Below are 54,040 nucleotides of genomic sequence, written 5' to 3'. Positions count from 1 at the left end.
GCGGGCGATGTAGTCCCGCGAGCCGTAGTCCTGGTCCGTCGGCGGCATCACGATCTCGACGCCATGGGCCACCGCCCGCGCGTGGTGTTCGTCCACGTCGTCCACGTGGACGTACACCCCGCTGGGCCCGGAGCCGTCGACCAGCTTGTCGAACTCGGTGCCCGTGCCCTTGCTGCCGAGCATCACCGTCCCGTTGCCGTACGACAGCTCGGCGTGCATGACCCTGCCGTCCTCACCCTCGTACACCGCGGTGCGGGTGAAGCCGAACGCCTCCGTCAGCTGCCGGATCGCCGTGTGCGCGTCGTGGTAGGTCAGGGTCGGACAGATATGGGGTGCCTCAGCCATCCCGATCACTCCTCCTCGTGGCCGAATGTGACCTGCATCTCAGTCTGGCATCCGGCGCTGACATCGCGGGCCTCAGCGGAAGGTGTTGCACCGCGCCATGTCCCCGCTCGTGTACCCGGTGTAGAACCACTGCTGGCGCTGCGCCGCCGAGCCGTGGGTCCAGTTCTCCGGCGTCACCCGGCCCTGGAACTTCTCCTGGATCCGGTCGTCGCCCACGGCGGCCGCCGCCTCCATGCCGTCCCTGATGTCCTGGTCGGTCAGCTGTGTGAGCAGCGGACGGCCGGTCTTCTCGTCCGGCGTGGTCGTCGCGTGGCGCGCCCAGACCCCCGCGTAGCAGTCCGCCTGGAGCTCGACCCGTACGGCGTTGGAACCGGCGCCCGTCCGCCCGTCCTGGGAACGGGCCAGGGTGCCCATCATGTTCTGGATGTGGTGGCCGTACTCGTGCGCCACCACGTAGGCCTGGGCGAAGTCGCCGCTCGACCCGAAGGTGTTCCGCAGCTCGTCGAAGAAGCCCAGGTCCAGATAGACCTGGCGGTCGCCGGGGCAGTAGAAGGGCCCCACCGCCGAGGTGGCCGAACCGCAGGCCGTGGCGACCCTGTCGCTGAACATGACCGTGCGCGCGTCCCCGTACCGGCCGCCGCGTCGCGCGTACTCCGACCGCCAGAAGTCCTGCACGCTGTTGACGACCGCCACGGTCCGGCAGTCCTCGCGGGTGTTCGCGTCCGCGCCGGTCCGGCAGGTCTGCTCGACCTGGGCGAGCGAGGACGCGGTCGCGACCGGCGCGGGGTCGCCGGAGGAGAGTCCCAGCTGCTCGGGGCCGACCCCGAAGAGCACTCCCAGAATCAGCGCGATGAAGCCGACGATCCCGCCGCCTACCGTGGCCTTTCCGCCGGGGACGCGGCTGCCGCGGACGTCCTTGACCTCCGAGGTGTCCAGGTCGGCGTCGTCGTCGAACTGCATGGGCCACCACCCTCTGCCGTCGTGCCGCGGCAGTGACCGCCGCCCTGCGCCCGAGTATCGGCGAATCCCCTAGGGATCGCCCCTTTTGTCGCGCATGGGCGGTAAGGGGTGGTGGTCGGCAGCCCCCGCACTGTGGCCGAAAAGCAGTTGCATGCGCCCGTTAGACTGGCCGTATGGCCATTCTCCGCGCGCATGACTAGCGGCGTCGAATCCGCTCTCAGCCCTTTCCGCCGAACCGTCCGCCCTGGAGTCTGTCCGTGATCACCGCTTCCGGCATCGAGCTGCGCGCCGGCGCCCGCATCCTCATCGAGTCCGCGTCCTTCCGCATCGCCAAGGGCGACCGCATCGGCCTCGTCGGCCGTAACGGAGCGGGCAAGACCACCCTCACCAAGTGCCTCGCCGGCGAGGGCATGCCCGCCGCCGGCCAGATCGCCCGCTCCGGCGAGGTCGGCTACCTCCCGCAGGACCCGCGCACCGGCGACCTCGACGTCATGGCCCGTGACCGGATCCTCTCCGCCCGCGGCCTCGACGTCCTCATCAAGAAGATGCGGATGAACGAGGAGCGCATCGCGACCGGCACCGGCGGCACGCGCGACAAGGCGATGAAGCAGTACGAGCGCCAGGAGACCGAGTTCCTCACCAAGGGCGGATACGCGGCCGAGGCGGAGGCCTCGACCATCGCCGCCGCCCTCGGCCTGCCCGACCGGGTCCTCGGCCAGCCGCTGCACACCCTCTCCGGCGGTCAGCGCCGCCGGGTCGAGCTGGCCCGGATCCTCTTCTCCGACGCCGACACCCTGCTCCTCGACGAGCCCACGAACCACCTCGACGCCGACTCCATCGTCTGGCTGCGCGACTACCTGAAGAGCTACCGCGGCGGCTTCATCGTCATCTCCCACGACGTCGACCTCGTCGAGACCGTCGTGAACAAGGTCTTCTACCTGGACGCCAACCGCTCGACGATCGACGTCTACAACATGGGCTGGAAGCTCTACCAGCAGCAGCGCGAGGCCGACGAGAAGCGCCGCAGGCGCGAGCGCCAGAACGCCGAGAAGAAGGCCGCCGCCCTCAACTCGCAGGCCGACAAGATGCGCGCCAAGGCCACCAAGACCGTCGCCGCGCAGAACATGGCCAAGCGCGCCGAGCGCCTGCTCTCCGGCCTGGAGGCGGTCCGCGTCTCCGACAAGGTCGCCAAGCTCCGCTTCCCCGAGCCGGCGCCCTGCGGCAAGACCCCGCTCACGGCCGAGGGCCTCTCCAAGTCGTACGGCTCGCTGGAGATCTTCACCGATGTGAACCTCGCGATCGACAAGGGCTCGCGCGTCGTCATCCTCGGCCTCAACGGCGCGGGCAAGACCACCCTGCTCCGGCTGCTCGCCGGGGCGGAGAAGGCCGACACCGGCGAGGTGACCCCGGGCCACGGCCTCAAGCTCGGCTACTACGCCCAGGAGCACGAGACGCTCGACCCCGAGCGCACCGTCCTGGAGAACATGCGGTCCTCCGCTCCCGACCTCGACCTCGTCGAGGTGCGCAAGACGCTCGGCTCCTTCCTCTTCTCCGGCGACGACGTCGACAAGCCGGCCGGAGTGCTCTCCGGTGGGGAGAAGACCCGTCTGGCGCTGGCGACCCTGGTGGTCTCCTCGGCGAACGTGCTGCTCCTCGACGAGCCCACCAACAACCTCGACCCGGCCAGCCGCGAGGAGATCCTCGGCGCGCTGCGCACCTACAAGGGCGCCGTCGTCCTCGTCACGCACGACGAGGGCGCGGTCGACGCGCTGGAGCCGGAGCGGATCATCCTGCTCCCGGACGGCGTCGAGGACCTGTGGGGCCCCGACTACAAGGACCTCGTGGCGCTCGCCTGATCATCTCGCTCTGGATCATTCGGCTCATGGGTGATCCTTCATCTGAGTGAGGGCGTCTCGTACCTCCGGCGCGGCACTGCGCGGAATCCTTCCGTCAGGGTCGCGCCGCCTTCGTTCGCCCGCTGCCGCGCTGACCTGGCACTTCCTGGTCCGGCGCGCCCTGGGGCGCGGATCGCCACGAACGGAATCAAAGGATCCGCTCGTGGCGACGGCCCCTCGGAGCGCAAACCTGGTGCCACGGACCTTGTCGAATGGGTGGCCAGGACGTCCGGAAGGGGTGATCATGAGAAGTCCAGAGCGCACTTCCCATGAGGAGGCACGGGTGGCCGAGACTCTGAAGAAGGGCAGCCGGGTGACCGGCGCCGCGCGCGACAAGCTCGCGGCAGACCTGAAGAAGAAGTACGACTCCGGTGCGAGCATCCGGGCGCTGGCCGAGGAAACCGGTCGCTCCTACGGATTCGTCCACCGGATGCTCAGTGAATCCGGCGTCACGCTGCGTGGACGCGGCGGAGCGACACGGGGCAAGAAGGCCGCCTCGGCCTGACGGGGTGCGGTTCATCGGGTCCATCGGTTCTCGCGGTGGCCACCCGGTCGCCCGCACGGTCGACCGGGTGGTTACTGTGCAGTCACTTAGCAGTGAGTGCTGCACCGGAACCGGAGGCGCCCCATGACTTCGCTCGACTCTGTTCTCATCGACAAGGACGGTGTACGGCTCACCGTCGAGGACGCCGTTGCCACGGTGACCCTGACCAATCCGGCGAAGCGCAACGCCCAGTCTCCCGCTCTGTGGCGGGCGTTGACGGAGGCCGGCCGGTCACTGCCGGGCAGCGTGCGGGTCGTCGTCCTGCGCGGCGAGGGACAGTCCTTCTCCGCCGGGCTCGACCGGCAGGCGTTCACGCCCGAGGGCTTCGACGGAGAGCCGTCCTTCCTGGAGATGGCGCGGGGTTCGGACGAGGACCTGGACGCGGTCATCGCCGAGTACCAGGACGCGTTCACCTGGTGGCGCCGTAGCGACATCGTGTCGATCGCGGCCGTCCAGGGGCACGCCATCGGTGCCGGGTTCCAGCTCGCCCTCGCCTGCGACCTGCGGGTCGTCGCCGAGGACGTGCAGTTCGCCATGCGCGAGACCAGCCTCGGACTCGTCCCCGACCTCACCGGCACGCACCCCCTCGTGGGCCTTGTCGGCTACGCCCGCGCGCTGGAGATCTGCGCCACCGGACGCTTCGTCCACGCGCAGGAGGCCGAGCGCATCGGCCTCGCCAACATCGCCGTCGCCGCCGACGAACTCGACGGCGCGGTACGGGACTTGAGCGCCGCGCTGCTCTCCGCCCCGCGCGACGCCGTCATCGAGACCAAGGCGCTGCTCCAGGGCGCCGCCGATCGCTCGTACGAAGCCCAGCGCACCGCCGAGCGTGCCGCGCAGGCGCGTCGTCTGCGCGACCTGGCGGGCCTCGGCGACTGAGGAGACCGGTGCGGGCGCGGGCGTGGCGCGCCGTGCGCCCGCTGGCGTCCGCGCGCTCGCGTGCCCGCTCGCTCGCGCGCGCTCACTGGCGCCCGGCCGCCCGCCTGTTCACGTGCCCGGCCGCCCGCCTGTTCACGTGCCCGCGCGCCCGCCTGTTCACGTGCCCGCGCGCCCACGTGCCCCGAACTCACTGGAGTTCCGAGACCAGGACCGTGACCGCCGTCCCCTCGGGGGCCGTCCCGGCCGCCCGGGCGCGCGCCGCACGGGCCACGTCCAGGGCGCGGTGACCGGCGGCCACCGCCAGTTCGATCCGCAGCGCCCCCGGCGTGCGGTGGAGCGGGGAGCCCAGGACGGACGTGAGCCCCGCGATGCCCGGCACGCCGAGCAGGGCGTGCGCCTCCGGGTCGTCCGGCGCCGGGGCGAATCGCCCGACTGGGGGAGCGGTGGCCGGGGAATCCCCGGGACCCTCCACGAGACCGGTCACCCGCAGGTCCACGGCCGCGACCACGAGACCCAACTCCCGCTCCGCCGAGGTGAGGAGCGCCGCGCGCACCTCCTCCGCCATACCCGGCAGCGGCCGTACCGCCGCCTGGGCGGCCTCCGACGCGAAGTCGCCGGTGATCCGCAGCGTTCCCGGCGGCAACCCGCCCGGCGGTACGGGGAAGGGCGCGTCCGGCCCCTCCTGCGCGAGCCCCACCCGCAGCGCCCCCGGCACCACGCCCCGCACGGACGCCGCCGCCCGCAGCAGTACTCTCCTGGCCGCGCTCTCGGCCAGCCACGCACCGTCCGTGGCGTCTCCCAGAGGCAGCAGCCGGCCCGGCCTGAATCGCCCACGGAGCGCCCCCGCCCGTCGCGCCCCAGATGTCGTCGTCATTGCCCCAGCCTAATGTGGGCAAAGGCACATGTAGGCGCAGAGAAGGGATGAATGGTGATGAACGACCCCGCACACCCCAGCGACCCGTCCGTGACCAAGCGTGGCGGCGGCGACCCCGCCACCCGTGGCCGTACCACCATCGCCGACGGCGTCGTCGAGAAGATCGCCGGTCTGGCCGCACGTGAGGTCGACGGCGTCCATGCCATGGGGAGCGGGCTCTCCCGCACCCTCGGCGCCGTGCGCGACCGGGTCCCCGGCGGAGGGGGCAACAAGGCGGGCGCCACGCGCGGCGTCAAGGCCGAGGTCGGCGAGGTGCAGACCGCGCTCGACCTGGAGATCGTCGTCGAGTACGGCGCCTCCATCTCCGAGGTGGCCGGTGCCGTGCGCGAGAACGTCATCGCGGAGGTCGAGCGGATGACCGGCCTCGAGGTCGTCGAGGTCAACATCGCGGTCAGCGACGTGAAGCTGCCGGAGGACGAGGAAGAGGAGCCGGAGTCGCGGCTCCAGTAGTCGTCGGCACTCCGACTGAAAGGGCTCAGCATGAAAATGGCTGTCGTCGGCCTTGTGGCCGGAATGGCCCTCGGGTTCGCCGGGTACTTCGGCGGATTCGGGGCGTTCGTACTGGTCGCGGCGTTGGGCGCGATCGGCTTCGTCGTCGGGAGGTTCCTCGAGGGCGACCTCGAACCCGGCGACTTCTTCCGGAGTCGCGAGCGCGGCGACCGGCGGCGGTGACCGGGGGTGACAGTCGAGCGGGTGGGTCCGGCCGGCCGTGGCGCGACCACGATCGCCGACCGGGTGGTCGCGAAGATCGCCGCGCGGGCCGCGCGGGAGGCTCTCGACGCGGTGCCCCGGGCCGGCTCCGGGCCGCAGGCCTCGGTCGTCGTGACCCGTGACACCGCGCGCGTCTCGGTCAGCCTGGAACTGGGCTACCCCTCGGACGTCGGCCGCCAGTGCGGCGCGGTGCGCAGTCAGGTGATGCGGCGCGTGCGGGAGTTGGCGGGCCTCGAGGTACCCGAGGTCACCGTCCACGTCGAGCGGCTGCACTCGCCGCACACGGCGCGCGAGGCGGACGGGCGGAGGCTGCGATGACGACGGAGACGGAGACGGGTACGGGCGCCGAGGACGCACCCGTACCCCTGGAGAAGGACCCGCCGGCCGGGCCCCGCGCGCGCCGCTTCTGGGCGGTACGGCGCATCCCCGCCGGGCTCACCGCCCTGATCCTCCTCGGCGGCACCGGCCTGCTGCTCTACGACGTGGCCGCCGTACGGGCCGGCCGCACGGCCATGAGCTGGCGCCGCGAACTCGCCGACGAGCTGGCGACCCGGCCCCTCGACAACACCTGGGTGCTGGCCGGCGCGTCCCTCGCCGCCCTCATCGGCCTCTGGCTCCTGATCCTGGCGTGCACCCCCGGGCTGCGCTCCGTCCTGCCGATGCGACGCGACCACACCGACCTGCGGGCCGGCCTCGACCGCGACGCCGCCGCGCTGACCCTGCGCGACCGGGCGATGGAGGTCTCGGGCGTGCAGTCGGTACGGGTACGGATGCGGCGCAGGAAGGTCGCCGTCCGGGCGGTCTCGCACTTCCGCGAACTCGACGCGGTCCGCGCCGACGTGCGGAGCGTCCTCGCCACCGGCATCGACGACCTGGGCCTCGCCCGCCCACCGGAGCTGAAGGTCCGGGTGGGCCGCCCGCCGACGAAGGGAGGACGGGCGTGACCGCCGTACTGCGCCGCGTCAACCGTGTGCTGCTCGCCCTGATCGGTCTGGTGCTGATCGCCGTCGGCGGGGGCGTCCTGGCCGCCGGGTTCGATCTGGCGGTGCCCTCGTGGTGGCCGTGGTCGGGCTCCTCCGACGTCCTGCTCAGCCGGGCGGACCGGCTGCGGTGGCGCGACGAGGGCTGGTGGTGGCCGGTGGTGATCGCCGTCCTCGGCGTGCTCGTGCTGCTCGCCCTGTGGTGGCTGCTCGCGCAGCTCCGCCGCGCCCGGCTCACGGATGTCCTGATCGACACGGGCGACGGGGAGGGCGCGACGGTACGGGCCCGGGCCCTGGAGGGCGTCCTGGAGGCGGACGCGAAGGCCCATCACGGCGTGTCCCGCGCCCGGGTCGCCCTGACGGGCCGCCGCACGGCCCCGCGCACGCGCGTGGCGCTGCTGCTGGAGCCGTACGCCTCCCCGCGCGCCGCCCTGGCCACCCTCTCGGACGAGGCCCTGGCCAACGCCCGCACCTCGACGGGCCTGCGCTCCCTCCCCACGGAGGCCCGCCTCCGCGCGGTCAAACACCGCGCCCGCCGCGTGACGTGACCCCGCGCCCCCGCCCGCAGGCCCGCGCCTGAGCTCACGACGGCGTACGTGAGCCGCAGGCGCGCGTGAGTTCAGGCGATGCACATGAGCCGCTGGCGCGCGCCCGAGCTCACCGCCGCGCGTCCGCCGCAGGCGCGCGCCCGAGTTCACGCCGATGCCCGTAAGCCGCAGGCGCGCCCGGGTTCCGCGCGTCGTCAGAAGCCGTGCCGCGCGCCGCCGTCCACCGACATCATCACGCCGGTGACGTACGACGCGGCCGGCGACAGCAGGAACGCCGCCGTGCGCCCGTACTCCTCCGGCGAGCCGTAGCGCCGCAGCGGGATGCGGGACTCGTTCGCCGCGCGGGCCGCGTCCGCGTCGCCCGACAGGGCGTCCAGCTGCCGCACCCGGTCCGTGTCGATCCGCCCCGGCAGCACGCCGACGACCCGGATGCCGCGCGGGCCCAGGTCCCCGGCGAGGGACTTCGCGAAGCCGGCCAGGCCCGGGCGCAGCCCGTTGGAGATCGCCAGGCCCGGGATCGGCTCGTGGACCGAGCCCGACAGGACGAAGCCGATGACTCCGCCCTCGGTCAGCTCCTCCGCCGCCGCCCTGGCCATCCGTACCGCGCCGAGGAAGACGCTGTCGAAGGCGGCCGCCCACTGCTCGTCGGTGTTGTCCGCGCCGGAGCCCGGCGCCGGCCCGCCCACGCTGACGAGGATGCCGTCGAAGCCGCCGAACCGGGACCGCGCCTCCGCGATCAGCCGGGCGGGCGCCTGCGGGTCCGCGTTGTCGGCGGCGAGACCGGCCGCGCCCGGGCCCAGCTCCGCGACCGCCTCCGCGACCGTCTTCTCCTCGCGCCCGCTGACCAGCACCTTCGCGCCCTCGGCGAGCAGCGCCTCGGCGGAGGCACGGCCGAGCCCGCGCGTCCCGCCGGTCACCACGTACACACGGTCCTTCAGTCCAAGATCCATGGGCCTATCCTGCCGCCTCCTCCCACGGGAGCGCGAGGGCGGTGCCCACCAGGCCGATGTGGCTGAACGCCTGCGGGAAGTTGCCGAGCTGGCGTCCCGACGCCGGGTCGTACTCCTCCGCCAGCAGGCCGACGTCGTTGCGGAGCGTCAGGAGGCGCTCGAAGAGTTCCCGGGCCTCCTCCTTCCGCCCCGTCATCCGCAGCGCGTCGGCCATCCAGAAGGAGCAGACGAGAAAGGTTCCCTCGCCGCCGGGCAGGCCGTCGACCGACTCGCCCTCGGTGCTGTAGCGGCGCACGAACCCGTCGTGCGTCAACTCCTTCCGTACCGCGTCCACCGTCCCCACCACCCGGGGGTCGTGCGGGGGCAGGAATCCGAACCGGGGGATCAGCAGCGTCGCCGCGTCCAGTTCCCGCGAGCCGTACGACTGGGTGAACGTGTTGCGCTCGGGGTCGTACCCCTTGGCGCACACATCCGCGTGGATCTCGTCCCGCATGGCCCGCCAGCGCGCCGGATCGCCGCGCAGCGAGGGGTCGGCCTCCAGCGTGCGCACCGCACGGTCGGCGGCGACCCAGGCCAGCACCTTCGAGTGGACGAACTGGCGGCGCGGCCCGCGCACCTCCCACAGCCCCTCGTCCGGATCCCGCCAGGTCGACTCCAGGAAGCCCAGCAGGCTCAGCTGGAGGTTCCAGGCGTGGTCGACGGGCGGGATCCCCGCCTCCCGCGCCATGAAGAGGGAGTCCATGACCTCGCCGTACACGTCCAGCTGGAACTGGTCCACCGCCGCGTTCCCGATCCGCACCGGTGCCGAGTCCGCGTGGCCACGCAGCCAGGGCAGTTCCATCTCCGGCAGCCGTCGCTCGCCGCCCGGCCCGTACATGATCTGCAGGTCGGCCGGATCGCCCGCGACCGCCCGCAGCAGCCAGTCGCGCCAGGCCGCCGCCTCGTCGACGTAGCCGGCGGACAGCAGCGCGCCGAGGGTGAGGGTGGAGTCGCGGAGCCAGCAGGAGCGGTAGTCCCAGTTCCGTACGCCGCCCAGCTCCTCCGGGAGCGAGGTGGTGGGCGCGGCGACGATGCCGCCGGTCGGCGCGTAGGTGAGCGCCTTGAGCGTGATCAGCGAGCGCAGCACGGCCTCGCGGTACGGACCCTGGTACGCGCAGCGCGCCGCCCAGTCCCGCCAGTCCGTCAGGCACTCGTCGAGCGCGGTGTACGGGTCGATCAGCGGGGGGCGCGGGTGGTGCGAGGGGTGCCAGGTGAGCACGAACGCGACCTTCTCGCCCGCGTCGACGGTGAACGACGAACAGGTCGAGAACTGCTGCCCCCAGGTCTTCACCGGTGGCTCGCTGCGCAGCCAGGCCGAATCGGGCCCCGCCACGGCCACCCGGTGGCCGTCGCTGCGCCGCACCCAGGGTACGACCGAGCCGTAGTCGAAGCGCAGCCGCAGGACGGACTCCACTTCGACGGAGCCGCTGACGCCCTCCACGATCCGCATGACGTCGGGCGCCGCGTCGCGCTGGGGCATGAAGTCGATGACCTTGACGGTGCCGCCGCGGGTCTCCCAGTACGTCTCCAGGACCAGGGAGTCACCCGCGTAGCCTCTGGTGGTGCAGGTCGTGGCTCCCTTGGGGGCGATGCGCCAGTGGCCGTTCTCCTCGTCGCCGAGGAGCGCGGCGAAACACGCGCCGGAGTCGAAGCGCGGCAGACACAACCAGTCGATCGACCCGTCGCGTCCGACGAGCGCGGCGGTCTGCAGATCACCGATGAGGGCGTAGTCGTCGATACGTTGCGTCACGCTCTGGCGTGTTCCCGCGCGAGGCGACGGTCAATCAGGTGAACGCTGTGGCCTACGCCGCTGCGGCCGGTCTACGCCGCCGGGGGGCCTGCCTGGGGCCTACGCCGCCGCGGGACTGGGGTCTACCCGGCTGCGGGCCTGCGGCCTACACCGCCGCGGGCGCGGGTTCGGGAGTTCCCGCGCCACCGTCCGTCCGGGCCGCCGCCTCCCGGTCGTGCTTCTCGCGGCGCACCAGGATCACCCAGCCGACGGGCACACCGGCCGTGAAGAGCCACCACTGGACGGCGTACGCCATGTGCGCGCCGATCGAGTCGTGGTCGGGTTCGGGGACCAGCTCGGGGGAGCCGCCCGGCGATCCGGGCGCGGTCTGCTCGACGTAGCCGCCGAGCACGGTGAGGCCGGTCAGCTCCGCCTGCTGGCCGCTGTTGATCAGCATCACCTGACGGTCCGGCAGGCCTCGCAGGTCCTTGATGCCGCTGGCGCCGGTCGTCTCGTCCGCCTTGAGCCGGCCGGTGACGGTCACCTCGCCCGTGGGGGCGGGCGGGACCTCGGGGTACGCCTTCTGGTCCGGTGCGGCCGGGACCCAGCCGCGGTTGACGACGACGGCCCGGCCGTCCGTGAGGACCAGCGGGGTGAGCACCATGACGCCCTGCATGTCGTCCGCGTTGGTGCGCCGCCGGACGACGACCTCGTGCGCGGAGTCGAAGGTGCCGGTGGCCGTGACCGTACGCCAGTAGTCGGCGCGCGGGACGGTGTGGCCGGGGGAGGTCAGCTGCTCGACGGGGACGGGCCGCGCCGTGAGGTTGTCCGCGATCAGGGCGTTCTGGGCGACCCGGCGCTCGTGCCGGTGGAACTGCCAGAAGCCCAGCTCGATCATCGTCGGGACGAGGACGAGGGCGACGAGGGTGAGGATCACCCACTGCCGGGACAACAGGAAGCGGTACACCCCATGACCGTACAACCGTGGTCATGGGGCGCACGCAGGGGGGCTCCGACGGGGGTGCGGGAAGGGCGCGCGGTCCGGGCTCGGACGCGCGGTCCGGGCTCATACGTGGTCGACGATCCCCGCCTTTCCCTCCGCGCGGGCGCAGTGTCCGCCGCAGTACCAGGCGCCCTCGACCTCGACGCCCTGGCCGATGATCTGGACCTTGCAGTGCTCACAGATGGGCGCCATGCGGTGAATGGCGCAGGAGAAGCAGTCGAAGACGTGCACCGCGCCCTGCGCGTGCACCTCGAAGGACATGCCGTAATCGTTTCCGCAGACCTCACAACGTGCCATGCGCCACAGGGTGCTGCCCGCGGCGGACGAGCCGCGGGCGGCACGCCCGGTGTTTCACCCGTCTGCCGGGGCCACGTCCCGCAGCAGTTGGGTGAAGGCGGCCTCGTCGACGATCGGCGTGCCGAAGGACTTCGCCTTGACCGTCTTGGAGGTGGCGGAGTCCGGATCGTTCGTCACCAGCAGGCTCGTCAGCCGGGAGACGCCGCTCGCGACATGGAGCCCGGCCTCGACCGCGCGGTCCTCCAGCAGCTCGCGGTCGATGGAGGTGTCGCCCGAGAACGCCACCCGCATACCCTGCTTGAGCGGTTTGTCCGCTTCGTAACGTCCGGGGTTCGGGTGCGGGCACGGCGGCCGCTTGCGCGAGGGGCGCCAGCCGTTCGTGGCGTACGAGGCCTGGTGGCCGATCCTGGCCGGGGCGGGCGTGGACACCCACTCGGTCAGCGGCCGGCACTCCAGCAGCGGGAGCCGTACGTTCCGCTCGGCCGCCGTGTGCAGGCTCGGCCGGAACGCCTCGGCCAGCACCCGCGCGTCGTCCAGCGCGTTGTGCGCCCGCTGCTGGACGACACCGAAGTGCGCGGCCAGCGACTCCAGCTTGTGGTTGGGCAGCGGGAGCGACAGCTCCTTGGCGAGCGCGATGGTGCAGAGCCGCTGCCGCACGGGCGCGGTGCGCTCGGCCCGGGCGTACTCGCGGGCGATCATCGACCAGTCGAAGAGCGCGTTGTGCGCCACCAGGACCCGGCCGTCGAGCCGCGCGGAGAACTCGGCGGCGATCTCCGGGAAGAGCGGCGCGCCCTCCAGCAGGTCACGGGTGAGGCCGTGGATCCAGACCGGTCCGGGGTCGCGCTCCGGATTGACCAGCGTGTACCAGTGGTCCTCGACGTTCCCCTGGGCGTCCAGGCGGTAGACGGCAGCCGACACTATCCGGTCGTCGCGGGCGAGTCCGGTGGTCTCCACGTCGACGACCGCGTACCCCTGTGGGTAGGCGGTCGGCCACGTTGCTGCTGTCGTGCGGTCGTCGAGCATGGTCACTGAGAATACGGGCCCCTACTGACACCCCGGCGCCCCGGTGCCCCTCCCACCCCTCGGAACCGGCCATCCGGCGGACGGCGGCCCGGCTCGCGGGCGTCAGGACACGCGCCCCGTACGGGAGTTCACCGGGTCAGGCCGACCGGTCGCCAGCAGGCCCTCCACCAGGGCCCGTACGGAGGCGGTGAACAGGCGCTCCGTGTCGACCGGGCGCGCCAGGGCGCGGTGCAGGGCGGGGTCGTCCGGATCGTCGGGGCCGGCCTGGCCGGGCTCGTCCTCGGCGGGGGACTGGGCCGGGGCCCGTTCGCGGTTGCGTTCCACCAGGACGTAGCCGACCACCTGGAACTGCACCGCCCGGACCACCTCCGCCGCCCGCGCTCCGCGCAGCCCCGCCGCGTGGACCTCGTGGGCGAGCGCGCGCTGCGCGGGCAGGAACATCCGTTCCGTCAGCCCCCGTTCGTGGACCATCGCCACCAGGTGCGGGCGGTCGCGCAGCTCGCGGCGGAGCGCCCGGGCCACCGAGACGATCCGCTCGGCGGGCGTGCGGCCGCGGGCGCCGATCGAGGCGAGGTCGGCGACCGTCCGCTCGACCAGCGCGTCCAGGAGCGACTCCCGGTTGCCGACGTGCCAGTAGATCGAGGTCACCGCCGTGCCGAGCTCGGCCGCCAGCCCCCGCATGGTGAGGGCGTCCGGGCCGTGCTGCTTCACGAGCGCCGCGGCGGCCGCCAGGACCTCCTCGCGGGTGAGTGCGCTGCGCGCCATCCGTTCCCCCGTTCTGCTCCGTGCACGGCTCTTTACCCTTCATCGCCACCGGTGTAACTGTGTTACAGGCCGACGGTCCCTGAAGGGTGGTACGTCATGGCACGAGTACGGTACGGGGCGCGCACCGACGCCGAGATCTCGGCGGCCCGCGCCAGGAGCAGCAACCTCCCCGACATCTGGTCCACCGGAGTGGTCGCCGTCTGGGAGACCGACCCGGACGTCGTCGCGGCGGTCCTGCCGCCGCCGCTGAAACCCACCGAGCGGCCCCTGGTCCGGGCCAACATCAGCCAGGTCAACCTGCCGGGCTACCCCCTCGGCGCGGGCTCGGTCGCGGTGGCCGCCGCCCACGGCGACCAGGAGGGCTGGTACCCGCTCGTCATGCCGATGACCCTGGAACGGGCCCTCATCGGCGGCCGCGAGGTCTTCGGCGAGCCGAAGAAGCTCGGCCAGGTCGTCGTCGAACGCGACGGGCTCGTCGTCCGCGCCGCCCTCGGCCGGCACGGCATCGACTTCGTCGAGGTGCGCGGCGCGGTCTCCGGACCGCTCCCGCTGCCCGAACCCACCGAGAAGACCGACTTCTACTTCAAGTTCCTGCCGGGCGTGGACGGCACCGGCTTCGACGCCGACCCCGTCCTCGTCCACTGCCTCCGCAACGAGAAGGTGCGCAGGCTGGAGCGGGTGACCGGCGACATCGTGCTGCGGGAGTCCATGTACGACCCGGTCGCCGACCTCCCCGTCCGCCGGATCGTCGAGATCACCCTCGGTGAGAAGACCACCGACCAGAAGGGCCGGGTCGCGGAACGGGTGAGCGCCCAGGCCCTCCTGCCCTACATCCACCAGCGCTACGACGACCCGCAGCAGATCCTCGACGGCCCGCCGGAAGGGAGCGTGTGATGGAGCTGCGTCAGGGACAGGTCGCGGTCGTCACCGGCGCGGCGAGCGGCATCGGGCTCGCGATGGCCCGTCGCTTCGCCGCCGAGGGCCTCTCCGTCGTCCTCGGCGACGTGGAGGAGGCGGCGCTCGCCCAGGCGGCCGAGGAGCTGACCGAGGGCGGGGCGGAGGTCCTCGCCCGTACCGTCGACGTCAGCGACCCGGAGTCCGTACGGGCCCTCGCCGACGCGGCCTTCGACACCTTCGGCGCCGTGCACGTCCTCTGCAACAACGCGGGCGTCGGCTCGGGCGCCGAGGGCCGGATGTGGGAGCACGAGCCCAACGACTGGAAATGGGCGTTCTCCGTCAACGTCTGGGGCGTCTTCCACGGCATCCAGGCCTTCGTCCCGCGCATGATCGCCGGCGGCGAACCCGGGCACGTCGTCAACACCTCCTCCGGCGACGGCGGGATCGCGCCGCTGCCCACCGCCTCCGTCTACGCCGTCACCAAGGCGGCCGTCGTCACCATGACCGAGTCGCTGTACGCGCACCTGAAGGCCGAGCACGCGCGCGTGGGGGCGTCCGTGCTCTTCCCGGGCCCTCACATGCTGCGCACCGGCCTGTGGGAGTCGCACCGCAACCGGCCCGAGCGGTACGCCAAGGAACGGCCGCGCAGGACCCCGTACCGCAGCCTCGACCAGTGGGAGGCGGCCATGAAGGAGGCCGGCCAGGAGGTCGCCTTCACTCCCGTCGAGGAGGTCGCGGAGCACGTCGTCGACGGCATCCGCGCCGACCGGTTCTGGATGCTGCCGGCGAGCGAGCACAGCGACCGGCAGATCCGGGCGCGCTCGCGGTCGATGCTCGACCGCGCCGCCCCGACGTACCTGGAGAACTTCATCCTCGACTGACTCCCGACCGAGGGGCACGCCATGAGCCATGAAGATCCGTATCTGATCATCTCCTCCGACTGTCACGCCGGTCTGCCCACCGAGCGCTACCGGCCCTATCTCGACTCCCGCTTCCACCGGGACTTCGACGACTTCCTCGCCGGGCGCGAGGCCCGCCGCGCGGCGATGACCCGGCTCGGGGTGCGCAACGAGGCCTTCGCGAACAAGTGGTTCAGCGACAACGAGGAGGGGCTGCGGGGCGGCTGGGACGCCGCCCAGCGGCTCAAGGAGCTGGACGGCGACGGGGTCGCGGCCGAGGTGGTCTTCCCCGACGCGGACGCCGTCGACAGCCAGACCGCGGCGCCCTTCGGGGTCGGCCTCGGGCTCTCCGGCGACCAGGACCCGGAACTCGGCATGGCGGGCGCGCAGGCGCACAACCGCTGGCTCGCCGAGTTCGTCGGACAGAACCCCGAACGGCACTGCGGGGTGGCGCTGCTGCCGATCACGGCCGAGCCCGCGCAGGTGGTCGCCGAGATCCACCGGGCCAAGGAGTCCGGGCTCGGTGCGCTGATGATCCCGTCGATGTGGGTGGACAAGGAGCCGTACCACGACCGGCGGTACGACCCGATCTGGGCGGCCGCCGCCGAGGCGGGGATGCCGCTCGTCACCCACTCGGGCGCGGCGCCGCGCGAGGAGTACGGCGACCATCTCGGCATCTACGTCAGCGAGGTGACCTGGTGGCCGGCCCGGCCGCTGTGGTTCCTGCTGTGGTCCGGGGTCTTCGAGCGCCACCCGGGGCTGAGGTTCGGGGTCGCCGAGTCCGGCTGCTGGTGGCTGCCGAACCTGCTCTGGTTCATGGACCGGCTCTACCTCGGCGCCCACGGCGGCAAGAAGCTGTCCCCGTTCGCTGAGCTGAAGCGCCCGCCGAGCGAGTACCTGGACCGCCAGGTCTTCGTCTGCGCCACCAACACCAAGCGGCGGGAGCTGGCGCAGCGGTACGAGATCGGCGTGGACAACATCCTGTGGGGCTCGGACTTCCCGCACCCCGAGGGGACCTGGCCGAACACGCGCGCGTGGTTGCGGAACACCTTCCACGACATCCCGGTGGAGGAGACGCGGCGGATGCTGGGCCTCGCGGCGGCGGAGGTCTTCGGCTTCGACGTCGAGGCGCTGGCCCCCCTCGCCCGCCGCATCGGCCCCACCCCGGCCGACCTCGGCCAGTCGCCCGACCAGGAGGCCGTGGAGGCCTCCTGGGCCCGCTCCCGCGAGGTGGGACGCCACTGGCTCACGGACCACGACTTCCCCACCCTGGGGGTGAGCTGATGGACCGCTACACCGTCATCTCGGCGGACTGCCACGCGGGCGCCGACCTCCTCGACTACAAGCCGTACCTGGAGAAGAAGCACCACGACGCCTTCGACGCCTGGGCGGCCGGCTACGTCAACCCGTACGAGGACCTGCTCGCCGACACCGCCGACCGCAACTGGAACTCCGGGCGCAGGGTGCGCGAACTGGAGGCGGACGGCATCGTCGCCGAGGTCGTCTTCCCCAACACCATCCCGCCGTTCTTCCCTTCGGCGTCCCTCATGGCGCCCGCGCCGACGCGCGAGGAGTACGAGCAGCGGTGGGCGGGGCTGCGCGCGCACAACCGCTGGCTCGCGGAGTTCTGCGCGGACGCGCCCGGCCGCCGCGCCGGCGTCGCGCAGATCCTGCTCAACGACGTCGACGAGGCCGTGCGGGAGATCCGCCGGACCAAGGCGGCCGGCCTCACCGGCGGCATCCTCCTGCCCGGGGCCCCGCCGGGCAGCGGGATCCCCGAGCTGTACGCGCAGGTGTACGACCCGATCTGGGCGGTCTGCGCGGAGCTGGACGTCCCGGTCAACCACCACGGCGGCTCCGCCTCGCCACCGCTCGGCGACGAACCGGCGGCGCGGGCGGTGTTCATGGTGGAGACGACCTGGTTCTCGCACCGGGCGCTGTGGCACCTGGTGTTCGGCGGCGCGTTCCGCCGTCACCCGGAACTGAAGCTGGTCCTGACCGAACAGGGCTCGGGCTGGATCCCGGGGGTGATGGACATGCTGGACTACTACCACGCGAGGCTGGTCGCGGCGGCCTCGCGGGCGGCCACGGCGGAGTCCAAGTTCGGGGCGGGCCTCGCGGAGTCGATGGGCAAGGGGCCCAGCGAGGTCTGGCGCGACAACTGCTTCGTCGGCGCGAGCTTCATGCGCCCGCACGAGGTGCCGCTACGCGACCGGATCGGCCTCGACAAGATCATGTGGGGCAGCGACTACCCGCACGACGAGGGCACCACGCCGTACTCCCGCGAAGGCCTCCGCATCGCCTACGCGGGGCTGCCGAGGGAGGAGGTCGCGGCGATGGTCGGCGCGAACGCGGCCCGCGTCTACGGCTTCGACCTGCCGTTCCTGGACACCCTGGCGGCCGTGCACGGCCCGACCGTCGAGGAGATCGCCGAGCCCCTGAAGGAGGTCCCGGCGGGCGCCACCAGCCCGGCGTTCGCCCCGGGCGGGTCGGTCCGGGTCTGGTGACGGACCGGGTGAGACCCTCCCGTGGTGACTGACACGTCCACCCACGACGAGGCCCACGGCGGCGGCCTCGGCGCCCGCCTCAACTGGCTCCGGGCCGCCGTGCTCGGGGCCAACGACGGCATCGTGTCCACCGCCGGCCTCGTCGTCGGCGTGGCCGGCGCGACGGAGTCGCGCTCCGCGCTGCTGACCGCCGGCCTGGCGGGCCTGCTCGCCGGTTCGATGTCGATGGCGGCGGGCGAGTACGTCTCGGTCTCCACCCAACGGGACTCCGAGAAGGCGGCCCTCGCCCAGGAACGGCGCGAACTCCGCGAGGACCCCGAGGCGGAGCTGGTGGAGCTGACGGAGCTGCTCTCCGCTCGCGGCCTCACCCCTGACGTCGCCCGCGAGGCCGCCGAACAACTCACCGCCCGCGACGCCCTGCGCGCCCACGCGCGCGTGGAACTGGGCATCGACCCCGACGCGCTCACCAACCCCTGGCACGCGGCGGCCGCGAGCTTCCTCGCCTTCACCGCAGGCGCCCTGCTCCCCCTCCTCGCGATCGTCCTCCCACCCACGTCGACCCGCCTCTGGATCACGGTCGCCTCGGTCCTGACGGCCCTCACCCTCACCGGCTGGTCCAGCGCCCGCCTGGGCGCGGCCCCACCCACCCGAGCAATCCTCCGCACGGTCTCCGGCGGCGCACTGGCGATGGCGGTGACCTACGGGGCGGGCTCGCTGCTGGGAGCGGCGGGGGTGTGAACCGGCGGGTGACCGTCCGGACCGCGAGCAGCAGGCCCGAGGGCGCCGGGCGGGTCTTCCGGGGGCCAGGGCGCCCACGCCGTCATCGAGGCCGTCGGCACCGAGCAGTCGATGCGCACCGCCGTCGCCGTCGCCCGCGACGGCGGCTCCATCGGGTACGTCGGCGTCCCGCACGGCAGCGGTACGGGACTCGACCTCTCCGTCATGTTCGACCGGAACATCGCCCTGCGCGGCGGCGTCGCCCCGGTCCGGGCCTACATCCCCGAGCTGCTCCCGGACGTCCTCTCCGGCCGCCTCGACCCGTCCCCGGTCTTCGACCTGACCGTCGACCTCGACGGCGTCCCGGCCGGGTACACGGCGATGGACCAGCGCACCGCCCTGAAGGTCCTGGTCAAGCCGTAGCCGTAGCCGTAGCTGGACCCGTAGCCGTAGCCGTAGCCGTAGCCTTCCGCCGGTCCGCCTCAGTCGGCGAGCCACCCCGGCTCGTCCCCGCCCTGGACACCCGGCGGGCGGGTCCAGCCGGCCGGGCCCCCGTCGAACGCGACGGGCGACAGCGCGTGCCGCAGCAGGCCCAGCGGGCCGGGCGTCCGCGTGAGGTGGCGCTCCGGGTCGTAGCGGGGGAGCGTGTGCGTCAGCCAGTGGCCGGTCCGCGCCAGGGCCAGGCGTACGAGACGGGTGCCGCCCTCCCGGTCCTGCTCGGTCAGGGCGCGCAGCACCGCGGCCGCGAGCAGGTAGCCCGTGCCGTGGTCCAGGGCCTGTGCGGGCAGCGCGCCCGGCTCGTCCGAGGAGCCCTCGGTCACCGCGATCCCGGTCGCCACCTGCACCAGGCTGTCGAAGCCGCGCCGCTCGCCCCAGGGCCCGCGGTCGCCCCACGCCGAGAGGCGGGCGATCACCAGACCGGGACGGTGCAGGTCGAAGCGGTCCAGGGCGCCCGGACGGTAGCCGGTCACCAGGACGTCGGCCGCGTCCAGGAGCTCCTCGAAGGCCCGCCGGTCCGAGGGGCTGTCCAGGTCGAGCGCGGTGGTCCGCTTGCCGATGTCCGTGTCCGCGTGCTGGTCGGGCAGTTCGGGGTTGGCCGGCGGGTCGATCCGCAGCACGTCCGCGCCGAGCAGCGCGAGCGTCCGGGTCCCGACCGGTCCCGCGATGACCCGGGTCAGGTCCAGGACCCGCAGCGGACGGCCCGCGCGCCCCCTCGGCGCCGCGTCGTCGAGCCGCTCCCGCGCCACCAGCGGCAGCGCCGCCACCTCCCGGCCCTGCGCGTGCGCCGCCCACTCCTGCGGGGTCCGCAGGGCGACCGCCAGGCCCCCCGCCCCGTACACCGCCGTCTCGACGTCCACGGCCCGTCGCTCGGCGATCGCCGCCGCCACGGCCTCCACCGAGTCCGACGCGCCGGGCGTCCCGAGTGCCGACAGCAGCGCCGCCCGGTGGTGCGGGTAGTTGGCGTGCGTACGGACCCAGCCGTCCGAGGACCGCCAGAAGCGGGAGAGCGGCGCGAAGGCGACCGGCGCCCGGCCGTCGACCCGGAGGTGACGCTCACTCACGAAAGCGGTGGCGACCGCCCCGTCGTCCACCCGGACGCGCCCCGGCAGCCCCCCGCGCTCCACCGCGGCGAGCCCCGCGACCGCGACCGTCGCCCGCGCCAGGTCCATCACCGGCAGCCGGGCCGGCAGCAGCCCCGAAGGCCCCCCGTACGCCACCCGGTCGACCAGCGCGGGATCGCCGCCCAGGGCCGCCCACAACAACTCCGTACCCGTACGCACCGTGGTGTCCGTCAGTTCGTCCATCCGCGCATGATGGCACTCCGTGCCACACGAACGGGCCGCCGCGACGCGCAAGCGCGTCGCCACACGAACGGGCCGCCGCGACGCGCAAACGCGTCGCCACACGAACGGGCCGCCGCGACACACACCCGGCCCCACGCCCCACGAACAGGCCGCCGCGACACACCCGTCGCCACGCGAAAGGGCCCCGCCACGACGCACACGCGTCGCACCGGGGCCCCTCGTCGTGCGCGATGCCTAGCGGCGGACCGCGTCCAGCGCGTCCACGAGACCGGTCCCGTAGAAGCCGTTCTTGCCCTTGCCGCCCTCGCAGACGGCGTCGACGGTGCCGTCACCGTCGATGTCGTACGGGTTGGTGCAGGCGCGGTCGTCGGCCTGCGCGTACAGCATGGCCTTGAGCTGGGCCGGGCTCGCCTTCGGGTGCGTCGACTTCAGCAGCGCGAGCACACCGGCGGCGTGCGGCGAGGCCATCGACGTACCGGCCTTGTAGTTGTAGCCGCCGTTGACCGTGGTCGACAGGATGCGGCCGTTGATCGCCGGGGCCTCCGGGGTCTGGTACTCGGTGCGGTCGCCGCCGGGCGCCGCGATGTCGACGACACCGAGACCGTAGTTGGAGTACGAGGCCTTCAGGTCCTTGGCGCCCGTCGCCGACACGGTGACCACGCCCGGCAGCATCGCCGGGTAGTCGAGGCACTTCTTCGGGTCGACGACCCGGCTCACCGGCGTGGTGTCGTTGGGGCTGGTGGCGTCCGTGAGCTCGTCCGCCGCCAGGTCCATGTCGGAGTTGCCGGCCGCCGCGACGTTGACCGTGCCCTTGTGCTCGGCGTAGTTCGTCGCACGGGTGACGGCCTCGAGCAGGGCCTTCTGGTCGGCGTCGTTCTTGCAGGCGAACAGCCACGGGTCGGTGTAGTAGCTGTTGTTGGTGATCTCGACGCCGTGCTCGGCCGCCCACACGAAGCCGCAGACGACGGCCTCCGTGTAGAAGAAGCCGTCGGTCGTGGACACCTTGATGCCCGAGACCTTCACGCCCGGCGCGACACCGGTGATGCCGAGGCCGTTCTTGGCGGCGGCGATCGTGCCGGCGACGTGCGTGCCGTGGTCGCTCTCGCCCGCCTGCGGACGCCACGAGCCGGGGGTGATGTCCGGCTTGCCGGTCACGCAGTTGGCCGAGGCGCGCGCGTCGAAGTTCGGCGCCAGGTCCGGGTGGGTGTCGTCGACACCGGTGTCGATGACGCCGACCGTGACCTTGCTGCTGCCGAGAGTCCGCTTGTGGGCCTTGTCCGCCTTGATGGCGGGCAGGTCCCACTGGAGCGGCTCGAGCGCGTCCTGGCCGTCCGTGGCGCTGGCCGCGGCGGCCGTGGCCTCGGCCGCGGTCAGCGACTGGCTGCCCTCGCCGATCGAGGTGTCCCTCTGGACGGAGAGCGGGGCGGTGCGCGTCGCACCGGCCGACACCACGCCGTACGCCTTGCGGATCGTCTTCGCGAACTCGGGGTTCTGCGAGTGGACGACTATCACACCTATCTGGTCATAGGAGATGACCACCGTGCCGCCGGCCTTGGCGATCGCCTTCTTCACCGAGGCGGCCGTCCCGCGGCCCGCGCCCACATTGACGACGTACGACAGCTTGGGGGCGCTCGTCGAGACGGCGGCCTTCGCCGGGGCTTCGCTCAGTTCGGCGGCGGACGCGCCCGCCGGGAGGAAGCCGAGCGAGGCCGTCAACGCGAGACCGACAGGCAGAGCGAGTACTCGGCCGCGTCCCGATCCCAGATGAGCCATGGGTTCTCCACATCATCCGTATGTACTGCCCGTACGCCGTTTGCGTACAGGCAGGTGCATGACGAGTGAAGTTATCGCTGATCTTCCCGCTCCATCAATGAGTTGAGAGGAGTTGATGTGGATCCGGAGGAATATCCAGGAAGAAAACCACCCCCGGTGAACCGCTTCGCCGTGCGCGCCGTGCCGTTGTGCAGGGGAGGCGCTCCGGTCGGAGCTCCGTCACCCCACCCCCAGTGAGGCCCCTTTTGTCCATGCCCACCGCATCCGCGCCCCAAGGAGACTCCGTGGTCACCGAAGCACCGCCGCCGCCGTCGACGGGCGGCCACGACCCAGCCGCCGGCCCCGTCCAGCCCACGACCGAGGCCTTCGTCGCGGTGCAGGAGAGCGCGGAGTTCGGCGAACTGCGCCGCACCTACCGCTCCTTCGCCTTTCCCCTGACGGTCGCCTTCATCGCCTGGTACCTGCTCTACGTGCTGCTCTCCAACTACGCGGGCGGCTTCATGGGCACCAAGCTCTTCGGCAACATCAACGTGGCGCTCGTCCTCGGTCTCGGCCAGTTCGCCACCACCTTCCTCATCGCCTGGCTCTACTCCCGCCACGCGGCCGACCGTCTCGACCCGAAGGCCGAGGCCATCAAGAACCGGATGGAGGCCGACGCGTGAACAGCACCACCCTCCTGCTGGCGGCGGACAGCGCGACCACCGAGCACCGGCCGCTGATCATCGCCCTCTTCGGGGCCTTCGTCGTCGCCACGCTCGTCATCACCGTCTGGGCCGGCCGCCAGACCAAGAGCGCCGCCGACTTCTACGCCGGCGGCCGCCAGTTCACCGGCTTCCAGAACGGCCTCGCGATCTCCGGCGACTACATGTCCGCCGCGTCCTTCCTCGGTATCGCCGGCGCCATCGCGCTCTTCGGCTACGACGGCTTCCTGTACTCGATCGGCTTCCTGGTCGCCTGGCTGGTGGCCCTGCTCCTGGTCGCCGAGCCGCTGCGCAACTCCGGCCGGTTCACCATGGGCGACGTCCTCGCCTACCGGATGCGCCAGCGCCCGGTCCGTACCGCCGCCGGCACCTCCACGATCGTCGTCTCGATCTTCTACCTGCTGGCGCAGATGGCCGGCGCGGGCGTGCTCGTCTCGCTGCTCCTCGGCATCACCAGCGACGGCGGCAAGGTCGCCATCGTGGCCCTGGTCGGCATCCTGATGATCGTGTACGTCACCATCGGCGGCATGAAGGGCACCACCTGGGTGCAGATGGTCAAGGCCGTCCTGCTCATCGCGGGCACGCTCCTGATCACCTTCCTCATCCTGCTGAAGTTCAACTTCAACCTCTCCGACCTGCTCGGCGCGGCCGCCACCAACAGCGGCAAGGGCCAGGCCTTCTTGGAGCCCGGCCTCAAGTACGGGGCCACCGGGATCTCGAAGCTGGACTTCCTCTCGCTCGGCATCGCGCTCGTCCTCGGCACGGCCGGCCTGCCGCACATCCTGATCCGCTTCTACACGGTGCCGACCGCCAAGGCCGCCCGTAAGTCGGTCAACTGGGCCATCGGCATCATCGGCGCCTTCTACCTGATGACGATCGTCCTCGGCTTCGGCGCCGCCGCCCTGCTGAAGAACAGCGACATCATCGCCTCGAACAAGGCGGGCAACACCGCCGCCCCGCTCGCGGCCCTGGAGATCGGCGGCGGTGCCGGCTCGACCGGCGGCGCGATCCTGCTCGCGGTGATCTCCGCCGTCGCCTTCGCCACCATCCTCGCGGTGGTCGCCGGACTCACCCTGGCGTCGTCGTCCTCCTTCGCCCACGACATCTACGCCAACGTCATCCGGCGCGGGAAGGCCACCGAGAAGGAGGAGGTCCGCGCGGCGCGCTGGGCCACCGTCCTCATCGGTGTCGTCTCCATCGCCCTCGGCGCGCTCGCCCGCGACCTCAACGTCGCCGGCCTGGTCGCCCTGGCCTTCGCGGTCGCCGCCTCCGCCAACCTGCCGACGATCCTCTACAGCCTGTTCTGGAAGCGCTTCACCACCCAGGGCGCGCTCTGGTCGATCTACGGCGGTCTGATCTCCTCGGTCGTCCTGGTGCTCTTCTCGCCGGTCGTCTCCGGCAAGCCCACCTCGATGTTCAAGACCGTCGACTTCTACTGGTTCCCGCTGGAGAACCCGGGCATCGTCTCCATCCCGCTGGGCTTCCTGCTCGGCTGGCTCGGCTCGCTCCTGTCCAAGGAGGAGCCGGACAAGGGCAAGTACGCCGAGCTCGAGGTCAAGTCCCTCACCGGCGTCGGGGCGCACTGAACCGCCCTCGGGCGTCACCCTTCGTGACCTCTCGTGACCACGCGTCGGCCGCGTCGTAGAGACCTACGACGCGGCCGACGCGGTCCTCGTTCCAATCGGCCCCTGCTGGTTGTCGGTGGTCTCGCGTAGGCTCGGCTGTACACATCACCGAACGAGCGGGAGGGGGCCCACAGTGCTCATCGACACCTATGGCCGGGTGGCCACCGACCTTCGCGTCTCGCTCACCGACCGGTGCAATCTGCGGTGCACGTACTGCATGCCGGAAGAGGGCCTGCAGTGGCTGGCCAAGCCCGATCTGCTGACCGACGACGAGATCGTCCGGCTGGTACGGATCGCGGTCACCGACCTCGGCGTCACCGAAGTCCGCTTCACCGGCGGCGAACCGCTGCTCCGTCCCGGCCTCGTCGGGATCGTCGAGCGCTGCGCCGCGCTCGAGCCCCGCCCCCGGATGTCCCTGACGACGAACGGCATCGGACTCAAGCGCACCGCCGCCGCGCTGAAGGCCGCCGGCCTGGACCGGGTCAACGTCTCGCTCGACACCCTGCGGCCCGAGGTCTTCAAGACCCTGACCCGCCGCGACCGCCACCACGACGTGATCGACGGCATGGCCGCCGCCCGCGACGCCGGGCTCACCCCGGTGAAGGTCAACGCGGTCCTCATGCCCGGACTCAACGACGACGAGGCCCCCGATCTGCTGGCCTGGGCCGTGGAGAACGGCTACGAACTGCGGTTCATCGAGCAGATGCCGCTGGACGCCCAGCACGGCTGGAAGCGCGACGGCATGATCACCGCCGGGGACATCCTGGAGTCGCTGCGCACCCGCTTCACGCTGACGCCCGAGGGCACGGACGAGCGCGGCTCGGCTCCCGCCGAGCGCTGGCTCGTGGACGGCGGGCCGCAGACCGTGGGCGTCATCGCCTCCGTCACCCGACCGTTCTGCCGGGCCTGCGACCGGACCCGGCTGACCGCCGACGGCCAGGTGCGCACGTGTCTGTTCGCCACCGAGGAGACCGACCTGCGGGCGGCGCTGCGCTCGGACGCGCCGGACGCGGAGATCGCCCGGATCTGGAAGATCGCGATGTGGGGCAAGAAGGCCGGCTCGGGCCTGGACGACCCGAGCTTCCTCCAGCCGGACCGCCCGATGTCAGCTATCGGCGGCTGAGTCCCCGGGCGGCGTATCGGCCGGGGCGTCGGGGGACTCCCACTCCGCGAGCGGGACGACGTCCTTGAGGAACCCCCGCACCCCCAGGAACTGGGAGAGGTGCTCGCGGTGCTCCGCGCAGGCGAGCCAGGTCTTGCGCCGCTCCGGCGTGTGCAGCTTGGGGTTGTTCCAGGCCAGCACCCACACGGCAGCGGCGCGGCAGCCCTTGGCGGAGCAGATCGGCGTCTCGATCGGGGTCTCGTCACTCACCGGATTGATCACGCGATCATTGTCCAACAATGGCGATGCCGAGCAGCCACGGGGGGAGCTGCCCGGCATCGGTCCGTCGCTCCGACGGGGGATGCGGAGCGCGTAGGAAGTATGTCACGGGGAATGGGGTGCGGTGCACCGGAACTTCATGATTGATCTGAGCTTTTCCTGAGCTTTTAGGTCGCCCCGATGATCAACTCTGACCGGGCGGACGCTCCGTACGCGGTTCCGTCGGAACGTCTCCGGTGGGGAGCTCCGGCCGGGTCGGCCCGGGTACGTACGTCGAGGGCAGGGACGGCGGCTTCTCCCGTCCCGCGTTGGCGATGACGACGGCGACATAGGGGAGCAGCGCACCCAGTACGAGCGCCGCGATGGAGACGTGCCGCTCCACGTTCCACAGCAGGATCGCGGCGATGACGGCCAGCGTCCGCACCGTCATCGAGATCACGTACCGCCGTTCCCGGCCGCGCACGTCCTCGGCGAGGCCCTGCCGGGCCCCGGTGATTCGGAAGACCTCGGGTCCGCCATGCTTCCGCATCACATTCCACCACCAGCGTCCACGCCGGACTCTCCCCGGTCCGGACCTGTCTCCACGGTACGCCTGACGTCGCAGGACGAGGCGGCCGGGGCTCGTATGGATCCGTCCGACATGCGTCGTATGGCAGATGCGATGAGACTGGGCGCACATGCGCAGATTGCGCCGCATCAGGAGGCGAGCATGAGTTGGTTGTGGGCAATCATCGTGGGCTTCGTGCTCGGTCTGATCGCCAAGGCGATCATTCCCGGCAAGCAGCAGATCCCGCTATGGCTGACGACGATCTTCGGCATTCTCGGCAGCATTCTCGGCAATGCTGTCGCGGGCTGGATCGGTGTCGAGGACACCAAGGGCATCGACTGGATCCGCCACCTGCTCCAACTCGTCGGCGCGGTCGTCGTGGTGGGCTTGGGCGACATGCTGTGGACGTCGATCCGCAGCAACAGACAACGGGCCTGACCCGGGCCACGCACCGGGCCTGACCCGGAGCGCGGCGGAGGCCGGTACGCATCCGCGCGTACCGGCCTCCACCGTTTCGTCACCCCGAGGACATCACCCGAGGACATCGCTCCTCCGAAGGCGTCAGCCCGCGGCGCCGACCTCGATCGCCGCCAGGTTCTTCTTGCCCCGGCGCAGTACCAGCCAGCGGCCGTGCAGCAGCTCGTCCGCCGCCACCTCGGCGTCCTCGGCGGTCACCTTCACGTTGTTCACGTAGGCCCCGCCCTCCTTCACCGTCCGGCGCGCCGCCGACCTGCTCGGCGCCAGGCCGACCTCGGTGAACAGGTCCACGACCTGCCCGAGCTCGGCCACCCGCGCGTGCGGCAGCTCGGAGAGCGCCGCCGCCAGCGTCGCCTCGTCCAGCTCGCCCAGGTCGCCCTGCCCGAACAGCGCCTTCGAGGCGTTGATGACGGCCGCGCACTGATCGGCGCCGTGCACCAGCGTCGTCAGCTCCTCGGCGAGCGCCCGCTGAGCGGTCCGCGCCTGCGGCCGCTCGGCGGTGAGCTGCTCCAGCTCCTCCAGCTCCGCGCGGGACTTGAAGGACAGGATCCGCATGTACGTGGAGATGTCCCGGTCGTCCACGTTCAGCCAGAACTGGTAGAACGCGTACGGCGTCGTCATCTCCGCGTCGAGCCAGACGGCCCCGCCCTCGGTCTTGCCGAACTTGGTGCCGTCGGCCTTCACCATCAGCGGCGTCGCCAGCGCGTGGGCGTGCGCCCCCGGCTCCAGCTTGTGGATCAGGTCGAGCCCGGCCACCAGGTTGCCCCACTGGTCGGAGCCGCCCTGCTGCAGCGTGCAGCCGTACCGCCGGTACAGCTCCAGGAAGTCCATGCCCTGGAGCAGCTGGTAGCTGAACTCGGTGTAGCTGATGCCCTGCTCGGACTCCAGGCGCCGGGCCACGGAGTCCTTGGTCAGCATCTTGTTGACCCGGAAGTGCTTGCCGATGTCCCGCAGGAACTCGATCGCCGACAGGCCCGCGGTCCAGTCCAGGTTGTTCACCATGACCGCCGCGTTCTCCCCCTCGAAGGAGAGGAAGGGCTCGATCTGGCTCCGCAGCCGGTTCACCCAGTTCGCGACCGTCTCCGGGTCGTTCAGGGTGCGCTCGGCCGTCGGGCGCGGGTCACCGATCTGGCCGGTGGCACCGCCGACCAGCGCCAGCGGCCGGTGACCGGCCTGCTGGAGCCGGCGCACGGTGAGCACCTGGACCAGGTGACCGACGTGGAGACTGGCCGCGGTCGGGTCGAAGCCGCAATAGAACGTGACGGGACCGTCCGCGAGAGCCTTGCGCAGTGCGTCCTCGTCGGTGGACTGGGCGAACAGCCCGCGCCACTTCAGCTCGTCGACGATGTCCGTCACGATCTTCGGTCTCCTTGGTTGATGGTCGTCACGCCGTGACTCAGTCTATGGGGGTCAGACACCCTTGCTGACCGAGCTCATGTTGAAGTCCGGCACCCGCAGCGCCGGCATCGCGGCCCGGGTGAACCAGTCGCTCCACTCGCGCGGCAGCGTCTTCTCGGTCCGGCCCGCCTCCGAGGCCCGCGACAGCAGGTCCACCGGCGACTCGTTGAACCGGAAGTTGTTCACCTCGCCCACCACCTCGCCGTTCTCCACGAGGTAGACGCCGTCCCGGGTCAGGCCGGTCAGCAGCAGCGTCGCCGGGTCGACCTCGCGGATGTACCAGAGGCAGGTGAGCAGCAGCCCGCGCCCGGTGGCGGCGACCATGTCCTCCAGGGACTGCTCCCCGCCGCCCTCCAGGATCAGGTTCCCCGCGCCGGGCGCCAACGGCAGGCGCGTGAGCGCGGCGGTGTGCCGGGTGGTGATGAGGCGCTCCAGTCTGCCCTCGCGCATCCAGTCGGTCCGGGCGAGCGGCAGACCGTTGTCGAAGACGGACGAGTCGTCGCCCGAGGAGTGCGCGATCACGAACGGCGCCGACTCGAGCCCCGGCTCGTTCGGGTCGCTGCGCAGCGTCAGCGGCAGCGGGGAGAGCGTCTCGCCCATCCGCGTCCCGCCGCCCGGCTTCGAGAAGACCGTCCGGCCCTCCACCGCGTCCCGCGCCGCCGAGGACCACAGCTGGTAGATCAGCAGGTCGGCGACCGCCGTCGGCGGCAGCAGCGTCTCGTACCGCCCGGCCGGCAGCTCGATCCTGCGCTCCGCCCAGCCGAGGCGCTTCGCCAGGTCGGCGTCGAGCGCCGCCGGGTCGACGTCCTTGAAGTCCCGGGTGGAGCGCCCGGCCCACGCGGACCGCGAGCGGTCAGGGGACTTGGCGTTGAGCTCCAGCGTGCCGTTCGGCTGGTCGTGCCGCAGCCGCAGCCCCGTCGACGTACCCAGGTAGGTCGAGGTCAGCTCGTGGTTGGCGAAGCCGTACAGCTCGCGGCCGCCGGCCCGGGCGCGGGCGAAGGCCTCGCCGAGCGCGGGCGCGAAGTCCGTGAAGACGGCGGAGCCGGTCTCGTTCGGCGCGTCCATGAAGTCGGGGGAGGAGTCGACGCCCTCGACCAGGGGTTGCGCGTCCTCGGCGGGCCCGGCGGCCCGGGCGGCGGCCTCCGCCGCCCGCACCAGGGGCTCCAGGTCGTCCGCGGTCACCGCCGAGCGCGAGACGACACCGGACGCGGTGCCCTGGGCGCCGTCCACGGTGGCGACGACGGTGAGCGTACGGCCGCGGGTGACGCCGTTGGTCGTGAGCGCGTTGCCCGCCCAGCGCAGGTTCGCGGAGGACTCCTCGTCCGCGATGACGACACAGCCGTCGGCCCGGGACAGTTCGAGCGCCCGCTCGACGATCTCGTACGGCTTGGTGGAACGCGCGCTCATCGACCGGCCTCCTGCGTGGTGTTCAAGATGTTGACGCCCCGGAACAGGGCGGACGGGCAGCCGTGGGAGACCGCGGCGACCTGGCCCGGCTGGGCCTTGCCGCAGTTGAACGCGCCGCCCAGGACGTACGTCTGCGGGCCGCCGACCTTCTCCATCGAGCCCCAGAAGTCGGTCGTCGTCGCCTGGTACGCGACGTCCCGCAGTTGGCCGGCCAGCCGGCCGTTCTCGATGCGGAAGAACCGCTGCCCGGTGAACTGGAAGTTGTACCGCTGCATGTCGATCGACCACGAGCGGTCGCCGACCACGTAGATCCCGCGCTCGACGCCGCCGATCAGGTCCTCCGTGGAGAGGCCGCCCGGGTCCGGCTGGAGCGAGACGTTCGCCATCCGCTGCACCGGCACGTGCCCCGGGGAGTCGGCGAAGGCGCAGCCGTTCGACCGGCCGAGGCCCGTCAGCTTCGCGATCCGCCGGTCCAGCTGGTAGCCGACGAGCGTGCCGTCCTTCACCAGGTCCCAGCTCTGCGCCTCGACGCCCTCGTCGTCGTACCCGATCGTCGCGAGGCCGTGCTCGGCGGTGCGGTCACCCGTCACGTTCATGATCGACGAGCCGTACGCCAGCTTCCCCAGCTGGTCGAAGGTGGCGAACGAGGTCCCCGCGTACGCCGCCTCGTACCCCAGCGCCCGGTCGAGCTCCGTGGCGTGGCCGATCGACTCGTGGATCGTCAGCCAGAGGTTCGACGGGTCGACCACCAGGTCGTACGTCCCCGCCTGCACGCTCGGTGCCCGCATCTTCTCGGCGAGCAGCCCCGGGATCTGCTCCAGCTCGGCGTCCCAGTCCCAGCCGGTGCCGGTCAGATACTCCCAGCCCCGCCCGACCGGTGGCGCGATCGTCCGCATCGAGTCGAACTCGCCCGTCGTCCCGTCCACCGCGACCGCCGTGAGCTGCGGGTGCAGCCGGACCCGCTGCTGCGTGGTGACGGTGCCGGCGGTGTCGGCGTAGAACTTGTTCTCCTGGACGGTCATCAGCGAGGCGTCCACGTGCGCCACGCCGTCCGCCCGCAGCAGCCGCTCGCTCCAGTCGGCGAGCAGCGCGCTCTTCTCGGCGCCCGGGATGTCGAAGGGGTTGATCTCGTACGCGGAGATCCAGGTCCGCTCCGCGTGCGCCGGCTCCTCGGCCAGCTCCACGACCTCCTGCGAGCCCGCCGCGGCGATCACCTTCGCCGACAGCTTGGCCATGGCGACGGCCTGCGAGGCGACCCGAGCCGCCCCGTCCATGGTCAGGTCCACCCCGGAGGCGAACCCCCACGCCCCGCCGTGCACCACGCGCACCGCGTAGCCGAGGTCGGTGGTGTCCGAGGAACCCGAGGGCTTGGCGTCCCGCAGGCGCCACGTGGCGCTGCGCACCCGCTCCAGCCGGAAGTCCGCGTGGTCGGAGCCGAGGGCACGCGCGCGGGCGAGCGCCGCGTCGGCGAGCGCCCGCAGCGGCAGCGCCGTGAAGGCCGCGTCGATGGAATGGGTCCCAGATGGCACAGCTGTCTCCTGTCGTATGAGACCGGTCGCCCCCGATCATGTCGCGCTTGGGGCCGCCACGCCCAGAGCTTTATGTAGGGACCCGACAGTGACATTCGTACGCCACTGTCAGGGGGCGATCCTTCGTGGCAGAGAGCGGACCGATAGGTTTTTGGTATCCAGACCGTTGTTGAAAGATCGAAAGGGTGATCTGTTGAGCCGCTCGGTTCTCGTCACCGGAGGCAACCGGGGCATCGGCCTCGCCATCGCCCGCGCGTTCGCCGAGGCCGGCGACAAGGTCGCGATCACGTACCGGTCCGGTGAGCCACCGGCCGCCCTCACCGAGTTGGGCGTCCTCGCCGTCAGGTGCGACATCACCGACGGCGAGCAGGTGGAGCAGGCGTACAAGGAGATCGAGGAGAAGCACGGCCCGGTGGAGGTCCTGGTGGCGAACGCCGGGGTCACCAAGGACCAGCTCCTGATGCGCATGAGCGAGGAGGACTTCACCACCGTCCTCGACACCAACCTGACCGGCACCTTCCGGGTCGTCAAGCGTGCCAACCGCGGCATGCTGCGGGCCAAGAAGGGCCGCGTCGTCCTGATCTCCTCGGTCGTCGGTCTCCTCGGCTCGGCGGGGCAGGCGAACTACGCCGCCTCCAAGGCCGGCCTGGTCGGCTTCGCGCGCTCCCTGGCCCGTGAGCTGGGCTCGCGCAACATCACGTTCAATGTCGTCGCCCCCGGTTTCGTCGACACCGACATGACCGCGGTGCTGACCGAGGAGCAGCGCGCGGGCATCGTGTCCCAGGTGCCGCTGGGCCGCTACGCGCAGCCCGGTGAGATCGCCGCAGCGGTGAAGTTCCTCGCCTCCGACGACGCCTCGTACATCACTGGAGCCGTCATCCCGGTTGACGGCGGATTGGGCATGGGTCACTGATCACATGAGCGGAATCCTCGAAGGCAAGCGCATCCTGATCACCGGTGTGCTGATGGAGTCCTCCATCGCCTTCCACACCGCGAAGCTGGCCCAGGAGCAGGGCGCGGAGATCATCCTCACCGCGTGGCCGCGTCCGACGCTGACCGAGCGCATCGCCAAGAAGCTGCCCGAGCCCGGCAAGGTCAAGGTCCTGGAGCTGGACGTCTCCAACGACGAGCACCTCGCGCGTCTGGAGGGCCAGGTCCGCGAGCACCTCGGTGACCGGCTGGACGGCATCGTCCACTCCATCGGCTTCGCCCCGCAGGACGCGCTCGGCGGCAACTTCCTGAACACGCCGTTCGAGTCCGTGGCCACCGCCATGCACATCTCGGCCTTCTCGCTGAAGTCCCTGACGATGGCGCTGCTGCCGCTGATGAACGAGGGCGGCTCGGTCGTCGGCCTCACCTTCGACGCGCAGTTCGCCTGGCCGCAGTACGACTGGATGGGCCCGGCCAAGGCCGCCCTGGAGGCCACCAACCGCTACATGGCGCGTGACCTGGGCAAGCGGAACATCCGCTGCAACCTGATCTCGGCGGGCCCGCTCGGTTCGATGGCCGCGAAGTCGATCCCCGGCTTCTCCGACCTGGCCTCCGTCTGGGACACCCGTTCCCCGCTCGCGTGGGACCTCGCCGACCCGGAGCCGACCGGCCGTGGCGTCGTCGCACTGCTGTCCGACTGGTTCCCGAAGACGACGGGCGAGATCGTCCACGTCGACGGCGGCCTGCACGCGATCGGCGCGTAAGCACTCACCCGTACGGCGGTACGAAAGGCCGGGTCGCCCCTGTCAGGGGGCGCCCGGCCTTCGTCGTACCCATGGCCCGGCGCCCGAGTCGAAAAGTACCGCGAACCACCCCAGACTGGGCAGAGCGTGACGTCCGGCTGCTGACGGGGAGGAGGTACGGGCATGCGCGTGCCGCATCGCAGGGCCGCGGCTCTCGCCTCGGCCGCCGCACTCCTCGCCGGGTTCGCCGTCGCCGCGGAGGTACGTGCCGCGCCCGCCCCGGCGGAGGAGTCGCCGGCGCCGGTGACCCGGGACGACGAGAACTTCGGGGCCTCCTGCCGCACGGTCGTCGAGGGCTCCCGCGTCACCGCCCACTGCCAGAACCCGTTCCCCACGACCGACAGCGTCCGGCTGCACGTCGAGTGCGCGCGCTGGTGGGACGTGGACACCGACAGCGCTCCCGTCGACGTCGGCCCGACCGCCTACGCCGAGCTCACCGGCCGCTGCTGGAAGGAGGTCCGCTCCGCCTGGCTCACGCACCAGCCGGTCGAAGGGCCCCCGTCACCGGCCCCAGGTCCCTGAGGCACATGAACGGATAGCCGGCCGCCTCCGCCGCCGCCGTCTCCGCGTCCCCCGACCGGATCGCCTCCACCAGGCGCGCGTGGTCCATGTGGTGTTCCGGCCGCAGCTCCTGGCCCACGTCGTCGCGCAGCCACTGCCGGAGCACATGGCCGAGGTCGGCGTAGAGCTCCGTCAGCACCTCGTTGTGCGAGGCGACCACCACTCCGTGGTGGAAGGCGCCGTCCGCCATCACGAACCGCTCGGCGTCGCCCGAGGACCAGGCCTCCTCGCGCCCCGCCAGCAGGGCGTCCAGCTGCTTCAGGTCACGGTCGGTGCGCCGGTGCGCCGCGAGCCCGGCCGCCGAGGACTCCAGCGTGGAGCGCAGCTCCGCGATGTGCCGGGGGTCGGAGTCGGCGAACCGGCGGTGCATGACCCCGGCCAGCTCGCTGGTCGCGACCACGTAGGTCCCCGAGCCCTGCCGGATGTCCAGCAGGCCGTTGTGGGCGAGCGCCCGTACGGCCTCGCGCACGGTGTTGCGGGCCACGCCCAGCTGCTCGACCAGTTCCGGTTCGGTCGGGATCCGCGTGCCGACCGGCCATTCGCCGGAGGTGATCTGGTTCCGGAGCTCGGTGATCACCTGATCGGAGAGCCCGGAACGCCGGGGAGAGCCGAGCGCCATGGAGCACCTTCCCTTTCGTTCCTGATTGGTTCCGGATTGGACAACCAATCATCCCATGATTCTATGATGGCGCCATGCATGACGAGCCGAAGACCCTCCACCCCGCCGCGCCCCCGGCCCGTACTTCCGCCTCCGGCACGGCCGCCACCACCGCGGATTCTCCCGCACCGGACCGGCCGGCCCTGTGGGTGACCCGGCTCGTCGTCGTCGGCCTCGTCCTCGCCGCGATCAACCTCCGCCCCGCCATCACCAGCCTCGGCTCCCTCCTCGAAGAGGTCCGCGACGGGCTCCACATGAGCGGCAGCGTGGCAGGCGTCCTCACCTCCGTGCCCCCGCTCTGCTTCGCGATCTTCGGCATCACGGCCCCCCGCCTCGCCCGCCGCTTCGGCCCCTCCGCCGTCGTCTGCGCCGGCATGGCGGCGATCTTCGCGGGTCTCGCGATCCGCCCCTTCGCCTCCGGCACCGCCGGGTTCCTCGCCGCCAGCGCCCTCGCCCTGATGGGCATCGCCGTCAGCAACGTCCTCATGCCCGTCATCGTCAAGCGGTACTTCCCCGGCCGCGTGGGCACCATGACCGGGCTCTACTCGATGGCGCTCGCCCTCGGCACCTCCCTGGCCGCCGCCGCGACCGTGCCCATGACCGAGGCGCTCGGTGGCAGTTGGCGCACCGGGCTCGGCGTCTGGGCCGCCCTCGCCGCCCTGGCGGTCCTGCCGTGGATCCCGCTCGTCCGCGACCGCGGGACCGCGGCGACGGCGGCCGACGCTGCCCCGCCGGCGCGGACCGCCGCCCCGGACTCCGCGAGCGCCCCGCTCCGGATCACCCGCAGCCGCACCGCGTGGGCCCTCGGCGCCTTCTTCGGCCTCCAGGCCACCGGCGCGTACATCACCATGGGCTGGATGCCGCAGATCTTCCGCGACGCCGGCGTCCCCGCCGGCACGGCCGGTGTGCTGCTCGCCGTCACGATGGTCATGGGCGTCCCGCTCGCCTTCGTCATCCCCGGCCTCGCGACCCGGCTCAGGACCCAGGGGCCGATCGTCATCGCCCTGGGCCTCTGCGGCCTCGTCGGCTACAGCGGCCTCTACCTCGCCCCGGCCGGCGGTGCCTGGGCCTGGGCGCTGCTCCTCGGCGTCTCCAACTGCGCCTTCCCGCTCGCGCTCACCATGATCGGGCTGCGCTCCCGCACCGGCGCCGGCGTCGTCCGGCTCTCCGCCTTCGCGCAGAGCGTCGGCTACCTCATCTCCATCCCCGGCCCGCTCCTGGTCGGCGTCCTGTACCAGCACAGCGGCGGCTGGGGACTGCCCATCGCGCTGATGGCGGGTCTCATGATCCCGCAGATGATCATCGGCACCCTCGCCGGACGGGCCCGGACCGTCGAGGACGAATGCTGAGATGCGAGACTGTCCCCATGCCAGTGCTCGACCCGAATCCCCAGAACGGCCAGAAGAAGCTCCTGCTCGTGCTCGGCGCGATGCTCGGAATCTCGGTCGTGATCGCCGTCATCGCCACGATCGCCTCACCGTGATCGCCCGACTGCCCGGCTCGTGGTGGGGTTAACCCCTCCATCCCCTAGGGGGTGAGTGTCAGGGTGAAGTAGGTGGATCACCGGATGGGCCCGGCGCCCGTCGCTCCGTAGCGTGAGGACATCGCCGCAGTCACCCGCCTGCGGACGTCGTCCCGACCCCCGGAGGCGGCCATGTCGGCCCGTACGCACACCCGGACCCCGTCCCCGTCCGTCGGCGGCGTCGACACCCGCCTTCCCTGGTGGGCGCTGGTCCTGCCGGTGGCCGCGTTCGTCGCCCTCTTCCTGCTCATAGCGGGACCCGGCGGGCCCCCGGCCGGTCCCGGCGACCCCACGGTCGGCCGGCTCCTGGAGCAGATCCAGCAGTCGCTGCCCCGCTGACCCCGCCCGCCCGCGCCCGGCCCAACACCCTGCGCCCGGCGGCCCGTTTCATGGGAAGCTGGAGCCCATGAGCGTCGCAGCGAATTCCGGGGAGACACCCCCCGGACCCCCCGAACCCCGCAGGATCGTGCTGCTCCGGCATGCCAAGGCCGACTGGCCCCAGGTGTCCGACCACGAGCGACCGCTCGCCGAGCGCGGCCGCACGGACGCCCCCGTGGCCGGCCGCAAGCTGGCCGACACCGGGATCGCCTTCGATCTGGCCCTCTGCTCGACCGCCGCCAGAACGCGGGAGACCTGGAAACTGGCCGTGCACGAGCTGCCGCACCGCCCCAGGACCGTGTACGAGGAGCGGCTCTACGAAGCCTCGCTCGGCGAGCTGATCGCGCTGCTCAACGAGGTCCCCGACGAGGTGCGGTCCGTCGTCGTCATCGGCCACAACCCGGGCATGCACGCGCTCTCCGACGCCCTCGCGGGCTCGGCCGAGGGCGACGCGCTGACCCGGATGAACCGGGGCGGCTTCCCTACCGCCGCCTTCTCGGTCCTCTCCTTCGACGGTTCCTGGAAGTCCTTGGAGCACGGCGCCGGCACCCTCGTCGACTACTGGGCGCCGCACGACTGACCCCTCGCTCCGCGAACCCCCGCCAACGCGCCGGAAGGCCCGGGCACCCTCCGGTGACCGGGCCTCCTGCCGCGAGCTCCTGCCGGGAGCCCCCGCCGCGAGCTCCTGCCGGGGGCTCCCGCCGCGAGTTCCTGCCGGGAGCCCCCCGCCGCGAGTTCCTGCCGCACGCCCGCGCCGTGAGCTGCCTCCGTAACGCCCCTGCCGTAGAACCCAGCGCTCAGCCCTCGCCGTACACCGTCGCCGCGACGGTACGAGCGAGCGGCACTCAGTGCAGCAGGTCCTCGTCGCCGTCCGCCGCCTCGACCTCTTCGCGGGTGATCCCCAGGAGGTACAGCACGGTGTCGAGGAACGGGACGTTCACCGCGGTGTGGGCGGCCTGCCGCACCACCGGCTTGGCGTTGAAGGCCACCCCGAGCCCCGCCGCGTTCAGCATGTCCAGGTCGTTCGCGCCGTCGCCGATCGCCACGGTCTGGGAGAGCGGCACGCCCGCCTCCGCCGCGAACCGGCGCAGCAGCCTCGCCTTGCCCGCCCGGTCCACGATCTCGCCGGTGACCCGCCCGGTCAGCTTCCCGTCCACGACCTCGAGCGTGTTGGCCGAGGCGAAGTCGAGCCCCAGCCGCTCCTTCAGATCGTCCGTGACCTGGGTGAAGCCGCCCGACACCACACCGACCTGGTAGCCGAGCCGCTTGAGCGTACGGATCAGGGTGCGCGCGCCGGGCGTCATCCGTACCTCGGCCCGGACCTTGTCCACCACCGAGACGTCGAGCCCGGCGAGCAGCGCCACGCGCGCGTGCAGGGACTGCTCGAAGTCCAGCTCCCCGCGCATCGCGGCGGCCGTCACCTCGGCGACCTCCTCCTCGCATCCCGCGTGCGCGGCGAAGAGCTCGATCACCTCGTCCTGGATGAGCGTGGAGTCCACGTCCATGACCACCAGCCGCTGCGCGCGGCGGTGCAGCCCGGCCGAGACGACGGCCACGTCCACCCCGATGCCGTGCGCCTGGGTGGCCAGCGCCGTCCGCAGCGGCTCGGTCTCGCACCCGGAGACGGCGAACTCGACGGCCGTCACCGGGTACTTCGCCAGCCGAAAGATACGGTCGATGTTGCCGCCGGTCTCGGCGATCCTGGCCGTTATGGCGGCGGTCTGCTCGGCGGTCAGCGGGTGCCCGAGAACGGTGACGTGCGAGCGCCCGACGCCACGCGGACGGTTGTCACCGGTGCCGGAGATGATCTCGGCCTGGAGCTTCAGCGACTCCGCCCAGCTGTGGACGGTCGCCCGCAGCTCTCCCTGGGAGGCGACGGTCGGCTCGGTGACGAGCGCGCACAGGACGAGTCGGCCGCGGGAGACGACCTGCTCGATGTCCACGACGTCGACGGAGTAGGCGGCGAGGGTGTCGAAGAGTCCGGCGGTGATCCCGGGACGGTCCTTCCCGAAGATCTTGACGAGAAGGGTGGGAACGTCTGAGGTCTGCGATGCGCTCATGGTGCTTCCACCGTATCGGGCACGGCGTGCCACCAGTCACCCCGTCCCGCGTGGCGGACACCCGGCCGACGGCGGGCGGGACCCTCTGCCGGGTCTTCACACCGCCCGACTTTCGGAGTACGGGCCCGGCCTGAAATAGTTCCCCCCGATGTTCGCCATCCCTAGACCCCCGTCGACGGGGGTACATCGGGGGACAAATAGTGGGGCATGGAGTGCCAGAACTCGTACTGGAATTGAACGGAAGGACCTGGACGCTCGATCCGTCCAGGTCGTACACCCTGGGGCGTGATCCACAGGGCGACCTGGTGATCGACGACGCCAGGGTCTCGTGGCGTCACGCCACCATCAGCTGGGGCGGCCGGAGTTGGGTCATCGAGGACCACGGCTCGACCAACGGCACCTTCGTCCGGGGGCAGCGGATCCACCAGATGGAGATCGGCCCCGGTTCCGCGGTGCACCTCGGCAACGCGACCGACGGCCCGCGGCTGAATCTCGCCGCTGCCGCCGCCGCGCAGCAGCAGGCCCCCGCACAGGCGGCAGCCCCGCAGCAGGCAGCCCCGCAGCAGCCGGCCCACGCCGCCCAGGCGGACTGGGCCGCGCACCAGGCCCCGCCGCAGCACCAGCAGCACCAAGCCCCGCCGCAGCACCAGCAGCACCAAGCCCCGCCGCAGCACCAGCAGCACCAAGCCCCGCCGCAGCAGCCCCACCAGCAGGGCTGGCAGCAGCAGGCCCCGCAGCCGCCGCAGTCCCACCTCCCGCACCAGCAGGGCGGCGGCCCCGCCGAGCAGTTGGCGCAGAAGGTCCCCGCCCAGGGAGGCGGCGCCGCGGGGGCGCCACCGGTCTACGGCGACCGCAGCCCCACCACGTTCCACCAGCTCGCCCTCGGCCACGTCATGCGCATCGGCCGTGCGCTCGAGAACGAACTGGTCGTCTCCGACCTCCAGGTCTCGCGCAACCACGCCGAGTTCCACGCGACGCCCGACGGCCGCTTCGAGATCCGCGACCTCGGCTCCCACAACGGCACGTACGTCAACGGTCAGCCGATCACCAAGGGCGGCTCCGTCCTCATCGGCCCCAACGACATCGTCGGTGTCGGTCACTCGACCTTCCGTATGGTCGGCGGCCAGCTCGAGGAGTTCGTCGACACCGGTGAGGTCTCCTTCTCGGCCCGCCACCTCACCGTCACGGTCGACGGCGGCAAGCAGATCCTCAAGGACGTCACCTTCGGCGTCCCCGAGAAGTCGCTGATCGGCGTCATCGGCCCCTCCGGCTCCGGCAAGTCGACCCTGCTCAAGGCGCTCACCGGCTACCGTCCGGCCAACGAGGGCGACGTCCTCTACGACAACCGGAGCCTCTACAAGCAGTTCGCCGAGCTGCGCCAGCGCATCGGTCTGGTCCCGCAGGACGACATCCTGCACAAGGAGCTGACCGTCCAGAAGGCGCTGCGCTACGCCGCCAAGCTCCGCTTCCCCGGCGACACCGCCGAGGCCGAGCGCGAGGCCCGCATCGACGAGGTGCTGCGCGAGCTCAAGCTCGACATCCACAAGGAGAAGAAGGTCACCTCCCTCTCCGGTGGCCAGCGCAAGCGCGTCTCCGTCGCCCTGGAGCTCCTCACCAAGCCGTCGCTGATCTTCCTGGACGAGCCGACCTCCGGACTCGACCCGGGCATGGACCGCGACGTGATGCAGCTGCTCCGCGGCCTCGCCGACGACGGGCGTACGGTCCTCGTCGTCACGCACTCGGTGGCCGAGCTCGGCCTCTGCGACAAGCTGCTCGTGATGGCACCCGGCGGCTCCGTGGCCTACTTCGGCCCGCCGGAGGAAGCGCTGAACTTCTTCGGCTACAGCACCTGGGCCGACGTCTTCTCCGCCTTCGAGAACTACCGCGACTACGACTGGGCGGGCCGCTGGAAGGGCTCGCAGCACTACCAGATGTACGCCGCGGACATCGACGCCGTCGCCGCGCAGCCCGTCCAGATGCCACAGCAGGCGATGGCCAGGCCGCCCAAGCCCCAGGGCTGGGGCTCGCAGCTGTGGACCCTGATCCGCCGCTACTCCTCGGTGATCGCCTCCGACAAGGGCTTCATGGGCCTGATGGTGATCCTGCCGGCCGTCCTCGGCGCGGTCTCGGTCGTCATCCCCGCCGACTTCGGTCTCGGCAAGCCCACGCCGCCCTCCCGCTTCAACGGGGACGCCGGCACGATCATGCTGATCCTCGCGGTCGGCATGTGCTTCAGCGGCGCCGCCAACTCCGTACGAGAGCTGATCAAGGAGCGGGTCATCTACGAACGGGAGCGGGCCACCGGCCTGTCCCGCTCGGCGTACCTGATGTCCAAGGTCATCGTCCTCGGCCTGATCACCGCCCTCCAGGGCGTGATCATCTGCGGCATCGGCTTCGCCACCCGCGAGCTGCCGGAAGAGGGCCTGGTCATGCCTCCGGCCGTCGAGCTCTGCGTCACGATCATCGCGCTCGGCTTCACCTCGATGATGTTCGGCCTGGTCATCTCCTCGCTGGTGAAGACGGCGGAGAAGACCATGCCGCTGCTCGTGATGTTCGCGATCGTCCAGGTCGTGTTCACCGGCATCCTCTTCCAGGTGTACGGATCGCCCGGCCTGGAGCAGTTCGCCTGGCTCATGCCTTCGCGGTGGGCGATCGCCGCGGCGGGCTCGACCCTGGACCTGGCCCACCTGATGCCGCCGTGGGACCAGAAGGACCCGACCAACCTGGACCCGCTGTGGGACCACACGGTCGGCCAGTGGGGCTTCAACCTCACGGTCCTGGTGCTCATCGGCGTCGTCTGCGCCTTCGTCGTGGCGCGGCTGCTGCGCCGCCACGAGCCCGAGGTCATGCGCAAGTAACCGCACGGCCCACGAGACGCCCGGAGGGCGGCACCCGCACGGGGTGCCGCCCTTCGGCGTCGGTCGTCGACAGGCTCAGTAGGCGCTGTTGACGTTGTCGATCGAGCCGTAACGGTCGGCCGCGTAGTTGGCGGCGGCGACGAGGTTGGCGACCGGGTCGTACTGGTCGAACTTGGTGCCGGGGATGTGGTAGGCCTTGAAGGTCGGGTAGATGACCTGCAGCAGGCCCTTCGACGGGACGCCGTTGATGGCGTTGATGTCCCAGTTGTTGATGGCCCGCGGGTTACCGCTGGACTCACGCATGATGTTCTTGTGCAGGCCGTTGTACGTGCCCGGGATGTTGTGCTTGTCCATGATGAACAGCGCTTCCCGGATCCAGCCGTCCAGGTTGTTCGCGAAGACGGGGGTGCGGGCGGCGGCACGGCTCGCGGCCGCCTTCGCCTCGGCACGCGCCTTCGCGGCGGCCTTGGCCTTCGCCTCGGCCTGCGCCTTCGCGGCGGCCTTGGCCTTGGCGTCGGCCTGGGCCTTCGCGACAGCCTTCGCCTTGGCGGCGGCAGCGGCCTCGGCGTCGGCCTTGGCCTTCAGACCGATCGCGTTCTGCTGCTCGGTCAGGCTGGAGTGCAGGGCCTTGGCCTGCGGGCTGTTCGCGTCGTAGGCGAGCGCGACCTGCTGGGTGTTGTTCAGGGCCTGGGGCTCGGTCTCAGCGGCGGCGTTGCCGGGGACCAGGGTGACACCGAGGGCGACGGCGCCAAGGGCGGCGACACCGGCAAGGGAAGCCTTGTGCGTCTTCTTCAGGCGATAGTGGCCAGGAGTGTTCGCGGACATGCAGGACTACCTCTTCGAATAGCAGGGGGTCGCTCAGGCCGGGGGCGGCGCTGCGCCTGCTCGGCGGCGACGGATGCAATTCTTAGCGGCAGCAAAATGCTGTGGCAAAGGTGTGACGTACGACCTCGGGTAGTGGATCAGGGTCTCGTGCATAGCGCACCAAAACCCCCATGAGGCCCACTTATACGGCCCTGATCTGCCGAAAACGGACAACTAGCAGCCTTCGTAAGTGACCTGAGTCCTATGCCCGGGCTCACATCGGGCACGTAACGAACTCACCGGGCGTTGCTCGCGCAATGCGCTCAGTGAGTGTTCTCCTCCGGCAGGACGAGATGGACGTCCCCGAACTCGTGCCAGAGGTAGAGCTCGCCCACCGCCGCGGTGTAGGCCCGGTGCAGGGCCGGCCGTCCCGCGATCGCCTCCAGCATCAGCAGATGCGAGGCCTGCGGCTCGTGCAGCCCGGTCAGCAGCCCGTCCACCGCCCGCACGCCCCGCGCCGGGGTCACCACCAGGTCCGTCCACCCCGCCGCCGCCCGCACCACGCCCGCGGGGTCCGCCGCCGACTCCAGCGCCCGGACGGCCGTCGTCCCCACGGCGATCACCCGGCCCCCGCCCGCCCGCGCCGCGTTCACCAGCCGCGCCGTCGCCGCCGACACCTCGTACCGCTCCGGGTACGGCGGCTCGTGGGCCTCGGCCGACGCCACCCCCGTGTGCAACGTGAGCGGCGCGAACTGGACCCCCCGGCTCACCAGCTCCGTCACCAGCCGCGCCGTGAAGGGGCGGCCTGCGCTCGGCATCTCCGCCGACCCGGCGCCGTCGCGGGAGGGCAGGGCGAAGACCGTCTGGTACACGGAGAGCGGCTGGTCCCGCTCCGTGTACCCGTACCGGATCGGCCGCCCGTACCGCGCCAGCAGCGCCGGTACGGGCGTGTCCACCCGCGCCCACCAGAGCCGCGCCGTCCCCGGCAGCAGCGGATCCGTCAGGACGAGACCGGCCCCTCCCGGCAGCCGGACCACCGACCCCGCCGGACCGCCCGGCCGCGGCCGGGTGCTTCCCCCACCGTCCGGCTCCCGCACCTCGACCGCCCAGCGGCCGTCCGCCCCGCGCGTCGAGAAGTGCACGACGACCGGCGCCCCGCCGCCCTCCGCGCCCCACCGCCCGGTCACCGCCGCGGGCAGCGTCGTGCTCGTGTTCACCACCAGCACGTCCCCGGCCCGCAGCAGCCCCGGCAGCGACCGGAAGGCGTGGTGCGACACCTCCGTCCCGCGCGACACCATGAGTCGTACGTCGTCCCGCCCACGACCCGGCCCCCGCTGCTCGGCCGGGACCCGCGCCGACAGCTCCGCGGGCACCCCGAGACTCTCCAGCACGCTCATCGGACCCCCTCCGCCCGCACCGGCCGCGCACCCGCCGGATCCGGCTCCACCAGATCCGGTGCCGTGTACCGCCCGCTGGCCGGCCTGCGGTCCAGCAGCGCGAGGAACCCCGGCACCACCGACTCCGGCGCCGGCCGCGCACCGCCGTCGTCCGGCACGGCCGCCGCGTAGAGATCCGTCGCCATGTCACCCGGATCCACCGCCCACACCCGCAGCCCCGGCTCCTCCACCGCCAGCACCGCCACCAGCTGGTCGAGCGCCGCCTTCGACGCCCCGTAACCGCCCCACGTCTCGTACGCCTCCACCGCCGCGTCGGAACTCACCGCGACGACCGTCCCCGCCCCGCTCTCCCGGAGCAGCGGCAACCCCTCCTGTACGAGACCCAGGGCGGCCACCACGTTCGTCTCCAGGGCCGCCCGCAGGCCGTCCGGCGGCAGCGCCTCAAGACGCACCAGCGGCTCGGCCCCCAGCGCGCTCGCGTTGCTCACCAGCAGGTCGAGACCGCCCAGCTCCCGCGCGGCCGCCACCAGCTCCCCGCGGTGCGCCGCGTCCGTCACGTCCCCGGCCAGCGCCACGACCCGCCCTCCACGCGCGCGTGCCGCCTCGGCGCTCTCCCGGAGCGCGTGCGGCGACCGTGCGTCGAGCACCAGGTCCCAGCCCCGCTCGGCCAGCGCCCCGGCCAGCGCGCGGCCCAGCCCCTTCGACGCCCCCGTGATGATCGCGACAGCCATGACGTCCATCCCCTCTCGTACCGATGGCTCCAGCCTCCGGCCGCCGCCCCGCCCGCCGCCTCGTCCGCGGGCCCGGACCGCACACGGCACTTCGGCCTAGTCCGGTGGACCTAGGCGACCGCCGTCCCCAGGCGGATACGGACTGTCACAGCCCACCGGTACGGTGAATTCATGAGTCACCGACCACGCTCCGGTCTCGCCGCCGTGAGCACCGCGCTGCTGGCGATGAGCCGCCATCTGGAGGTGCGCGACGTCCTCAAGACGATCGTGGCCTCCGCCCGGGAGCTGCTCGACGCGGAGTACGCGGCGCTGGGCGTCCCGGACGACCACGGTGGCTTCGCGCAGTTCGTCGTCGACGGTGTCAGTGACGAGCAGTGGCGGGCGATCGGCCCGCTGCCGCGCCAGCACGGCATCCTCGCGGCCATGCTCCACAAGGCCGAGCCCGAGCGTCTCGCCGACGTCCGCGAGGACCCCCGCTTCGAGGGCTGGCCGTCCGCCCACCCGGACATGTCCGACTTCCTCGGCCTGCCCATCCAGGACGGCGAGGAGACCATCGGCGCCCTCTTCCTCGCCAACAAGCGCTGCCCCAAGCCGTCGGGGTCCCCCCGGACGGAGTCTGGGGGAGGCTGCGGCTTCACCCAGGAGGACGAGGAGCTGCTGTCGATCCTCGCCCAGCACGCCGCCATCGCCCTGACCAACGCCCGGCTCTACGAACGCAGCCGCGAGCTCACCATCGCCGAGGAGCGCTCCCGGCTCGCGCACGAGCTGCACGACGCGGTCAGCCAGAAGCTCTTCTCGCTCCGGCTCACCGCCCAGGCCGCCGCCGCCCTCGTCGACCGCGACCCGGCCCGCGCCAAGGGCGAGCTCCAGCAGGTCGCCGTGCTCGCCGCCGAGGCGGCGGACGAGCTGCGCGCCGCCGTCGTCGAGCTGCGCCCCGCCGCGCTGGACGAGGACGGCCTCGTCCACACCCTCCGTACGCAGATCCAGGTCCTGGACCGGGCCCACACCGCCCGGGTCACGTTCGACAGCTCCGGGGTGCGCGCCCTGCCCGCCGCCCAGGAGGAGGCCATGCTCCGGGTCGCACAGGAGGCCCTGCACAACGCGCTGCGGCACGCGGAGCCGAAGCGGGTCGCCGTCTCCCTGGTCCGCCACGGCCAGGGCGCGCTGCTCACCGTCACCGACGACGGCAAGGGGTTCGACCCCCGTACGGTCCGCCGGGCGGGCCGGCACCTCGGCCTGGTCTCCATGCGGGACCGCGCGGGTGGCGTCGGCGGCGCCCTCACCGTGACGTCGGAGCCGGGCGAAGGCACCACGATCGAGATGGAGGTTCCCGGTGGCTGAGAAGGAGAAGGGCAGCGCGGAGCGCTTCGACACCAGGGCGGGGGCGGGTGAAAGGAAGGCCATCCGCGTGCTGCTGGTGGACGACCACCAGGTGGTCCGGCGCGGCCTGCGGACCTTCCTGGAGGTCCAGGGCGACATAGAGGTCGTGGGGGAGGCCTCCGACGGCGCCGAGGGCGTCGCACGGGCGGAGGAGCTGCGGCCCGACGTGGTGCTGATGGACGTCAAGATGCCGGGCATGGACGGCATCGAGGCGCTGCGGAAGCTGCGCGAGCTGGCGAACCCGGCGAAGGTCCTGATCGTCACCAGCTTCACCGAGCAACGCACGGTCGTCCCCGCCCTGCGCGCCGGCGCCTCGGGCTACGTCTACAAGGACGTGGACCCGGAGGCCCTGGCCGGCGCCATCCGCTCCGTCCACGCGGGCCATGTGCTGCTCCAGCCCGAGGTCGCGACGGCACTGCTCTCCCAGGAGGAGGGCCACGGCGGGACGGGGCGCGGGACGACGCTCACGGAGCGCGAGCAGGAGGTGCTCGGCCTGATCGCCGACGGCCGGTCGAACCGGGAGATCGCCCGGGCGCTCGTCCTCTCGGAGAAGACGGTCAAGACGCACGTCTCGAACATCCTGATGAAGCTCGACCTGGCGGACCGTACGCAGGCGGCGCTGTGGGCGGTGCGGCACGGCCTGACCCTGTGAGACGGATGTGACGGAAGGGGCACCTCCGTTCTCATCTTCATACCGTCGGGTGTATGTCCCCCGTTCGGCGCAACCCACCGGGCGTGGGGGCGTTCTTCATGGCGTGCTGCGGCGGCCGGCCGCAGCGAATACCAGGAGGATCCTGAAGTGAAGAACCTGAAGAAGGCCGCTGCCCTCACCATGGTCGCCGGTGGCATCGTCGCCGCGGGTGCGGGTGTCGCCTCCGCCCACGGCGCGGACGCGCAGGGCAAGGCCCTCAACTCCCCGGGCGTCGCGTCCGGCAACCTGGTGCAGGTCCCGGTGCACGTCCCGGTGAACGTCTCGGGCAACACGGTCAACGTGATCGGCCTGCTCAACCCGGCCTTCGCCAACGGTGCCGTCAACCACTGACGCCCCACCGATCAGCCCGGCCCCGGACGACCCCGGCGGCCGGGCTGTCCCATATCCGCTATCCGCACGACGACAGGCTGTCCCTGCCCATCGGGCGGTGTCATGCCCGCACGGCGGCGAGCTGTCCACATCCCCGCCCACCGGCCTGCCCCCAACCGATACCGCGACAGGCTGTCCCCGCCCACCGGGCCCGCCCGACGGCGAGCTCCCTACGGCCCCCACACGCCGGACCCCCCACCCGGCCCCCTCACCGCTCCCGTTCCAGCTCCTCCACGTACGCGTTGTACGCCGCCACCTGCGCCCGCCGGGCCACCCGCTCCACCGGCCGCAACGCCGCCCCCCGCGCCGCCATCTCCGAGGCGCTCACGGCGCCCCCGTGGCCGTGGTCGTACGCCAGGTCGATCAGCAGCCCGATCCGCTGGGCCAGCTCCAGCACCCGTACCGCCCGCGCCGGATAGCCCGGGGCCAGCACCTCGCGGCCCACCTCCGCCCGCGCCCGGTACGCGTCCCGCGCCGCCTCCGCCATCGGGCCCGAAGCCGCCACGTCCAGCTTCGTCAGCACCGCCGTCGCATCCCGCAGCGCCTCCGCCAGCTCCCGCTCCGCCTCGCCGAGCGACGGCACGTCCGCCGGGGGCGCCTCCCGCACCGTCAGGCACCGCCAGACCACGTCCACGTGCACGTCCCCCGGGGGACCCGCCTCCGTGACCTCCGGCACCAGGCCGTACGGCGCGCCGAAGCCGACCACCGCCTCCTCGGCCTCCAGCGCCCGCGCGTTGAAGTCCGGCGGCCCGCTCAGCCCCAGCGGATGCCCCGGCGCCGGCAGCGCGACCCGCCACCCGGTCACTCCGAGCCGCCGCAGCCGCCCCAGCGCCAGCGTCAGACCGACCGGCCCCGCCTCGCCCGGCAGCCCCACCACCCGGTGCACCGCGTCGTCCCCGACGATGGCCAGCGCCGCGTCGTCCGGCGACACCGATCCGGCCAACAGGGCATTGCCCCAAGCGGCCAGCCGTCCTGAGCGTGGTTCCGAAAGCATGCCCCCCAGCGTAGGGGCGCCCCGGGGGCTGCCCGCGCCGTTCCAGGGAAGTATCCGGACCTAAGGACCGGCCCGCTCCGGCAGTGGCGTAGGTTTTCCCTGGACGCCGCGCCCACCGGCGCAAGGCGACGACACGACTCGACCGCAAGGGGAGACAACGCGCTCATGAGCGATGTACTGGAGCTGGTGGACGTATCCGTGGTCCGCGACGGACGGGCTCTGGTGGACGATGTCTCCTGGTCGGTCAAGGAGGGCGAGCGTTGGGTCATCCTCGGCCCCAACGGCGCCGGCAAGACCACCCTCCTCAACATCGCCTCCAGCTACCTCTTCCCGACCACCGGCTCGGCCAAGATCCTCGACGAGCAGCTCGGCAAGGTCGACGTCTTCGACCTCCGCCCGCGCATCGGCATGGCCGGCATCGCGATGGCGGAGAAGCTCCCCAAGCGCCAGACCGTCCTCCAGACCGTCCTCACCGCCGCGTACGGCATGACCGCCACCTGGCACGAGGACTACGACGACGTCGACGAGCAGCGCGCCCGCGCCTTCCTCGACCGCCTCGGCATGACGGAGTACCTGGACCGCAGGTTCGGCACCCTCTCCGAGGGCGAGCGCAAGCGCACCCTCATCGCCCGCGCGATGATGACCGACCCCGAGCTCCTCCTCCTCGACGAGCCCGCCGCCGGTCTCGACCTCGGCGGTCGCGAGGACCTCGTCCGCCGACTCGGCCGGCTCGCCCGCGACCCGTACGCCCCCTCCATGATCATGGTCACGCACCACGTCGAGGAGATCGCCCCCGGCTTCACCCACGTCCTGATGATCCGTCAGGGCAAGGTGCTCGCCGCCGGCCCGATGGAGACCGAGCTCACCTCCCGCAACCTCTCCCTCTGCTTCGGTCTCCCGCTCCTCGTCGAGCGCAACGGCGACCGCTACACCGCGCAGGGCCTGCCGCTGAAGTGACGGACGGGCGCCGAGACCGCACAGCTCCGCGCCCTGTCCGACTCCACCCCACCGCCCCTACCATGACCACGTGGACATCGACGCATGGGTCTGGTGGTTGATCGGCGCCGTGGGACTGGGCATTCCGCTCGTTCTCACCGCGATGCCCGAGTTCGGCATGTTCTCCGTCGGCGCGGTCGCGGGCGCCGTCACCGCCGCTCTCGACTTCGGCGTCGTCGCGCAGGTGGTCGTCTTCGTGGTCGTCTCCGTCGCGCTGCTCGCGGTGGTCCGCCCCATCGCGGCCAAGCACCGCAACGGACCACCCCAACACGCCACCGGCATCGACGCGTTGAAGGGCCGTCAGGCCGTCGTCCTGGAACGGGTCGACGGCAGCGGCGGCCGCATCAAGCTCGCGGGCGAGGTCTGGTCGGCCCGCACGCTCGACGCCGGCCAGAGCTTCGCACCGGGAGACCAGGTCGACGTCGTCGAGATCGACGGGGCGACCGCCGTGGTCATGTGACCATCGGGCCGGTTGGCCGAACGCCCCCCACGACGGCCCGCGTTCTGGGAAACTCGATCATCAGATCAACCCGGCACATCCGGCACACCCGCCAGCGAACCGGCAGCGAAGGGCACAGGGAACACGATGTCAGCCATCATCATCGTCCTGATCATTCTGGTGGTGCTTGTCTTCATCGCCCTGATCAAGACGATCCAGGTCATCCCACAGGCGAGCGCCGCGATCGTCGAGCGGTTCGGCCGCTACACCCGCACGCTGAACGCCGGCCTGAACATCGTCGTCCCATTCATCGACTCCATCCGCAACCGGATCGACCTCCGCGAACAGGTCGTCCCCTTCCCGCCCCAGCCGGTGATCACCCAGGACAACCTGGTCGTCAACATCGACACCGTCATCTACTACCAGGTGACCGACGCCCGGGCCGCGACCTACGAGGTCGCCAGCTACATCCAGGCCATCGAGCAGCTCACCGTCACCACCCTGCGCAACATCATCGGCGGCATGGACCTGGAGCGGACCCTCACCTCCCGCGAGGAGATCAACGCGGCCCTGCGCGGCGTCCTCGACGAGGCCACCGGCAAGTGGGGCATCCGCGTCAACCGCGTCGAGCTCAAGGCCATCGAGCCGCCGACCTCCATCCAGGACTCGATGGAGAAGCAGATGCGTGCCGACCGCGACAAGCGCGCGGCGATCCTCACCGCCGAGGGCATCCGCCAGTCGCAGATCCTCACCGCCGAGGGCGAGAAGCAGTCCGCGATCCTGCGCGCCGAAGGCGAGGCCAAGGCCGCCGCCCTGCGTGCCGAGGGTGAGGCCCAGGCCGTCCGCACGGTCTTCGAGGCCATCCACGCCGGCGACCCGGACCAGAAGCTCCTCTCGTACCAGTACCTCCAGATGCTGCCGAAGATCGCCGAGGGCGACGCGAACAAGCTCTGGATCGTGCCCAGCGAGATCGGCGACGCGCTCAAGGGCCTCTCCGGAGCCTTCGGCAACCTCGGCGGCGGAGCACCGGGCTTCAACACCGGCGGGGAGCGCCGCGAGCAGCCCCCGGTTGACTGACACGTACACGTAATCGTGCATGATCGGTGCGAGCCCCTCGACCCCGGCGGACGTCAGGGCGGGGAGGCGAGCCACTGATCCTGTAAGGAGATGGCGTTGTCCATCTGGGAAGTACTGGCAGTCTTCGCGGCCGGCATCGGAGCCGGCACCATCAACACCATCGTCGGATCGGGAACGCTCATCACGTTCCCGGTCCTCCTCCTCACCGGACTCCCTCCGGTCACCGCCACCGTCTCCAACGCCCTCGGCCTCATCCCCGGCTCCATCAGCGGAGCCATCGGCTACCGCGCGGAACTCAAGGGCCAGCGGCGCCGCATCCTGCGCCTCGGCGCCGTCGCCGCGATCGGCGGACTCGGCGGAGCCATCCTCCTGCTGATGCTCCCGGCCCGCGCGTTCGAGACCATCGTCCCCGTCCTCGTCGCCCTGGCCCTGCTCCTGGTCATCCTCCAGCCGCGGCTCTCCAAGGCCGTCCAGGCCCGCCGCGCACGCGAGGGCAAGGAGAGCGACCCCGACGGCGGCCCGCTCCTGATGACCGGGCTGCTCCTCGCCAGCGTCTACGGCGGCTACTTCACCGCCGCCCAGGGGATCATCTACCTCGCCCTCATGGGCATGCTCCTGGCGGACAGCCTCCAGCGCCTCAACGCCGTCAAGAACGTCCTCGCCGCGATCGTCAACAGCATCGCGGCGCTCTTCTTCCTCTTCGTCGCCGAGTTCGACTGGACCGCCGTCGTCCTCATCGCCGTCGGCTCCGCCATCGGCGGCCAGATCGGCGCCAAGGTCGGCCGCCGTCTCCCGCCCCCGGTCCTGCGCGGCGTCATCGTCGCCATCGGCACGGTCGCCATCGTGCAACTCCTGCTCCGCTGACGACAACGGCCCGCTCCCTCACGACGGAGCGGGCCGACACACACCAACATACGCACATCAACACGGGCATACGGGACTAAGCCGCCGAACTGGCCAACCACGTCGGCAGCTCGGACCGCTCACCGGCCCGCATCGCCAGCAGCATCGCGTCCGCCGGAGTCGGTACGAACGGCTCGTGCAGCAGCGGCATCCCCGCCTGCTCCGGCGTCCTGTCCGCTTTGCGGTGGTTGTCCTCGGCGCAGGACGCCACCGTGTTCAGCCAACTGTCCCCACCACCCTGCGCACGCGGCACCACGTGGTCCACGGTCGTCGCCCTCCGCCCGCAGTACGCGCACCGGTGTTGGTCCCTGACCAGCACACCCCGCCTCGACCACGGAGCCTGTCTTCGGAACGGCACCCGGACGTAGCGGCAGAGCCTGATGACCCGAGGTACGGGGATGTCGACGGCGGCACCCCGCATCCGCAGCTCCGGATGCTCCTGCTCGACGACGGCCTTGTCCTGCAGGACAAGCACCACCGCACGGTTGAGTGTGACCGTCGACAGCGGCTCGAAGCTCGCGTTCAGAACCAGCGTGTCCCGCATGGTGCCCACCTCCCGTGTGCCGGCCCGGCCCCGTTGCGGAGCTCCGGGCTCGGATCAACTGTGGCCGGGCGCGCCGGGTTGGACAACGCAATATCCGTGCAACGAAAGATGCCCGCTTCTGATCTCTCCAAGACCAGAAGCGGGCAAACAACAAACGAACGCTCAGCCGAGCTACGCGGGAATCTCGTACTCCCCGATCAGCTGGGCGCGCGCCAGCGCGTGGAACCGTAGCTGGAAACCGATCACCGCGGGCGAGACGTCGGCGTCCGGACCGAGCTTCTCCCGGTCCACGGCGTACACGGTGAAGACATACCGGTGCGAACCGTCGCCGGGCGGCGGAGCGGCACCGCCGAAGTCCCGTGAGCCGTAGTCGTTACGGACGTGCACGGCACCGGCCGGCAGCCCCTCGAACGACCCCGAACCCGCGCCCGCCGGCAGCGCGGTCACCGACGCCGGGATGTCGAACAGAACCCAGTGCCAGAACCCGCTGCCCGTCGGCGCGTCCGGATCGAAGCAGGTCACGGCGAAGCTCTTCGTCTCCGCCGGGAACCCCTCCCAGCTCAGCTGCGGCGAGGTGTTCCCCTCCGACTGCACCTGCGCGCCCTTCAGCACACCGCCCGGCACGATGTCGTCGCTCACCACGGTGAACGCCGGAACCGGCGGGTGGAAGTCGTGAGGGAGCGGCGCCCTCTTCCCCTCGGCCACGTCTGTACCTCCGTATCGCCTGACCTGCTGTACCGGGCAGAGCCTAGAGCCAGTTGCGCTTGCCACCGACGTCGGCGAGCCACTGGTTGAGGTATGCCGCCCAGTCGGTCGACTGATAGCTGTTCAGCCCGACCTTGAACGAACGGAACGAGTCGCTGCCCTCGCTGAAGAGCCCCGGCTTCTTGTCCATCTCCAGGACGACGTCCATCTCACGGTCGTCCGCGACGAAGCTGATCTCGACCTGGTTGAGACCGCGGTACTGCTGCGGCGGGAAGAACTCGATCTCCTGGTAGAACGGCAGCTTCTGCCGGGTCCCACGGATGTGCCCGCGCTCCATGTCCGCGTTCTTGAAGCGGAAGCCCAGCTGGATGAAGGCGTCAAGGATCGCCTGCTGCGCCGGCAGCGGGTGCACGTTGATCGGGTCCAGGTCACCGGAGTCCACGGCCCGGGCGATCTCCAGCTCGGTCGTCACCCCGATGTTCATGCCGCGCAGCTGCTGACCCGCGATGGCCGTGACCGGCGTCTCCCAGGGGATCTCCAGGCCGAAGGGCACGACGTGCACCGCCCCGGCCTGCACCGTGAAGGCACCGCCGAGGCGGACCTTCACGAACTCGATGTCCTGCTTCGTCTCCTGCTCGCCACCCTCGACCTCGACCCGCGCCTGCAGCCCGACGGAGAGTCCCTCGATCTGCTGATCGACCGAACCACCCTGGATCCGCACCTCGCCCTGCACGACACCACCGGGGACCACGTTCTCCTCGGTGAGCACCGTCTCCACCGACGCACCACCGGCACCCAGGCTCGCGAGCAGCTTCTTGAATCCCATGAACTCTCCCTCTCGGACTGCTTGGCCTTGACCTCTACATACGCGCGACGACCGTAGCCGGTTCCCCCCGCCTTCCCCGCCAGGACCCCAGTACGCTCGGACGCCATGACCGAGAGCCCCGACCGAACGCCGCTCCCGCGATCCTTCTTCGACCGGCCCGTCCTGGAGGTCGCCCCCGATCTCCTGGGCCGCACCCTGGTACGGACCTCCACGACGGGGAGCATCGAACTACGCCTCACGGAGGTCGAGGCGTACGCCGGGGCGATCGACCCCGGCTCGCACGCCTTCCGCGGTCGCACCGCCCGCAACGCGGTGATGTTCGGCCCGCCCGGACACGCGTACGTCTACTTCACCTACGGCATGTGGCACTGCCTCAACCTGGTGTGCGGTCCCGAGGGCCAGGCAAGCGGAGTCCTGCTGCGTGCGGGCCAGATCCTGACCGGCGCGGAGCAGGCCCGCCCCCGTCGACTCTCGGCCCGCTACGACGCGGAACTGGCCAAAGGCCCGGCCCGCCTGGCGACCGCCCTCGACGTGGCCCTGTCCCTCAACGGCACGGACACCTGCGCCGGCCCCGACTCCCCTCTGTACGTACTCACCGGCACCCCACCCCGAGCTGACCAGGTACGCAACGGCCCGCGCACGGGAGTGGGCGGTGAGGGCGCCCCTCACCCGTGGCGCTTCTGGATCGACGAGGACCCGACGGTCAGCCCGTACCGCGCTCACACCCCGCGCAAGAGGCGGTCTTGACCCGACTTGACTCGGGTGCATCGGACGCCTAACGTAGGCGAGCCGCTTGAAACGGGACGTGCTTGTTCAAGCACCCCGGAGCGGCCATCCACTACCTACGACGAACCCCAACGGGTGCGGTATTCGGCATGCCGAAAACTGTTCCGAATGGCTCGATTATGAGTCGCCGGGGAATTCGGCTAAAGTAGTGACCACGCCGAAAGGCAGCCGAAAGGCAAAGGCCGCCAACAGGCCACCGGAAACAAAATCCGAACCGGAAACGGAGCGGAAAAGGATCTGGTAAGGTTGGAAACACGAAAGACCGAAGGGAAAAGCCCGGAGGAAAGCCCGAGAGGGTGAGTACGAAGGAAGCGTCCGTTCCTTGAGAACTCAACAGCGTGC

Annotated in this window: 58 protein-coding genes and 1 pseudogene (1 of these 59 cut by a window edge); 34 read left to right on the top strand and 25 right to left on the bottom strand. The window is 71.6% G+C overall.

Translation table 11 applies throughout. The features are described from left to right. Both ACIPPS_RS15840 and ACIPPS_RS15835 read right to left on the bottom strand, forming a co-directional pair. Window positions 1-345 carry the 5' portion of a VOC family protein gene (locus tag ACIPPS_RS15840; RefSeq protein WP_401431607.1) on the bottom strand. Its footprint begins 57 nt before the window's first position, so only the first 345 of its 402 coding nucleotides appear in the window; it begins with the start codon at window positions 343-345; the stop codon falls past the left edge of the window. A gap of 72 nt (window positions 346-417) precedes the next feature. After that, window positions 418-1,305: a neutral zinc metallopeptidase gene (locus ACIPPS_RS15835; protein WP_401431605.1), complete on the bottom strand. Its 888-nt coding sequence runs from the start codon at window positions 1,303-1,305 to the stop codon at window positions 418-420. A gap of 257 nt (window positions 1,306-1,562) precedes the next feature. Here ACIPPS_RS15835 and ACIPPS_RS15830 point away from each other — a divergent pair, with 257 nt between their 5' ends. The 3 genes from ACIPPS_RS15830 (at window position 1,563) to ACIPPS_RS15820 (ending at window position 4,623) form a co-directional block, all read left to right on the top strand. Next, window positions 1,563-3,161 carry an ABC-F family ATP-binding cassette domain-containing protein gene (locus tag ACIPPS_RS15830; protein ID WP_401431603.1) on the top strand — a complete coding sequence of 533 codons (1,599 nt, stop codon included), beginning with the start codon at window positions 1,563-1,565 and terminating at the stop codon, window positions 3,159-3,161. Between the two features lie 322 nt (window positions 3,162-3,483). Next, a complete protein-coding gene (locus tag ACIPPS_RS15825; RefSeq protein ID WP_006123601.1) occupies window positions 3,484-3,705 on the top strand; it encodes a helix-turn-helix domain-containing protein in 222 nt (73 codons plus the stop codon). 123 nt (window positions 3,706-3,828) lie between these two features. Continuing rightward, the gene (locus tag ACIPPS_RS15820) at window positions 3,829-4,623 is read left to right on the top strand and encodes an enoyl-CoA hydratase/isomerase family protein (RefSeq protein ID WP_401431600.1); all 795 of its coding nucleotides are present in this window, start codon (window positions 3,829-3,831) and stop codon (window positions 4,621-4,623) included. A gap of 187 nt (window positions 4,624-4,810) precedes the next feature. Here ACIPPS_RS15820 and ACIPPS_RS15815 read toward each other — a convergent pair whose 3' ends face one another. Next, window positions 4,811-5,341 carry a hypothetical protein gene (locus ACIPPS_RS15815; protein ID WP_401431598.1) on the bottom strand — a complete coding sequence of 177 codons (531 nt, stop codon included), beginning with the start codon at window positions 5,339-5,341 and terminating at the stop codon, window positions 4,811-4,813. A 213-nt stretch (window positions 5,342-5,554) separates the two neighbouring features. Here ACIPPS_RS15815 and ACIPPS_RS15810 point away from each other — a divergent pair, with 213 nt between their 5' ends. Genes ACIPPS_RS15810 through amaP form a run of 5 tightly spaced genes read left to right on the top strand, consistent with a single transcriptional unit; the run spans window position 5,555 to window position 7,796 of the window. Continuing rightward, window positions 5,555-6,007: an Asp23/Gls24 family envelope stress response protein gene (locus tag ACIPPS_RS15810; RefSeq protein ID WP_401431596.1), complete on the top strand. Its 453-nt coding sequence runs from the start codon at window positions 5,555-5,557 to the stop codon at window positions 6,005-6,007. 30 nt (window positions 6,008-6,037) lie between these two features. Continuing rightward, window positions 6,038-6,229 carry a hypothetical protein gene (locus ACIPPS_RS15805; protein WP_401431593.1) on the top strand — a complete coding sequence of 64 codons (192 nt, stop codon included), beginning with the start codon at window positions 6,038-6,040 and terminating at the stop codon, window positions 6,227-6,229. Between the two features lie 6 nt (window positions 6,230-6,235). Next, entirely contained in the window at window positions 6,236-6,586 is a 351-nt protein-coding gene (locus ACIPPS_RS15800) for an Asp23/Gls24 family envelope stress response protein (protein WP_401431590.1), read from the top strand. Then, window positions 6,583-7,212, top strand: coding sequence for a DUF6286 domain-containing protein (locus tag ACIPPS_RS15795; RefSeq protein ID WP_401431587.1), 630 nt, complete (start codon window positions 6,583-6,585; stop codon window positions 7,210-7,212). The genes ACIPPS_RS15800 and ACIPPS_RS15795 overlap by 4 nt, the downstream gene beginning before the upstream one ends. Beyond that, entirely contained in the window at window positions 7,209-7,796 is a 588-nt protein-coding gene (gene amaP, locus ACIPPS_RS15790) for an alkaline shock response membrane anchor protein AmaP (protein ID WP_401431585.1), read from the top strand. Before ACIPPS_RS15795 ends, amaP begins: the two co-directional genes overlap by 4 nt. 194 nt (window positions 7,797-7,990) lie before the next feature. On the opposite strand, the gene ACIPPS_RS15785 is transcribed toward amaP, so the two are convergent. The 6 genes from ACIPPS_RS15785 to ACIPPS_RS15760 all read right to left on the bottom strand — a co-directional run bounded on the left by ACIPPS_RS15785 (window position 7,991) and on the right by ACIPPS_RS15760 (window position 13,602). Then, window positions 7,991-8,746: an SDR family oxidoreductase gene (locus ACIPPS_RS15785; protein WP_401431583.1), complete on the bottom strand. Its 756-nt coding sequence runs from the start codon at window positions 8,744-8,746 to the stop codon at window positions 7,991-7,993. A gap of 4 nt (window positions 8,747-8,750) precedes the next feature. Then, window positions 8,751-10,535, bottom strand: coding sequence for a glycoside hydrolase family 15 protein (locus ACIPPS_RS15780; RefSeq protein WP_401431580.1), 1,785 nt, complete (start codon window positions 10,533-10,535; stop codon window positions 8,751-8,753). A gap of 145 nt (window positions 10,536-10,680) precedes the next feature. Next, on the bottom strand, window positions 10,681-11,481 hold the full coding sequence (locus ACIPPS_RS15775) for an SURF1 family protein (protein ID WP_401431577.1): 801 nt from the start codon (window positions 11,479-11,481) through the stop codon (window positions 10,681-10,683). 99 nt (window positions 11,482-11,580) lie between these two features. Then, window positions 11,581-11,814, bottom strand: coding sequence for a hypothetical protein (locus tag ACIPPS_RS15770; protein ID WP_401431574.1), 234 nt, complete (start codon window positions 11,812-11,814; stop codon window positions 11,581-11,583). A 54-nt stretch (window positions 11,815-11,868) separates the two neighbouring features. After that, window positions 11,869-12,843, bottom strand: coding sequence for a DEDDh family exonuclease (locus tag ACIPPS_RS15765; RefSeq protein WP_401431571.1), 975 nt, complete (start codon window positions 12,841-12,843; stop codon window positions 11,869-11,871). 96 nt (window positions 12,844-12,939) lie between these two features. Further along, window positions 12,940-13,602, bottom strand: a complete 663-nt coding sequence (locus tag ACIPPS_RS15760) for a TetR/AcrR family transcriptional regulator (protein ID WP_401431568.1) — start codon at window positions 13,600-13,602, stop codon at window positions 12,940-12,942. A gap of 96 nt (window positions 13,603-13,698) precedes the next feature. On the opposite strand from ACIPPS_RS15760, the gene ACIPPS_RS15755 reads away from it, so the two are divergent. The 6 genes and pseudogenes from ACIPPS_RS15755 to ACIPPS_RS15730 all read left to right on the top strand — a co-directional run. Beyond that, on the top strand, window positions 13,699-14,496 hold the full coding sequence (locus tag ACIPPS_RS15755; protein WP_401431566.1) for an acetoacetate decarboxylase family protein: 798 nt from the start codon (window positions 13,699-13,701) through the stop codon (window positions 14,494-14,496). Further along, a complete protein-coding gene (locus ACIPPS_RS15750) occupies window positions 14,496-15,380 on the top strand; it encodes an SDR family NAD(P)-dependent oxidoreductase (protein ID WP_401431564.1) in 885 nt (294 codons plus the stop codon). The genes ACIPPS_RS15755 and ACIPPS_RS15750 overlap by 1 nt, the downstream gene beginning before the upstream one ends. Before the next feature lie 21 nt (window positions 15,381-15,401). Continuing rightward, the gene (locus ACIPPS_RS15745) at window positions 15,402-16,682 is read left to right on the top strand and encodes an amidohydrolase family protein (protein ID WP_401431561.1); all 1,281 of its coding nucleotides are present in this window, start codon (window positions 15,402-15,404) and stop codon (window positions 16,680-16,682) included. Next, the gene (locus tag ACIPPS_RS15740; protein ID WP_401431558.1) at window positions 16,682-17,905 is read left to right on the top strand and encodes an amidohydrolase family protein; all 1,224 of its coding nucleotides are present in this window, start codon (window positions 16,682-16,684) and stop codon (window positions 17,903-17,905) included. Before ACIPPS_RS15745 ends, ACIPPS_RS15740 begins: the two co-directional genes overlap by 1 nt. A gap of 24 nt (window positions 17,906-17,929) precedes the next feature. Continuing rightward, window positions 17,930-18,643, top strand: a complete 714-nt coding sequence (locus ACIPPS_RS15735) for a VIT family protein (RefSeq protein ID WP_401431556.1) — start codon at window positions 17,930-17,932, stop codon at window positions 18,641-18,643. A 63-nt stretch (window positions 18,644-18,706) separates the two neighbouring features. Next, window positions 18,707-19,045, top strand: a pseudogene (locus ACIPPS_RS15730) (zinc-binding dehydrogenase); the annotation flags it as partial. A gap of 59 nt (window positions 19,046-19,104) precedes the next feature. Here the strand turns inward: ACIPPS_RS15730 and ACIPPS_RS15725 are convergent. Continuing rightward, window positions 19,105-20,427 carry a CoA transferase gene (locus ACIPPS_RS15725; RefSeq protein WP_401431554.1) on the bottom strand — a complete coding sequence of 441 codons (1,323 nt, stop codon included), beginning with the start codon at window positions 20,425-20,427 and terminating at the stop codon, window positions 19,105-19,107. A 234-nt stretch (window positions 20,428-20,661) separates the two neighbouring features. Next, window positions 20,662-22,200, bottom strand: a complete 1,539-nt coding sequence (locus ACIPPS_RS15720) for a S8 family peptidase (protein WP_401431551.1) — start codon at window positions 22,198-22,200, stop codon at window positions 20,662-20,664. 284 nt (window positions 22,201-22,484) lie between these two features. On the opposite strand from ACIPPS_RS15720, the gene ACIPPS_RS15715 reads away from it, so the two are divergent. The 3 genes from ACIPPS_RS15715 (at window position 22,485) to moaA (ending at window position 25,649) form a co-directional block, all read left to right on the top strand. Further along, on the top strand, window positions 22,485-22,862 hold the full coding sequence (locus ACIPPS_RS15715; RefSeq protein WP_401431548.1) for a DUF485 domain-containing protein: 378 nt from the start codon (window positions 22,485-22,487) through the stop codon (window positions 22,860-22,862). Then, window positions 22,859-24,487 carry a cation acetate symporter gene (locus ACIPPS_RS15710; protein ID WP_401431545.1) on the top strand — a complete coding sequence of 543 codons (1,629 nt, stop codon included), beginning with the start codon at window positions 22,859-22,861 and terminating at the stop codon, window positions 24,485-24,487. Before ACIPPS_RS15715 ends, ACIPPS_RS15710 begins: the two co-directional genes overlap by 4 nt. A gap of 172 nt (window positions 24,488-24,659) precedes the next feature. Then, entirely contained in the window at window positions 24,660-25,649 is a 990-nt protein-coding gene (gene moaA, locus ACIPPS_RS15705; RefSeq protein ID WP_401431543.1) for a GTP 3',8-cyclase MoaA, read from the top strand. Here moaA and ACIPPS_RS15700 read toward each other — a convergent pair. Continuing rightward, window positions 25,632-25,910, bottom strand: coding sequence for a hypothetical protein (locus ACIPPS_RS15700; protein WP_401431540.1), 279 nt, complete (start codon window positions 25,908-25,910; stop codon window positions 25,632-25,634). The two genes, moaA and ACIPPS_RS15700, sit on opposite strands and share 18 nt — an antisense overlap. A gap of 181 nt (window positions 25,911-26,091) precedes the next feature. After that, a complete protein-coding gene (locus tag ACIPPS_RS15695; protein ID WP_401431537.1) occupies window positions 26,092-26,436 on the bottom strand; it encodes a DUF3099 domain-containing protein in 345 nt (114 codons plus the stop codon). A 180-nt stretch (window positions 26,437-26,616) separates the two neighbouring features. Between ACIPPS_RS15695 and ACIPPS_RS15690 the strand changes: the two genes are divergently transcribed. After that, a complete protein-coding gene (locus ACIPPS_RS15690) occupies window positions 26,617-26,892 on the top strand; it encodes a GlsB/YeaQ/YmgE family stress response membrane protein (RefSeq protein ID WP_401433066.1) in 276 nt (91 codons plus the stop codon). Window positions 26,893-27,015: 123 nt separating this feature from the next. Here ACIPPS_RS15690 and tyrS read toward each other — a convergent pair whose 3' ends face one another. From tyrS to ACIPPS_RS15675, 3 genes are read right to left on the bottom strand one after another with little or no spacing between them, the layout of a single operon-like run. Then, window positions 27,016-28,287, bottom strand: coding sequence for a tyrosine--tRNA ligase (gene tyrS / locus ACIPPS_RS15685; RefSeq protein WP_401431534.1), 1,272 nt, complete (start codon window positions 28,285-28,287; stop codon window positions 27,016-27,018). A gap of 54 nt (window positions 28,288-28,341) precedes the next feature. After that, entirely contained in the window at window positions 28,342-29,736 is a 1,395-nt protein-coding gene (locus tag ACIPPS_RS15680) for a metallopeptidase TldD-related protein (RefSeq protein ID WP_401431532.1), read from the bottom strand. Further along, the gene (locus ACIPPS_RS15675; RefSeq protein ID WP_401433063.1) at window positions 29,733-31,244 is read right to left on the bottom strand and encodes a TldD/PmbA family protein; all 1,512 of its coding nucleotides are present in this window, start codon (window positions 31,242-31,244) and stop codon (window positions 29,733-29,735) included. The genes ACIPPS_RS15680 and ACIPPS_RS15675 overlap by 4 nt, the downstream gene beginning before the upstream one ends. A 214-nt stretch (window positions 31,245-31,458) precedes the next feature. Here ACIPPS_RS15675 and fabG point away from each other — a divergent pair, with 214 nt between their 5' ends. The 3 genes from fabG to ACIPPS_RS15660 all read left to right on the top strand — a co-directional run bounded on the left by fabG (window position 31,459) and on the right by ACIPPS_RS15660 (window position 33,520). Then, complete coding sequence (gene fabG, locus ACIPPS_RS15670; RefSeq protein WP_401431530.1) at window positions 31,459-32,178, top strand: 3-oxoacyl-[acyl-carrier-protein] reductase; 720 nt, start codon at window positions 31,459-31,461, stop codon at window positions 32,176-32,178. A 4-nt stretch (window positions 32,179-32,182) separates the two neighbouring features. After that, the gene (fabI, locus tag ACIPPS_RS15665; protein ID WP_401431527.1) at window positions 32,183-32,959 is read left to right on the top strand and encodes an enoyl-ACP reductase FabI; all 777 of its coding nucleotides are present in this window, start codon (window positions 32,183-32,185) and stop codon (window positions 32,957-32,959) included. Window positions 32,960-33,121: 162 nt separating this feature from the next. Next, on the top strand, window positions 33,122-33,520 hold the full coding sequence (locus tag ACIPPS_RS15660) for a hypothetical protein (protein WP_401431525.1): 399 nt from the start codon (window positions 33,122-33,124) through the stop codon (window positions 33,518-33,520). Here ACIPPS_RS15660 and ACIPPS_RS15655 read toward each other — a convergent pair. Next, window positions 33,471-34,178: a FadR/GntR family transcriptional regulator gene (locus tag ACIPPS_RS15655; protein WP_401431522.1), complete on the bottom strand. Its 708-nt coding sequence runs from the start codon at window positions 34,176-34,178 to the stop codon at window positions 33,471-33,473. The genes ACIPPS_RS15660 and ACIPPS_RS15655 overlap by 50 nt on opposite strands. 74 nt (window positions 34,179-34,252) lie before the next feature. On the opposite strand from ACIPPS_RS15655, the gene ACIPPS_RS15650 reads away from it, so the two are divergent. The 4 genes from ACIPPS_RS15650 to ACIPPS_RS15635 all read left to right on the top strand — a co-directional run bounded on the left by ACIPPS_RS15650 (window position 34,253) and on the right by ACIPPS_RS15635 (window position 36,697). After that, window positions 34,253-35,566, top strand: a complete 1,314-nt coding sequence (locus ACIPPS_RS15650) for a CynX/NimT family MFS transporter (RefSeq protein WP_401431519.1) — start codon at window positions 34,253-34,255, stop codon at window positions 35,564-35,566. 17 nt (window positions 35,567-35,583) lie between these two features. Next, entirely contained in the window at window positions 35,584-35,700 is a 117-nt protein-coding gene (locus tag ACIPPS_RS15645; protein ID WP_261992078.1) for an SGM_5486 family transporter-associated protein, read from the top strand. A gap of 171 nt (window positions 35,701-35,871) precedes the next feature. Continuing rightward, the gene (locus ACIPPS_RS15640; protein ID WP_401431517.1) at window positions 35,872-36,078 is read left to right on the top strand and encodes a hypothetical protein; all 207 of its coding nucleotides are present in this window, start codon (window positions 35,872-35,874) and stop codon (window positions 36,076-36,078) included. Window positions 36,079-36,145: 67 nt separating this feature from the next. Continuing rightward, a complete protein-coding gene (locus ACIPPS_RS15635) occupies window positions 36,146-36,697 on the top strand; it encodes a SixA phosphatase family protein (protein ID WP_401431514.1) in 552 nt (183 codons plus the stop codon). 265 nt (window positions 36,698-36,962) lie between these two features. Here the strand turns inward: ACIPPS_RS15635 and serB are convergent, their stop codons facing one another. After that, on the bottom strand, window positions 36,963-38,177 hold the full coding sequence (serB, locus tag ACIPPS_RS15630; protein ID WP_401431511.1) for a phosphoserine phosphatase SerB: 1,215 nt from the start codon (window positions 38,175-38,177) through the stop codon (window positions 36,963-36,965). 200 nt (window positions 38,178-38,377) lie between these two features. Between serB and ACIPPS_RS15625 the strand changes: the two genes are divergently transcribed. Then, window positions 38,378-41,035: an FHA domain-containing protein gene (locus ACIPPS_RS15625; protein WP_401431508.1), complete on the top strand. Its 2,658-nt coding sequence runs from the start codon at window positions 38,378-38,380 to the stop codon at window positions 41,033-41,035. Between the two features lie 75 nt (window positions 41,036-41,110). Here ACIPPS_RS15625 and ACIPPS_RS15620 read toward each other — a convergent pair whose 3' ends face one another. The 3 genes from ACIPPS_RS15620 to ACIPPS_RS15610 all read right to left on the bottom strand — a co-directional run bounded on the left by ACIPPS_RS15620 (window position 41,111) and on the right by ACIPPS_RS15610 (window position 43,967). Beyond that, window positions 41,111-41,860 (bottom strand): transglycosylase SLT domain-containing protein, encoded by a 750-nt coding sequence (locus tag ACIPPS_RS15620; RefSeq protein WP_401431506.1) that lies wholly within the window; start codon window positions 41,858-41,860, stop codon window positions 41,111-41,113. Between the two features lie 302 nt (window positions 41,861-42,162). Further along, window positions 42,163-43,236 carry an S-adenosylmethionine:tRNA ribosyltransferase-isomerase gene (locus ACIPPS_RS15615; RefSeq protein WP_401431503.1) on the bottom strand — a complete coding sequence of 358 codons (1,074 nt, stop codon included), beginning with the start codon at window positions 43,234-43,236 and terminating at the stop codon, window positions 42,163-42,165. Beyond that, window positions 43,233-43,967, bottom strand: a complete 735-nt coding sequence (locus tag ACIPPS_RS15610; RefSeq protein WP_401431500.1) for an SDR family NAD(P)-dependent oxidoreductase — start codon at window positions 43,965-43,967, stop codon at window positions 43,233-43,235. The genes ACIPPS_RS15615 and ACIPPS_RS15610 overlap by 4 nt, the downstream gene beginning before the upstream one ends. Window positions 43,968-44,138: 171 nt before the next feature. Here ACIPPS_RS15610 and ACIPPS_RS15605 point away from each other — a divergent pair, with 171 nt between their 5' ends. From ACIPPS_RS15605 to ACIPPS_RS15595, 3 genes are all read left to right on the top strand, one after another. Further along, a complete protein-coding gene (locus ACIPPS_RS15605) occupies window positions 44,139-45,308 on the top strand; it encodes a GAF domain-containing protein (protein ID WP_401431497.1) in 1,170 nt (389 codons plus the stop codon). 61 nt (window positions 45,309-45,369) lie between these two features. Then, window positions 45,370-45,999, top strand: coding sequence for a response regulator (locus tag ACIPPS_RS15600; protein WP_401433061.1), 630 nt, complete (start codon window positions 45,370-45,372; stop codon window positions 45,997-45,999). Window positions 46,000-46,146: 147 nt separating this feature from the next. Continuing rightward, entirely contained in the window at window positions 46,147-46,389 is a 243-nt protein-coding gene (locus tag ACIPPS_RS15595; protein WP_401431495.1) for a chaplin, read from the top strand. A 247-nt stretch (window positions 46,390-46,636) separates the two neighbouring features. Here the strand turns inward: ACIPPS_RS15595 and ACIPPS_RS15590 are convergent, their stop codons facing one another. Next, window positions 46,637-47,422 (bottom strand): hypothetical protein, encoded by a 786-nt coding sequence (locus ACIPPS_RS15590; RefSeq protein WP_401431492.1) that lies wholly within the window; start codon window positions 47,420-47,422, stop codon window positions 46,637-46,639. Window positions 47,423-47,587: 165 nt separating this feature from the next. On the opposite strand from ACIPPS_RS15590, the gene ACIPPS_RS15585 reads away from it, so the two are divergent. From ACIPPS_RS15585 to ACIPPS_RS15570, 4 genes are all read left to right on the top strand, one after another. Beyond that, window positions 47,588-48,379, top strand: coding sequence for an ABC transporter ATP-binding protein (locus tag ACIPPS_RS15585; RefSeq protein WP_401431489.1), 792 nt, complete (start codon window positions 47,588-47,590; stop codon window positions 48,377-48,379). A gap of 70 nt (window positions 48,380-48,449) precedes the next feature. Then, window positions 48,450-48,878, top strand: coding sequence for an NfeD family protein (locus ACIPPS_RS15580; RefSeq protein WP_401431486.1), 429 nt, complete (start codon window positions 48,450-48,452; stop codon window positions 48,876-48,878). A gap of 126 nt (window positions 48,879-49,004) precedes the next feature. Beyond that, window positions 49,005-49,934 (top strand): SPFH domain-containing protein, encoded by a 930-nt coding sequence (locus ACIPPS_RS15575; RefSeq protein ID WP_401431483.1) that lies wholly within the window; start codon window positions 49,005-49,007, stop codon window positions 49,932-49,934. 90 nt (window positions 49,935-50,024) lie between these two features. Next, window positions 50,025-50,798: a sulfite exporter TauE/SafE family protein gene (locus ACIPPS_RS15570; protein WP_401431481.1), complete on the top strand. Its 774-nt coding sequence runs from the start codon at window positions 50,025-50,027 to the stop codon at window positions 50,796-50,798. A 76-nt stretch (window positions 50,799-50,874) separates the two neighbouring features. Here the strand turns inward: ACIPPS_RS15570 and ACIPPS_RS15565 are convergent, their stop codons facing one another. The 3 genes from ACIPPS_RS15565 to ACIPPS_RS15555 all read right to left on the bottom strand — a co-directional run bounded on the left by ACIPPS_RS15565 (window position 50,875) and on the right by ACIPPS_RS15555 (window position 52,912). Next, complete coding sequence (locus ACIPPS_RS15565) at window positions 50,875-51,381, bottom strand: HNH endonuclease (protein WP_401431479.1); 507 nt, start codon at window positions 51,379-51,381, stop codon at window positions 50,875-50,877. A 171-nt stretch (window positions 51,382-51,552) separates the two neighbouring features. Beyond that, a complete protein-coding gene (locus ACIPPS_RS15560) occupies window positions 51,553-52,086 on the bottom strand; it encodes a YbhB/YbcL family Raf kinase inhibitor-like protein (RefSeq protein WP_401431477.1) in 534 nt (177 codons plus the stop codon). 43 nt (window positions 52,087-52,129) lie between these two features. Beyond that, window positions 52,130-52,912, bottom strand: coding sequence for a sporulation protein (locus ACIPPS_RS15555; RefSeq protein WP_401431474.1), 783 nt, complete (start codon window positions 52,910-52,912; stop codon window positions 52,130-52,132). A gap of 105 nt (window positions 52,913-53,017) precedes the next feature. On the opposite strand from ACIPPS_RS15555, the gene ACIPPS_RS15550 reads away from it, so the two are divergent. Continuing rightward, window positions 53,018-53,659, top strand: coding sequence for a DNA-3-methyladenine glycosylase (locus tag ACIPPS_RS15550; protein WP_401431471.1), 642 nt, complete (start codon window positions 53,018-53,020; stop codon window positions 53,657-53,659). The last annotated feature ends 381 nt before the right edge of the window (window positions 53,660-54,040 follow it).

The organism is Streptomyces sp. NPDC090127, from assembly GCF_044746945.1.
Classification (GTDB): Bacteria; Actinomycetota; Actinomycetes; order Streptomycetales; family Streptomycetaceae; genus Streptomyces.
Note: the sequence above shows the minus strand (reverse complement) of the source record. Positions and strands in the feature narration are given on the sequence as shown.

What these genes read in the sequence shown, in the direction of transcription:
- ACIPPS_RS15745 (WP_401431561.1), top strand. Translation starts at nt 15,402, where the DNA reads ATGAGCCATGAAGATCCGTATCTGATCATCTCCTCCGACTGTCACGCC.
- serB (WP_401431511.1), bottom strand. Translation starts at nt 38,177, where the DNA reads ATGAGCGCATCGCAGACCTCAGACGTTCCCACCCTTCTCGTCAAGATC.
- ACIPPS_RS15810 (WP_401431596.1), top strand. Translation starts at nt 5,555, where the DNA reads ATGAACGACCCCGCACACCCCAGCGACCCGTCCGTGACCAAGCGTGGC.
- ACIPPS_RS15690 (WP_401433066.1), top strand. Translation starts at nt 26,617, where the DNA reads ATGAGTTGGTTGTGGGCAATCATCGTGGGCTTCGTGCTCGGTCTGATC.
- ACIPPS_RS15550 (WP_401431471.1), top strand. Translation starts at nt 53,018, where the DNA reads ATGACCGAGAGCCCCGACCGAACGCCGCTCCCGCGATCCTTCTTCGAC.
- ACIPPS_RS15660 (WP_401431525.1), top strand. Translation starts at nt 33,122, where the DNA reads ATGCGCGTGCCGCATCGCAGGGCCGCGGCTCTCGCCTCGGCCGCCGCA.
- ACIPPS_RS15750 (WP_401431564.1), top strand. Translation starts at nt 14,496, where the DNA reads ATGGAGCTGCGTCAGGGACAGGTCGCGGTCGTCACCGGCGCGGCGAGC.
- ACIPPS_RS15645 (WP_261992078.1), top strand. Translation starts at nt 35,584, where the DNA reads ATGCCAGTGCTCGACCCGAATCCCCAGAACGGCCAGAAGAAGCTCCTG.
- ACIPPS_RS15570 (WP_401431481.1), top strand. Translation starts at nt 50,025, where the DNA reads ATGGCGTTGTCCATCTGGGAAGTACTGGCAGTCTTCGCGGCCGGCATC.
- ACIPPS_RS15655 (WP_401431522.1), bottom strand. Translation starts at nt 34,178, where the DNA reads ATGGCGCTCGGCTCTCCCCGGCGTTCCGGGCTCTCCGATCAGGTGATC.
- ACIPPS_RS15650 (WP_401431519.1), top strand. Translation starts at nt 34,253, where the DNA reads ATGCATGACGAGCCGAAGACCCTCCACCCCGCCGCGCCCCCGGCCCGT.
- ACIPPS_RS15760 (WP_401431568.1), bottom strand. Translation starts at nt 13,602, where the DNA reads ATGGCGCGCAGCGCACTCACCCGCGAGGAGGTCCTGGCGGCCGCCGCG.
- ACIPPS_RS15615 (WP_401431503.1), bottom strand. Translation starts at nt 43,236, where the DNA reads ATGAGCGTGCTGGAGAGTCTCGGGGTGCCCGCGGAGCTGTCGGCGCGG.
- ACIPPS_RS15695 (WP_401431537.1), bottom strand. Translation starts at nt 26,436, where the DNA reads ATGCGGAAGCATGGCGGACCCGAGGTCTTCCGAATCACCGGGGCCCGG.
- ACIPPS_RS15610 (WP_401431500.1), bottom strand. Translation starts at nt 43,967, where the DNA reads ATGGCTGTCGCGATCATCACGGGGGCGTCGAAGGGGCTGGGCCGCGCG.
- ACIPPS_RS15575 (WP_401431483.1), top strand. Translation starts at nt 49,005, where the DNA reads ATGTCAGCCATCATCATCGTCCTGATCATTCTGGTGGTGCTTGTCTTC.
- ACIPPS_RS15720 (WP_401431551.1), bottom strand. Translation starts at nt 22,200, where the DNA reads ATGGCTCATCTGGGATCGGGACGCGGCCGAGTACTCGCTCTGCCTGTC.
- ACIPPS_RS15770 (WP_401431574.1), bottom strand. Translation starts at nt 11,814, where the DNA reads ATGGCACGTTGTGAGGTCTGCGGAAACGATTACGGCATGTCCTTCGAG.
- ACIPPS_RS15835 (WP_401431605.1), bottom strand. Translation starts at nt 1,305, where the DNA reads ATGCAGTTCGACGACGACGCCGACCTGGACACCTCGGAGGTCAAGGAC.
- ACIPPS_RS15635 (WP_401431514.1), top strand. Translation starts at nt 36,146, where the DNA reads ATGAGCGTCGCAGCGAATTCCGGGGAGACACCCCCCGGACCCCCCGAA.
- ACIPPS_RS15755 (WP_401431566.1), top strand. Translation starts at nt 13,699, where the DNA reads ATGGCACGAGTACGGTACGGGGCGCGCACCGACGCCGAGATCTCGGCG.
- ACIPPS_RS15620 (WP_401431506.1), bottom strand. Translation starts at nt 41,860, where the DNA reads ATGTCCGCGAACACTCCTGGCCACTATCGCCTGAAGAAGACGCACAAG.
- ACIPPS_RS15740 (WP_401431558.1), top strand. Translation starts at nt 16,682, where the DNA reads ATGGACCGCTACACCGTCATCTCGGCGGACTGCCACGCGGGCGCCGAC.
- ACIPPS_RS15640 (WP_401431517.1), top strand. Translation starts at nt 35,872, where the DNA reads ATGTCGGCCCGTACGCACACCCGGACCCCGTCCCCGTCCGTCGGCGGC.
- ACIPPS_RS15725 (WP_401431554.1), bottom strand. Translation starts at nt 20,427, where the DNA reads ATGGACGAACTGACGGACACCACGGTGCGTACGGGTACGGAGTTGTTG.
- ACIPPS_RS15555 (WP_401431474.1), bottom strand. Translation starts at nt 52,912, where the DNA reads ATGGGATTCAAGAAGCTGCTCGCGAGCCTGGGTGCCGGTGGTGCGTCG.
- fabI (WP_401431527.1), top strand. Translation starts at nt 32,183, where the DNA reads ATGAGCGGAATCCTCGAAGGCAAGCGCATCCTGATCACCGGTGTGCTG.
- ACIPPS_RS15585 (WP_401431489.1), top strand. Translation starts at nt 47,588, where the DNA reads ATGAGCGATGTACTGGAGCTGGTGGACGTATCCGTGGTCCGCGACGGA.
- ACIPPS_RS15590 (WP_401431492.1), bottom strand. Translation starts at nt 47,422, where the DNA reads ATGCTTTCGGAACCACGCTCAGGACGGCTGGCCGCTTGGGGCAATGCC.
- ACIPPS_RS15785 (WP_401431583.1), bottom strand. Translation starts at nt 8,746, where the DNA reads ATGGATCTTGGACTGAAGGACCGTGTGTACGTGGTGACCGGCGGGACG.
- ACIPPS_RS15565 (WP_401431479.1), bottom strand. Translation starts at nt 51,381, where the DNA reads ATGCGGGACACGCTGGTTCTGAACGCGAGCTTCGAGCCGCTGTCGACG.
- ACIPPS_RS15805 (WP_401431593.1), top strand. Translation starts at nt 6,038, where the DNA reads ATGAAAATGGCTGTCGTCGGCCTTGTGGCCGGAATGGCCCTCGGGTTC.
- ACIPPS_RS15795 (WP_401431587.1), top strand. Translation starts at nt 6,583, where the DNA reads ATGACGACGGAGACGGAGACGGGTACGGGCGCCGAGGACGCACCCGTA.
- ACIPPS_RS15605 (WP_401431497.1), top strand. Translation starts at nt 44,139, where the DNA reads ATGAGTCACCGACCACGCTCCGGTCTCGCCGCCGTGAGCACCGCGCTG.
- ACIPPS_RS15680 (WP_401431532.1), bottom strand. Translation starts at nt 29,736, where the DNA reads ATGAGCGCGCGTTCCACCAAGCCGTACGAGATCGTCGAGCGGGCGCTC.
- ACIPPS_RS15820 (WP_401431600.1), top strand. Translation starts at nt 3,829, where the DNA reads ATGACTTCGCTCGACTCTGTTCTCATCGACAAGGACGGTGTACGGCTC.